Consider the following 57,671-nt stretch of genomic DNA (forward strand, 5'->3'; position numbering starts at 1 on the left):
TAATACCATCCCCATTTGGCGTGAAATACTTTGGATAATCGATGATGGTTACCACATCTGTCAGCACATCGCATGCCTGTGGATCCCTTACCGTGATGGTGTGTTCTCCCATGCTGATGTTGTCAAAAACGTTACTTTCCTGGAACGGACCATAATCCAACTGGTATTCATAGTCTCCCGCTGGCTGTGCCGTGATGACAACCGTAGGATTCTGAGAAAAATAGTCGTTTACCGTATAGTCAAAACTGATTGGCGGAGAGGACTGGTCTACGGTTGCAAAGGCGGTCTGCTCACAAAGTGTTACCACATCTGTAATCTTAACCGCATATTGTCCAACTGCCGATGCCTCATAGAAGCTGCTTGATGCTCCAACAATCACGCCATTGGCATCCGACCATTCGAAAATATATTGGGCATCGTTGAGTCCCGTATCAAAAGTATAGGTCCTTGTCACTGCTCCAGTAATCGGATCCACACAGATATAGCCATCCTCGATCGTTACCTCTGGCAATTCGTTAACTGTAACTGTTGCAGAACCTGTCAGGTCCTGTGAACAGGCATCAACTCCGGTGTAGGTAACACTAACCAATTCATAAGTTGTGGTTTCGGTCAAGGTTCCCGTAGCCACGATCGCCTCACCCGTTACAGCATTGAGCTGTACTGTCTCGTTATCCAAGACACCAACGATGTTATAGATCACTACCGCTCCAGGAGTTCCTGTGAAGACAATCTCGGAGCTCTCTCCCGAACAGATCGTATCCTCGGTTCCATTTGCAATGGTTGCAACCGGCAATGGTCGTACTGTCAGTGTTACTATGTCTGAAGTTATCGAAGCACATGAAGCGCTGCTTATCACGCAGTAATAATCCCCACTATCTGCAAGTGTTGCAGGATCCATTGTATAGACATTGGATGTCGCTGTAGGTATCGCGAAGGTATCCTTGTACCATTGGTAGGTCACATTCGTACCTGTTGCCTCAACCGTAAGACTATGGGTATCCCCAACACATATCTCCTCGCTATCTGGCTGGTCTGTGATTGCAGGTGCCTGGTTTACCGTTACGGCAAGCGGAGACGATGAGAATGACGGACATGAATCACTGCTGATCACGCAGGTATAGATTCCTGTATCGGAAACCTGGGTCGCATTGATCGTAAGGGTTTGTCCTGTTTCTCCCGGAATATTAACTCCACCAATCTGCCATTGGTAGGTAGGATTTGTTCCTCCAGTGGTTATAATACTCAAAATTATAGGATCTCCAGAACAGACCGTATCTGATGGCGATGCCTGTGTATCCTGCACGATCGTTGCCCCTTCGTTTACCACAACTGTTGCGATAGTCGACGTTACAGCTGGTGCACAGGTTCCGCTAACCACAACGGTATAGTCTCCCGCTTCTGCCAAGGTAACCGATGGATCATTATAGTTTGCCGATGTTGCTCCAGGAATAAGGGTTACACTGTTAAGGTACCATTGATAGGTAAGTCCCGTTCCGGTTGCCGATACAGACATGCTGATCGGTTCCCCAACACAGATGGCTGCCGGTGCTACTGGCTGAACCGTAATGGCTGGCAATTGGTTTACCGTTACAACTACAGTCTGTGACGATACCGTCTGGCAGTCATTGATTACCTCGCATCTGTAGGTTCCTGCATCCGCAAGTGTGGCAGAAGCAATGTTAAGTATTGAGCTTGTCTCTGTTGGAAGCAGGGTATTGGCACCCTTATACCACTGGTAGGTAAGATCTACTCCTGTGGCAACAACCTCAAGGTTTATCGCTTGTCCCTCACAAACCGTTTGGGCATCTGGCTCGTCTGTTATAACCGTAGGCTGATTCAATATCAATTCTACTATCGTAGAGGTAACAGGCGTTCCACAGCTTCCTGATATTACAACGAAATATTCCCCTGCATCGGTTGATGCGGCATTCGAAATAGTGAAGGTTGGCTGATCTGTCCCTACTGGTTGGGTAGTATCATTCTTGTACCACTGGTAGGAAAGGTTCGCCCCTGTAGCTACGACTTGAAGGGTTACATCGTCTCCAATACAAAGTACTGTTCCTGAATTTGGTGTAATACTTACAAATACCGGATCGTCATCAACCTCGATAGTCAATGATCCTGTCAGGTCTGCAGAACAGGTAACTCCTGACAAGGTTTGCTCTACCGATACTAACGTAAAAGTATAGGACAGGGTCGGATCTGGAAGGTTTGGCGTTGTCAATTCAAAGTTTCCTAATGCATCAAGTGTAACTGTATCATCAGCACCTCCAAAATTATAGGTAACTATAGCACCTGGTGTTCCAGTAAACTGGATTGTAGCTGGTGTATCCTGACAAACCGTTGGCGTTGTCGTTGCAAACGTAGCTGTCGGAAGGGCATTTACCGTAAGAGTAGCCGTCTCTCCCGTTAGCATGTTCGAACAGCCATCAGGACCAGGGGTTGTGATTTCTGTAAGCTCGTAGGTGAAAACTCCAGCTACATCTTGAATAGGTGTCTCAACTGACAATTCTCCCGTAGCCGGCAATACAACCGTTTCAGGATCATTTCCATCAACAGTATAGGTTACCGTGGCTCCTGGTGTTCCTTGGATTGTGAAGGTTCCTGTTGTTCCTAAACAGATTACTGGATCGGTGAAACCAACCATGGTGGCTGTTGGAAGGCCTACGGTAAACTCAATAAACGGACTTGGAGCAAATATAAACTCACAAGGCGGTGTAGTAGTGGAAACTACTTTTACTAAAGAATATGTTGTATCTACGAGTAGATTTACAAAAGTTACATTTCCAATTCCACTTACAGCATCTAAAGTTAAATCATACTCAATTGTCCCATTTGAAATGGTAACAATAGCACCAGGGGTTCCAGAAACTTGAATTTGTGCTTCACCTCCTGTACAAATAGGATTAGATGCAGGTGTATCAAACTGAGCCGTTGGCGTAGGATGAACTGTCAACGTTGTTGGAATTGGAGACGAAGATGAAGTTCCAATTGTTGCAACTACCGTATAAATATAATCCCCAGGTGTTGCCGGAACAATTACTCCCGTAGGATTCTGGTCTGTTGAAATTACGTTTCCATTATAATCCTTCCACTCATAGGTAGCTCCAGCCCCTGCATCTGTTGCTGTAAGATCAAATGTTGGTGTTCCTTCACATAAAGGACCTGAATTATCAGCAATTGTAGTAACACAAGGGCTAATAATAACTTCTGTCGTAGTTTCGAAAGGATCACATCCCATACCTGTAAATTCATATTTAACAGTATAAACTCCTTCCAAACTCGTATTTACATTTATTTCTCCTGTTGCAGGATCCACAATTGTTAAACCAGCAGGTGTAGCAGTATAGATTCCTCCAGCAGTTAATCCTGGTGCAACTGGCAACATTGAAGTGCTTGATCCGATACAGAAACCAGGTTCTCCACCATCATCAGTATATGCAAAAGTTCCTGATGGTGCTGTTGTCAGAAACAACTGGAATGGCTTGATAGGATCACAATATCCTCCAGAAAACATATTTACCACTTTGATATAAATTGTTTCACCATCTACTCCTGGGTAAGCTGTTAAGTCTGCAACTGGAATTGCATCTTGTCCTAATTCGGCATCTTCTGCTGTATGATAATAATAAGCATCAAAATCTTCTTCAACAAAATTCTGCAAAACGATTGCTTTATTTACTGTAAGGTCAAATTCTGGAGTTGCATCATTACATACATATAAATCTTCCGCCTCTTCGACGTCAAACGGTGGAGGTGTGAATTCTACAATAATAAAATCACTTTGAGAACAACTTAATTCGACAAATTCGAATACTACTCTATAAACACCCGGCTCACTTACTTCGATGAAATAAGTATTAGCTCCCGGAATCAATACATCATCCTTATACCATGTATATACGATATCGGGATTGGCTTCAAGTGCTGCTCTAATAGTTCTAGTAGTACCTTCACAGATTGCATTTGGACCCGAAAAATCTTCGTCATCTGCATACAATCCTGTTCCTGTTAATCTTGGACCACCGATGTTGAAACTTCCTGCTTCGATGAAAACTGCAGTATCTAAAATTTGATCCGAAGCATCAGCAGCAATAAGTTTGATACTATATTCTACACCTGGCTCTACTGTTGTAGCCGCCTTCATTTTTATAGTTTGCCCCCTTAGATTAATAGCTGATGCATCCACATTTGCCTGACTAGTTGGAGCTGTTCCCACATTAGTTGCCGAATTGTATACACCAAAGTATTCAGCATTCATATCACCACAAGTACCATAAATTCCTTTCTTAATTGTAACAACAGAAACCATGTCACCACTTTCTGGAACAACTGCTAAGTTTTCCCAAGTTCCATCTTCTTCATTGGTTAAAATAAAGGCAAAACTATCATAAAACCCAGAGCATTGGTAATTACTGTATTCTTGAGAAGCAAAAAGATAATTAAAACTAAATTCACTTCCCATCGGAATGAAATGAAACTTCACAAAAGAGGCATCCCTATTTTGATTTGTCAATCCATTGGCATTCATCACCATCTGTAAATCTGGATCAGGAGTTGCATTCCCCATAGCCGTACTTGAACTTCCATCATATTTAGCATCAAGTGTAGTAATATTACCTGAAGTCAAAATAATACCATCCTTGATTGGAAAACTAGAATTATTTTTATGGAAATATCCAAACTGAGCACTATTTGCAGAAGAGGTATAGTTAAAGATATCCACACAAGGTTCGTTAATTAGAATATCCCTTACTAATTGGGTAACATCATAAGTAGGAATAGCCGGATTATCTTTTCCTGGCTCAATTGTGATATGATCCTTGCTTGGGAAATTGATATCTGTGGCCGTATTGTTATTTACATTGTTATCGTTTGTAGAAGTTGATGCTGTAGCAGTATTAACTAAATTCCCTGAAAATGAATTAAAGGAAGTAGGCATTCTTATCGAAATATTATAAGTTACCATTTGACCAGCCGGCAAAGTTCCTATCACTTGGTTTAAACTTCCAGTTCCACTGGTTCCGTTACTTCCATTCCACACTACTGAGTTCACGTTATTAATTCCAACAGGAACAAGATCTTGCACAGTAACATTCATTGCGTCACTTGGACCATTGTTTTTTACTGTAATTAAGTAATTTACATATTCTGTTTGTGGTGGTGCAGTATCATTATCACTCAAAAGAAAAGTTGTTCTACCATCTGATTTGGTCACAACCAAATCAGCAAATGCAGTTGGTGTATCAACATCTACACACTGAGTACATCCTGGATTTGGATCTACGGTATCAGTTGTAACTGATACTTCTGAAACTAAATTGGCATTTTGAGGAAAATTAGTTGGTACCGGAACTATGAAAGTATAGCTAACAGTTTGTCCCACAGCTAATGTAGGAATAACATTTTGAAGATTACCCGTTCCTGAAGTAGCATTTCCTGACCAAGTTACCGTAGAAGGATCAATTCCTGCCGGAACTGGATTTAGCACTTCTACATTTTGAGCAGCTTGAGGGCCATAGTTTGTAACTTGAATCGTATAAGTTCTAATTTGACCAGCAACATAACTTGGAACTCCATCCGTATTTACTACTACCAAATCGGCTCCAGCCGAAGGTATATTTGTATCGGTACTTGTATTGTTCGTTAAATTAGTATCTGCATTTACTATTGAAACTTCCGTTACAACATCTGCGGTATAAGTACCTGGAATAAAGAAGGTGATGGTATATTCAACCATTTCACCACTTTCAAGGGAAGCAATAGTATTGTTGATAGCTCCAGTCCCATTGGCTCCATTACCTGACCAAGTGTAATTTGTCACACCTGCTGGAACCACACTGTTTACTACAACATTTGTCGCTGTTGTTGTACCTATGTTATTGACAACTACCGTATAAGTTGCTGAAGTTCCTGCAATATAAGTGGTTGCATTATCCGTTACCGAGATGGAAACATCGGCACCATTAAAAAACACATCCGTATCGGTTGCTGTATTATTTGATTCATCAAAATCTCCTGAAATAGTAGCCGTTGCCGTACTCACTACATTTCCTGTAAAATCATTTGGAACGGTTAGCTCAATAGTGTAAACAACTGAATCTCCAACTTCAAGCAAAGCGATTGTATCCACTAAATCAGTAACTGTTGGAGGGTTTCCGTTTCCGGTCCAAGAAAAATCAGTAATTCCAGCTGGAATTAGATTTTCAATCACAACATTTGTGGCGTCATTTGGACCATTGTTGGTTACCGTTACCGAATAATTAGAAGTTCCCCCTAAGGTATAAACTGCTTGACCGTTTGTATTGGTAATTTCAATATCATATTGTCCCCAAGGAGTTGTTACAGTCGCCTGATTGTTTGTCAAAATTGGGTCTGGAACATCACCTGTTGCAGAAGCTGTAGTTACCAAATCTCCTGTAAAAGTTAGCGGAACTCCAATCGTGATAGTATAAATTACACTAGCTCCACTCGCCAATGTCGGGATCGTATTGTTCAAAGGAACATCAGTTCCAAAAGAGCTATTATCTCCAGTCCATGAAAATGCTGTTATTCCCGCAGGAATTAGGTTTTCAACCACAACGTTAGTTGCTTCTCTTGGGCCATTATTGGTTACCGTAACAGTATAAATTATATCATCTCCTAAAATGTAAGCACTTTCGGTAGTGGTATTGGTAACTGAAATATCAGATTGTCCTAAAACATCTGTATCGGTACTTTGGTTAGGTTGATTTGGATCTGCAGGTGTTTGAGCCAATGCTGTTGCCACGTTCACAATATTTGCAGTTTGTCCTGCAGCAATCGTCATTGTTACTGTATAGACATAACTTTCACCCACATTCAATTGTGCAATGTTGTTATTAGCAGTTGTCATTGCCGTTAAACCGTTTTGTGTACCTCCATCAGTCCATGAGACCGCTGTTACACCTGTAGGAAGCGGATTGTTCACTTTTACGTTGTATGCCGTTTGAGGCCCTTCATTAGTAACGGTAATGGTGTAAACTGAGTCTGCTCCAGGTATAAAGAAATTAGTATTATTAGTATTGGTAATCTTGATATCAGCACCTGACGTAGCTGGCGTATCGGTGTCGATAGCTGTATTGTTTGTCAATACTGGATCATTTGTAGCACTTGTTGCCGAGATTTGATTGACCAAATTCCCCGTAAAACCAGCAGGTATTTGCAGTACAATTGTGTAAACAACAGATTGGCCGTTTGGCAAACTTACAATAGTATTGTTTAAACCTGTATTGGTTCCACTCGATCCGTTGTTTCCAGTCCATGAAAAGTTAGTGATTCCATTAGGAATAGGAACCACAACATGCACATTACTTGCTGCAGTTGGCCCATTGTTAGTAACTGTTGCTGTATAGGTTAATGTTTGATTGGCAACATACGAACTCTGACCATCTGTAATCGTTACCGCCACATTAGCATTTGCTGTAGCACCTGGAGTGTCAATATCAATACAGTTGCTGCATGTTGGATAAGGGTCGAATGTTGGGCCACTTATTACAGTTTCACTTTTTAAATTTCCTAAATAATTAGATGGAATTTCTACTTCAAAAGTATATACAACCGAAGCACCAACTGCTAATGTAGGAATAACATTTTGCAAATCACCAGTTCCTGTTGTACTATTTCCATCCCAAGTAGCGGTTACTACTCCATTTGGCATTGCATTAAAAACATTCACATCAGTAGCAACCTCAGGACCATTATTTGTAACCGTGATGGTATAAGTAGTGGTTGAACCTTGAGCATAAGTAGTTTGCAAATTGGTATTAGTTACGGTAATATTTGCCCCCGAAACTTGAACATCAGTATCAGTTGCGGTATTATTGGCCAAAACTGGATCTGGACTTGGCGGACTTGCTTCAGTCGCCGAAACTTGAGCAACTAAATTCCCAGTAAAAGTTGAAGGTATTTGAATATCAATTGTATAGGTAACTGACACACCAGAAGCTAAATTTGCAATAACATTATTCAAAGCACCTGTACCTGAAGTACTATTACCACTCCAGTTGATTGTTGCAATTCCTGCAGGGAAAGTGCTAACCACATTTACATTAGTAGCTGCCAAAGGCCCATCGTTTTTAACAACAACAGTATATGAAGCTGTACCTCCAGGAGTATAAATTGTTTGGTTATCTGTAATAGAAACCTTTACATCAGCATTAATTGCCTTTATATTATAATCCGTGATATTTGTATTGTTTTCAGGTATTGGGTCATTGACTGGCGACGACACGTTGGCAATATTCGCCATTGTTCCAGCATAAATATCCGGAATATTTACTGTAAAATAGTACGTAACTGTTGCACCAACAGCCAAGGTTTCCATTTCATTACTGATATTTCCGCTACCACTAGTTCCATTTGATGAGTACCAAGTTGAAACATCAATACCAGCTGGCTTAGCATTCAAAAAGTGAACATCAGTAGCTACTTGAGGGCCATTATTCTTTAGCGTAATAACATATAAACCATTGGTTCCCGGAATATAATAGGTTTCATAATCCGTATTAATAATGACAAGATCAGCACCAGTTGTCGCTCTAGCATCGGCGTCTGTAGCCTCATTGTTCGCTAAATTTGGATCAACAGATCCAGTTGTTGCACTAGCTGTAGTAGAAAGTGTTCCAGTATATCCTGCAGGAACATTCAAAGTTAAGGTATACGTAATTTCTTGATTGTAGGCCAATACAGGAATCGTATTGAGCAAAGCATTTGATCCATAAGAACCATTGCTTCCTGTCCAAGAGGCAGTAAAACCAGCAGGTATCGGAAAAGATACCTGAACATCAGTTGCTTGTGATGGTCCATTGTTATGTACTGTAACATAATAGACAATTGAAGCCCCAGAAACATAAAGATTTTGATTGTTAGTATTCGTCACAACTACATCTGCCTGAGCAAAACCAGTAAAAGTAGTTACTAAAAACACCAATAATAGTAAAAGTCTTTTCATATAAAATAGAATTAGTAGGATAATCAAAAATACATTAATAAATAATCAACGAAGTGTTAATTATTCTATTAAAAAACCAAATATACTTATTCGTAGAAAATTTGTTTGTTAAATTTGCAAAAAATACAAAATAAATGATAAATGTTATAATAAAGGAAACGCAAAATAATGCGATCCTAAAGTTCGAATTCCCTGATTTTATTGTCCAAAATGAAAGCTTCGAATTCAAAAATATAGATGAAGCTTCAAGCTCACCCATTGCCCAGCAATTGTTCTATCTTCCCTTTGTAAAATCGGTTTATATTGCGAGTAATTTTATTGCTATCGAAAGGTATAATATTGTAGAATGGGATGACGTTAAAGATGCTGTTGCTGAACAAATTAACAACTTTGTAAACAACGGCGGAACTATCATCAAAGTTAGTGAAACTTCAACAAAAAAACAACCGGCTACCGTTTATGGAGAAGCTACTCCAAATCCATCCGTTCTGAAATTTGTGGTGAGCCGAATGTTAACCAAAACCGCAATGGAATTCAAGAACATTGATGAAACTGCTGCTTCACCTCTTGCAAAGGAACTTTTCAAGTTCCCGTTTGTTAAGGAAGTTTTTATCGACGAAAACTATGTATCGGTTACCAAATATGGCGTAAACGAATGGTCGGAAATTACTCTTGAGTTGAGAACTTTTATCAAGGAATTTATCGAAAATGGCGGAACGGTAATCGACGAAAGTCAAATTGCCCATAACCCAAAAGTAGAGAAACAGAAAATCGAAAACTTCGACAACCTCGACACGACTTCCCAGCAAATCATCAATATCTTGGAAGAATATGTAAAACCTGCCGTAGCTGCCGATGGTGGAAATATTCTTTTTGACTCGTATGATCCAACCGAAAAACGTGTAAAAGTGGTGCTTCAAGGCGCTTGCAACGGTTGTCCATCTTCAACCTTCACCCTAAAAAGCGGTATCGAAAACATGCTGAAAGACATGCTTAATGATGAAAACATAAAAGTGGAAGCCATTAACGGATAATCCTAGAAAAAATAGTGCTTTCAGGCGTCTCAATTTTTGAGGCGCTTTTTTTATCTCTTTTCTTCAAAAACGGACGAACACTTTGAAGTAGGTAAATGGCTATTGAGAGAGGTGGTTGTTATCTCAAGATAAAGCTTGTAGTGACTTATGTACGGCTTTACCCTGACTCAACACCTACTTTGGTAAGGCTTTGGCTAGGCCTTGATACGGTATGGGTACGCTATGGCTATGCTTTAGAGGCTATTTGAAAGCCTTTTTGAAGTAGTCAAAGCTAGCGTGATGAAGTAAAAAAGAGGCTCCTCCTTTCTTTTGTAAAGATACTTTTTTTAGTGATTTGTTTTTATAATTGGAGAATATTTTTATAATATGGTATTTGAAAATTACATAGTTTCTTAAAAATGCATTTGGTAAAGGGAATTGGGGGTTTTTTATAGAAAACCCAAACTACAACTTTTTAGGGTTGTAGTTTTGAATGGGCTTCTTTTCTTTGTGGGCACGGAAAACATTTCCGCACTATCGTTGCGTTTACATATAAGGGCCTCGGGTTCTTCCCTACTAAACAACTATACATTTGCTTGGTATCTTAGCAAAAGGATGATCTATAAAACAAAAAAACTACAACTTTTTATCGTTGTAGTTTTTTTGTTTTTAGGCGTTGCGAAGTCGAGAGACATTCACACAGCACAGCCGACATTTAAGAAGGTGTGCCTTAAAGAACATTTTTTTAATAGTTGGTAAAGCCTACCATAATCATTTACCAATCAATATTCAAATATTTTTCAGAATACAATATTGGTTCCATATACTTCAATTCTAAAGATGCTAAAATCCTCTTTGCAAGTTCTCTAATTTTAATCCTATAATTACTATTTTCTTTTAATTTAACATGCCATCTCGGAGTAATCATAGCTTCAACTCCTATTCTCAGTGATTCAATATCAGCAACGACATTATCTTTGAATCCATAAGATACTTCAAATGAACTTAGAAATCCTCTATCAAATAATTCTACTACTCTGCCTTCTAAAGATTCTGTAAAATTTATGAGATGATCATCATCATATCTTGACAAATCAGTTGCCAAGATTAGCAACATATAAACAATCTCTTCAAAATGATATTTCTCTATTTTTGGATTTTTATTTGTCATAGAATGTGGTAGCGGGGAACTTATCATTACTTGATTAAACTTAATAACGACTCAAATCAATATAAGAACAACTCATTTAAAAGAGTTTTTCCAATCGTTCTTTAAATAATCTATGATCATAGAATTTCTCGTCAGGATTGGCATCAAAACCAATATTATCCGTTACTTCAGAAAATCCTATAAAATCTGCTTCAAATTGGACTACATAAAAGCTATCATTATACCAAACATCTAACATGATAGCTCCTGAAGAAAAATTGTGTGAAACATACTTGATTGATAACTTACTTAGAAATTCAATTGTTTCAATATATGTTTTCATTTTTTTATCCATTTGTGATTATTTTGAGAAAAATAATTTACCTGACTTTCTTTCAAAGATAGTAAATGAACCACTAGCCTCAATTTCAATTCGATGTCATTTCGTCAGAGCAGTTACATTACCATTAGGATGACGGGTAACATACTTATCATCGAGGATACCGAACATTCTATCGTCGGGACCTGCATGAAAATTCTCTATACCATCAAGACTATTATTAATTAAATTCAAAGCCTCTGAAGGATTATAGTGGGATGTGGAGCATTTTTTAAAGTATTTTTAAACATTGATAATTTTAAGCGTTTCCATTTTGAGACGCTTTTTTTTTGTTTCTTCCCTACTAAACAACTATACCTTTGCTTGACATACTAGTAAAAGGGCGGTCTATAAAATAAAAAACTACAACTTTTTATCGTTGTAGTTTTTTATTTTATAGGTGTTGCGAAGTCGAGAGATATTCGCACAACACAGCCGACGTTTAAGATTTTTTGTGTTTTTCAAGGAGTACTTTGCAGAGCTCAGAGCTTTAATCTAGCACCAGTTTACAATTTACTCCAATTTTTTCAGCTTGTTTCAAAAACTCTTGGGCCAAATCTAAACTTTCAATTTCAATGATAACTTTTTTATTATCCAAAAGAGAATCCACATTAGATTTTGATACCTTTAAAGATATTTGCAATATATCCATTTGCAATTTTGTAAGAGATACCTTTTCTAAACCTTCTCTCCAACCTGTCATTTCTAACTTTATCATATTTAATAATTTACTTTAATTATCCAAGGCGAAGGGAGTTTCCCTTTATATTTTCCTGTTGTCCTTACACCTCCTTGAACATGTACTTCCCTCACGTTAAACTGTCTTCCTAGATCTTCACCCATATCCCATAATGCTTTTCTTCCAACCTTTCCTGCCTCAGAACCTTGAATATGTGCTTTATCTAAATACAGTATTCCTTCATTAATAGAAAAATTTGCGATCCCTTCAACTGTTTCAGTTCCAATATTAGCTGAAAAAATCAATATATCATCCTCCATGGCGACAATACGAACCAAGTTATCGGTCATTGAAACACTCTGTATTCCTACATACCCCGAAACACTCTGTATTCCTACATATCCCGTTTCCCCAACTTCCTCAGCAATACCAAATCCTCTACCTAACTTGACAGACCTTAATGCTCCGTCGGTTATAAGAGTAATTCCTATATCAGTTGCTATTTCACCTTGCCAAGTGGCAAACTCCTTTTCGGGATCGGGGCTATGTTTTATTCTCTTTACCCAATTATCATAAGCATTTGAGACTGCTGCGGAAACATCATCAGCTACGGTCCTATTAAGGTGAGAATTCAAGACTGAAAAAACTCCAACTAGAACATTCTTTGCAGCTTTTTTAGGATTCTGTACTACAGATTTTGCCGCTGTATAATAACCCAGAATACAGTTTACAGCTCCATCAAGCCTAGCCTTATCTAATACAGATTGCCTACTCTTACCTCTATCAGGGTCAGCTGGATCAGCACCAAGACATCCTCCTCCCCCATTTGGCCCACCAGGCCATCTTCCATCTGGATCAATCAGACTTATAGGATTCTCCATACAATAAACATATGGATTAATGTTTGGTCCCTTCTCGGCCAAAGGATCCACACTCAACCAAATACTTATCCTAGAATCATAATACCTCGCCCCAAAATAGTGCAACCCTGTATGCTCATCCAGCTCCTTGCCGCTAAACTTGAACGGTGTCTTGTAGTAGCTGTCAGGATATTGCTCGGCCATGGTTTCCCCGAATGGTAAATTTAGGAAAAATTGGTAGGCACTGCCATTTGCATCTGTTAAAAATATGCTCGTTGCTAAATGATCTAGATGGCTTCTAAAAAGCTCAACGACGAAAATATAAAAGTGGAAGCTATTAATAGATAACCCCACAAAAAAATAGTAATTTTAAGCGTTTCAATTTTGAGACGATTTTTTTTATTTAGATTCAACCCCATGAACGAACTTTCCAAAGAAACCAGCCCTTACCTACTCCAACACGCCCAAAATCCAGTATATTGGAAATCGTGGAGCAGCGATACTTTGGCTACGGCCAAAAATCAAAATAAATTGATAATTGTTAGCATCGGATATTCCGCTTGCCATTGGTGTCATGTCATGGAACACGAAACCTTCGAAGATCAGGAAGCTGCACAAACGATGAACCAGCATTTTATCAACATCAAAATCGACCGTGAAGAACGTCCAGATATTGATGCCGTTTATATGAAAGCCGTTCAGATCATGACTGGAAGAGGCGGCTGGCCTTTGAACGTGGTGTGTCTTCCTGATGGACGACCAGTTTGGGGTGGCACTTATTTTCGCAAGGAAGAATGGGTTGAAACCTTGGAACAGCTTCAAAAACTTTTTGAAAGCAATCCCGAAAAGATGATCGAATATGCAGAAAAATTACATCTCGGAATTGAAAGTTTGAATTTAATCGAAAAAAAAACAAATACCGATTTAGGTCACGAAATACTCGAAACACTACTAGAAAAATGGACCAAAAGTTTCGACCATGATTTTGGGGGAATGGCTCGTGCTCCAAAATTCATGATGCCCAATAATTATAAGTTCCTATTGCGATATGGCTATCAAACCAACAATAAAGAACTACTCGATTTCGTAAACCTAACCTTAACTAAAATGGCTTTCGGCGGACTTTTCGATACCGTTGATGGTGGATTTTCACGATATTCGGTAGATATGAAATGGCATGTTCCGCATTTCGAAAAAATGTTGTATGACAACGGCCAACTCGTTTCTTTGTATTCCGATGCTTATAAATTGACCAAAAACCCACTTTATAAAGAAGTGATTGAAAAAACCCTGAACTTTGTTTCAACAGAACTTTCTAACAATCAAGGTGGTTTCTATTGTGCATTGGATGCTGATAGTTTGACCAAAAACCAGCATCTGGAAGAAGGTGCTTTCTATGTTTGGAAAAAAGAAGAATTGCAATTGATTTTGCAGGAAGACTTCGAACTTTTTAGTCAGGTTTTCAACATCAATGATTTTGGCTATTGGGAGGAAGGCAATTATGTTCTGATTCAGAAAGAAACGCTGGAAGAAATTGCATCAAAAAATCAAATTGAATCTCATTTGCTTCAAGCAAAAAAGAAATCCTGGGAACACCTTTTATATAAGGAAAGAGAAAAACGAAGCAAGCCGCGACTTGATGACAAATGTCTCACTTCTTGGAATGCCATTATGCTCAAGGGTTTTGTAGATGCCTACAAAGCTTTACAAGATGAAAACTACTTGGAAATCGCCTTGGAAAATGCCAAGTTCATCATCAAAAACCTGTGGACGGAAGATGGCAATTTATTTCGAAATTATAAGGACGGCAAAAGCACCATCAATGCCTATCTGGAAGATTATGCCCTTCTGATTAATAGCTTCATTGCCCTTTATGAAGTAACAATCGACGAAAAATGGCTGTTGAATGCAAAGCAACTAACCGATTATTGTTTTGAACATTTTTATGACAGCGAAAAATCTTTTTTTGCCTTTACGTCTGATTTGGATGAAGCCTTGATTTCCAAACATTATGAAACCGAAGACAACGTGATTCCAGCATCGAATTCGGTTATGGCAGAGAATCTATTCGTCCTTTCGATTTATTTTGAAAACAGCTACTATGAAAAAGTGGTTCAGGAGATGCTTCAAAACATCATTCCGAATATCGATTATCCATCGGCCTTTGCCAATTGGATGAACGTCTTTTTGCACTTTTCGGAACAAAATAAAGAATTGGCGATTACAGGAAAAGACACCAAACATTACATCAAGACTATCCATCAAGACTATCTTCCCAATATCATTTTGGCTGGAGCCGAAAAGCATTCGTTATTGCCGTTTTTAAACGACCGATTTGTGGAAAACGAAACGCTTTTTTATGTGTGCCAAAATCGCGTTTGTCAAATTCCATCTCGGGATTTTGAACTTACGTTATCAGAATTAAAATACTAATTATAAATTTGTTAGTCATTTTTTTGTACGTTTGATACAACTAAAAAAAAAACAAAAATTATGGGACTAGGAACTTTTTTTAAAAATCTATTTGGCTCCTCCAAAGAGAAAGCGGCCGAAGTAGCAGAAAACGTAGAAGATTTTGCGAGAGAAAACTACGAAAAAGCAAAAGTAAAGGCAGAACCAATTATCGAAAAAGCCGAAGAATATCTGGAAACTGCCAAAGAAAAAGCAGCACCTTATTTAGATAAAGCGGAAGAATTTGCTGAAGAAGCTAAGGGAAAAGCAATCGAAGCTTTTGAAACCGTAAAAGAAAAAGTGACCGATTTTGTTGATCAAGCCCATGAAAAGAAGGAACAAACCGTAGATTTTGTTGAGCTTAAAGCCGAGGAAACACAAGAAAAGGTAGAAGAAGCAGAGGAAGTTGTGACTGAAAAAGTGGAAGCTGCAGAAGTTAAAGCCGAGGAAGTTGCAGCAACCGTTTCGGAAGAAATAGAAGAAGCCGAAGAAACCTTGGAACAAAAAGCACAACGAGCTGAAATTCAAATACAAAAAGCTGCTGACGAAATTGGTGACTAGAAACCGTTTTTTAACGTAAGTTTTAGGCTAAACTTTTTCAGAACGAATGTTAAAGTATTAATTTTGCCCTTTCAAAGCCGAAAGGGCATTTTTTTTATAAACCAAAAATTCAATATGGAAGAATTAGAAACACAAGTGGTTACCGGAACAGACTACATCGGAAAATATACCTCACAATTCATCAGCATACTCGTAGATTATTCGCCAAGATTGATCTCGGCCTTTTTAATTCTTTTTATCGGACTGTATGCCATCAGGCTTATAAACAGAATGATCCGCAGGATTATGGTGGCCCGAGATTTTGATCCTACCCTATCTAAATTTTTAGCCGATATCCTACTTTGGGTATTGAGAGTACTACTTTTCGTTTCAGTTATCGATAAATTAGGCATCGGGACTTCGTCTTTTGTAGCTATTTTGGGAGCCGCTGGTTTGGCTGTTGGTTTGTCGCTTCAAGGTTCGCTATCGAATTTTGCTGGCGGAATGTTGATTATTTTATTCAAGCCTTTTCGGGTGGGCGATTTTATTGAAGCCCAAGGCGTTTCGGGAACGGTTGCCGAAATCCAAATCTTCGTGACCCGACTTTCAAGTTCAAACAATCAAACGATTTTTGTTCCGAATGGTGCTTTGTCCAACGGGAACATTATCAACTATTCTGTCGCGGGAACCAGAAGAGCCGACATCAACTTCACGGTTTCGTATGATTCTAACTTGCAGGAAGTGAAAAACATATTGAGCAGCATCGTAGAAAACGATCCAAGAGTCTTGAAAGAACCGGCTCCTGCTGTTGTGGTGACAGGCTTGGTAGACAATGGCGTGACGATTGCCGTTCGACCATGGGCCAATAATGCTGACTTTTGGAACATGCATTCTGACATTCTGGAACGTTCTAAATCGCAATTGTATGCAGCAGGAATTGAATTGCAGCCTTTTGTAAAGGAGTTTTCGGTTAAACCCAAAGAATAATATAAGTTTTAATCCCTTTTTCAGACAGACACTGCCTTAGCTTTAACAACATGGTAGTGCCTGTTTTTTTTTATTTTTTTTAGGGTTTTATGTAGCTTTTTAAAAGTTGTCGGAGCATTATCAGAAGTTATCGGAGTATTATTAGGAGTTGTCGGAGCGTATTCAGAAGTTGTCGGGACAATATCAGGAATTGTCGAAACGTTATCTGAAGTTATCGGGAGGATATCAGGAGTTGTCGGAGCGATATCAGACTTTTGAGACTGTAATAAAAGATGTGTAAAAGCCTTATTGATGATTTATAGTGATTTATAATTATATTTGAAGAAATAAAGTTGACGGAAATCACACCTATCTTTCTAAATTTGGGTGGATATGTATGATATGTCAGGCATATAAAGAAGTTAGGCGAAATGCTAAAAACAATTGTTATGGAGAATTTATCTATTATCGTAAAAAACCAACTGTCAGATATTGATTTTTCGAGAAACTATTTTAGAAATTATTTCATGACCATTGACGAAAAGCTTTTCATTCATTGTAATGATCTTTCTGAGAAATATCATGATCATATAAAATTACATCTGCAAATCGGCATGGACAAAGGTATAGAATTGGAAAAGATTAAAAGTTTGTATAAGCCATTTTCTGAATATTCCAATGATATTGAAAAGCAATTTGTTCAGAGATTTAGATATTCAGTTATAATTCAAATTTATTCTTTTCTAGAAGCTGAATTAAATAAGATTTGTCAAACAATTCACGAAAATTTTGACGTAAAGTTTCGATTGTCAGATTTAAAGGGTGCAAATGATATCGACAGAGTAAAACTATATTTATTAAAGACTTTAAATCACGATATTTCCAAAATAAAGTTATGGAAATTTGTAAACGACTTTAGAAAAATTAGAAATCTAATAGTTCATTCTGACGGAATATTTACTATCAATCATAATGATTATAGAAGTGTAGTAGAATTTTCAAAAGATAATTTTCAGATTAACGAAATTAATGAAACTATGGTTTTAATGATTGACAATCCAGAATTCATAGTAAATTCCATAAATTCAATTTCTAGATTTCTCAATCACGTGATCAACAACAAGCACATCGCCTAACAGCGGTTTTGCGCTATTGCTGTTTGGTTGTGAAAGTTCGTTTCTTTTTCCATAACTTCGTTTAGTCCAGCCGAGCGAACTCAGTTTCAATTTTCACAGACATTGTAAAGTCACATCCCATAAAGCTTACACCTATAAAAAAAAACAATGAAGAAATTTTTATATTTAATAATGATTTTAACCATTTCATTGAATGGCTGTTCGCAGAAATTCGAAAAGGTATGTCATGGAAATGATTGTAGCGTAAAATGCAATTGCCCAATTGGCTATGAGATAAATGAAGATTCGAAATTAAAGCATGTAAAAAATCAATTTTATAAAAATGAATATGGGCATTTATACATCAAAACAGGTTCAGTTCGTCCTGGAAAAAATGGAGAACCCATAGATAATGAATTTTTCAGTAGTTTAATTTCTCAAAGTATTGATGTAGATACTTATAAAAAATTTGATGACGGTGCGTGGTATGGAAAAGACAAAAATAATATTTACTTCACAAAGCCAAATAGCGATGGTGATCATATTTGGGAAATAGAAGGTGCTGATGTAAAAACCTTTACAACCTTAAATACAATCTATGACAATTATGCAATTGACGCAAACCATATTTATAAATACGATGAAATAGTCGTAGGTTTTAATCCAAATAAAACCAAATTTTTACGAAATAAAGAAGGTTTGATAATCGAATTAGTGCAAGGAACTTTAAGATATAAAATTGAATAATTATCTATGAAAACAAGAAAAATACTCTATACTTTACTCCTCATTGTAGTAAGCATAATTGTGAATGCTCAGGGGTATAAAAAAACAATACTTGCTGACTTTGACACTTATGTCGGTTTTGTTAAGGCCAAGAATTACAAGAAGGCATTCGATTATTTTGCCCCTGAATTTTTTGAAATCTATCCAAAATCAGAATTATTGAAGCTTGCGGAAATTTCTTCCAGCAATAATTCGACTCATCTGGAAAACACAAAAGTTTACGATATAGCAGATGCTCAGAAAATCGGGAACAAATATTATTCTATGCTTACCTATTCGATGCAATTGTATATAAAAATGGAGCATGAAAGAGATAAGACAGAAAGCGATAAGCAACAATTAGTGGGTTTTTCTAAGAGCGTTTATGATGATTTGTATGGTGCTAAAAATGTTTTGTATAACAAGGAATCGGACACTTTCGAAATTTTAATCGAGTTGCCGGCCTATGCAGTTTCTGATGATGGCCAAAAGAACTGGAAGTTTCTTTACGCAGAAAAACATACTATGGATATGCTAAAACAACTGTTGCCAAAGGAAGTTTTTGAAAAGCTTAAATTTAAATAGCGCTGTTCAAACAAAAATAAGATTCCTTAGTCTTATTTCTAATTGTTTCTCACCTCCAGCATATACCCAATTCCATGTACATTGGTTAATTTGATGGATTCATCCTCACTCAATTTCTTACGCAATTTAGAGATATAGGTATCCAAACTTCTTCCAACAAAAACACCATGATCCTCCCATACTTTTTTGGAAAGTTCTTCGCGTTTGATGACTTTATTTGGGTTTTCAACAAAAACCGTTAGCAATTCGACTTCCTTTTTTGAAAGACTTATTTCAGTCGCTTCCACCATTAATTTATTTTCGTCTGGATAGAATTGAAACTTGCCTAGCGGAATGCTATTACCATTTGTTGAATTAGTTTCTCTTACTTTCTTATGTCTAGGAAAGAAAACAAAAGCCAGAATACTACTTCCAATTAAAAGTACAATCCAAATGAATTTAGTACTCGAAGTGGTCGTTTTTTCTAAAAAGCGTACTTCGATTGTATAACATTTTTGAGGCAAGAATCGTCCGCTGCAAGGAATAATGCTTTTCTCCTTGTTTGCATATTTTAGAAAACTATAGGCTACTTCCAAATCTTCACATTGCTTCACTTCAATTTGGTACTCCAAAGGCAAGTTTGCTTTTTGAAAACTTCGACCTATAATCCTCACCAAACTGTCAGGATTCATGGCGAGTGCCTTTTCAAAAGAAAGTTGGTATTTAGAAGTTTCCACTTTCTGAACCGGCAATATCAGCGAAGTACTGTCTTGATTGGAAAGCAACAATTTATTTCCTGCATCCCGCAACGCAATTTTGACCAATTCAGAAAAAGTATCGTCTTTTTTATCAGGAACTACAAGCAGGATAGATGCAAAAACTGCCAAGCAAAGACTGCTGTAGAAATAAATTTTTTGTCGATTCATAAGTGGTGCAAAGAACATACAATTTTGTCATTTTTTAAAACCGTTGACACTTCTTTTGCATTTTTTTTACATTTCAACAAATTGATTAGGCTAGTTTTACATCAAATTATTTTAACAAGCATGTTTTCATTTCACAACAAAATTTGTAAATACCACCATTATACAATGATGAAAAATATAAAATTATATTTCCAAAATTTTAAAACCATTAGCTTATCCCTACTCTTATCTTTCCTTTCTTCTTCATGTGTCGGTCAAGCAGAAAAAAACACATCACTATTAAAATTTAAGACCGAAAAAGTAAAAATACACCAAGACAGTATCAGTATGAAAGCTGAAACTTTACCGGAATTTAGAGTGGACCCACACGATAAAGAATATCAAGGAAATCAAATAAGTGGTGTTGTTCGAACTGTTTTTCAAGACAAAAAAGGAAATTTTTGGTTTGGTTCTCAAAATGGCCTTTGCAGGAAGGATCGAAACGGCTTGGTGTATTTTGATCTTAAAGATTCGATTCATCAACAAGTAACAGTTCATGTCATTCTGGAAGATAAAACAGGAAACATCTGGATTGGTTTTGGAGGTGGAATTGCAAAATATGACGGACACTATTTTACCGTTTTTTACGAAAAAAATATCCTAACCAGCAGTAGCCTTTGGAGCATGATTATGGATAAAGAAGGAATTCTTTGGATAGGAACAACGGAGGGCGTTTTTACTTTTGATGGAGAAACCTTAACCCCATTTGAAATTCCAGAAGGCAAAATAGATCCTACAAAAGGCGTTAGCACAACCAAAATGGTTCGTTCGATCATAAAAGATAATAGAGGCAGAATATGGTTTGGAACCAATGGCGGAGCTTATGTTTATGATGGCAAGACTTTAAATTCTATTTCAGAAAAGGACGGACTTCTATCTAATTTTGTGCATCAAATCATGCAGGATTCAAAGGGAAATTATTGGATATCGACCTCGAAAGGACTTTTTGAATATGATGGAAACAAACTTATTAATAGGTCTGAAAATCTTTATGAAACCGATGAAGGTGTGGGTTGTGTTTTTGAAGATAAAAACGGCATCATTTGGTTTACCGCAAACAGGCGTGATATTTACAAGTATAAAGACAAAAAAATTACAAAATTTCATATTGGACAAGGAGAAACTGGTCCTTTACCTTTTCAAATCTACGAAGATCAGCAAGACCGCCTTTGGTTTGTAGGTTTTAAAGGTGCTTATCGCTTTGAAAACAATTCTTTTGTTAATGTAACTAGGGATGGACCTTGGTAGCGCTAAAAAACAACTGACGCTTCACTTTATATTTCAACTATTAACTTTAAAAATCATCAATCATGAACAACAGTTTATTTTATGGATTAGCACTCCTTTCAATCAATTACAATTGCACAAATGTAAAATCGGAGGATTTTGTCGCCAATGCAACAGTTCAAGACAGTGTTTATGTCGAACCTACACATTTTAGCGACGATCTGGTGCGAGATGACGCACTCTACTCTTCCCTTATTCGGGTAGATAAACAAAATAGCGACGAATATGTGCTATCGGTTCAAATGAACCTGAAGAAGAATGCTTATTTTGTTTCGCCAAATGCCAAACGGGATTTTTCGGGAAAATTTATGCTTGTGCTTGACGAACCTGGTAAGATCCAAACCAACGGAAACCTCATTGAAACACCCTTATCCAAAGAAGAATTAGACAAAGGCGAAGGTTTGGTGAATTGGGTTCGTAAAAACACCCATTACAAACAAAGATTAAAAGTCTTGTCCGACGAAAATTTTGAAGTAAGATGTTATATTCAATTTACGATTGAACCCCGTTGTACTTTGGAGAAAGTGCCTTTTATCCTTTTGCAAAAGGATGGGAAGTTGAGTTTGAATATGGAGGGGTGTTAGATTCCATTAGTGAAACAAAAAACGGACTCAAAAGTCCGTTTTTCAATTAATATACATTATCCTTTTAGCTTCTTCAAACTCGCAGGTTTCTTATCCAAACCACGTTTTCGCAATAGCGGTTCCACACTTGGTTCTGCTCCACGGAAACGTTTGTACAACACCATCGGATCTTCGGTTCCGCCTCTTTCCAGAACGTTTTCACGGAAGAGTTTTGCCTTTTCTGGATTGAATAAGTTAGTAGTTTTAAATGCTTCAAAAGCATCGGTATCCAAAACACCCGACCAGATGTAACTGTAATATCCAGAAGAATAGCCACCAGAGAAAATGTGCTGGAAATAAGTCGTTCTATATCGCGGAATGATTGCATCAATCAAACCAATCTTTTGCATCGAATTCTTTTCAAATGTATTTGCGTCAAGCGAAATTGCAGCAGTTTGCGAATGATAATCCATATCCAACAACGAAGCCGCCAAATATTCTACCGTGGCAAAACCTTGATCGAAAGTGCCTGATTTCTGTAACTTTTGGATTAATTCATCTGGAATGGCAGTACCTGTTTTATAATGTTTGGCATACATCTTTAACACTTCAGGTTCAGCAGCCCAATTTTCCATAATCTGCGAAGGCAGTTCTACAAAATCTCTTGGAACGCTTGTTCCTGCAAGAGATTTATAAGTCACATTCGACAACAATCCGTGTAAAGCATGACCAAATTCGTGGAAATACGTCGTCACTTCATCAAACGTAAACAAGGCTGGAGCATCAGCTGTTGGCTTTGTAAAGTTACACACAATCGAAATTACCGGAGCTTGACGAACGCCATTTTTAGTTTTTTGATTTCTATAGGAGGTCATCCAGGCACCTCCTCTTTTGGAAGCTCTCGGAAAAAAATCCATATATAAAATTCCAACATGGGTTCCGTTTGCCTCGGTCACTTCCCAAGCCGTCACATCTTCATGATAGACTGGAACATTATCAAGTTGCTTGAATTTTAATCCGTATAGCTTTTCTGTTACTTGAAAAACACCCTTCGTCACATTATCCAAACTGAAATAAGGTTTCAATTCCTGTTCGTCCAGATCAAAACGTTGCTTTCTGATTTTTTCGGTATAATACCTCCAGTCATAAGGTTGCACTTTATCTTTGATTCCGTCTTTTTCCATCATCTTTTGGATATCAGCCGCTTCGGTTTTCGCAATTTCCAAAGCCGGTTTCCACAAATCATTCAAAAGCTTGTTTACATTCTCTGCATTTTTAGCCATTGATTCTTCCAAAACATAATCGGAATGTGATTTGTAGCCCAACAATCTCGCCTTTTCACTACGAAGATTGGCAAGTTTAATAGCATTCGCCTTATTATCCAAATCATCATCATGGTTGGCTCTGGTTTGATAAGCATTCCAAATTTCCTGACGCAATTTTCGATTCGAACTGTATTGCAGGAACGGCATTACACTCGAATTGGCAAGTGTAAAAACCCATTTTCCTTCTTTCCCTTTCGCCTTTGCATCTGCAGCAGCGGCTTCAATTAGTTGATTTGGCAAACCTGCAAGATCTTTTTTATCCGTAATAACCAATTCATATTTATTGGTTTCAGCCAAGATATTCTGACCGTATTTTAAGGAAGTTAGCGAAAGTTCGGCATTAATTTTTCGCAATTTATCCTTATCGGTTTCGGATAAATTAGCACCACTTCTCACAAAAGATTTGTGTCGGTTTTCCAATAATTTAGCCTGCTCCAAATTCAAGTTCAAGCTTTCTCGCTTGTTCCAAAGCGTTTTTACACGTTCGAATAATTTTTCATTCAGGGAAATATTGTCACCGTGAGCCGATAAAGCAGGTGCGGTTTCTTTTGCAATCGCTTGAAGTTCATCGTTTGTATTTGCCGAATTATAATTCCCGAAAACACGGTTTACTTCAGAAAGCAATTCACCCGCATTTTCCATCGCCAGAATGGTGTTGTCAAAAGTAGGAGCTTCAGGATTATTGGCAATCAAATTGATTTCGGCTTCATGTTTTTTTATACCTTCTAAAATAGCGGGTTTAAAGTGTTCGTTCTTGATTTTATCAAAAGGTGGAACATTAAATGGCGTGTCATACGACTGAAAGAATGGATTCATAGTTTGCTTTTTTTCTTGTGCTTCAATGGTAAATAAATTTCCAATGGTGAGCAAAATTAGAAGAGATTTAGATTTCATCTGAATAAATTTAAGGAACGTAAATTTAGTGGAAATATCAAGAAGTCTGATACGGTTAACGGTATTTTATGAAGTGTTGGATAGATTTCAAATTAGTATTAAAAAACCCAACTCGATTTTTCCCTAATTCATTTTCGTTTTCCCTTGATTCATCCAAAAACGGTTTTCAGGTACCGACCTAAAGTATAATTTCGCTTCATAATCAATATATAAATCAAAAATAATTCATCATGAAAACAACAGCTTCTAAAGTAAAATTCTTAACGAACTATTCAACATTTCTGACCATTATTATGGTTTCGTTTTTTCTTTTTTCCTTTAACAAAATAAGACAAATCGAAAATTTCGAAGAAATTAATGTAAAGAGAATTAACATTATTGAGAACGATGGAACGATAAGAATGGTAATCAGTAACAAAGAATTACAGCATTCAGGACGACTAGACGGAAAAGATTGGGAAAAACGTGAACGACCATCTGGACTTATTTTCTTTAACGATGAAGGCGATGAATGTGGCGGATTGATCTATCAAACTAAAGAAACCAAAAACGGATTAATATCAGGAATGTCAATCACGATGGACCGTTATAAGGACGATCAGGTGTTGCAATTGTCTAATCAAGAAACGGTTATCAACGGAAAAATCATGTCACAACGCGGAATTCACATCAATGATTTTCCGATGGATAGCCATATCACAAAAAGGATGGAAATGCTGGAAGAAGCTCAAAAAATCACCAATCCCGACGAAAGAAAGAAAAAGATAAATGAAATCTATGACCAATATGGCGAGCGAAATCTTTTATTTCTGGGTAAAACAAAAGGAAACTCCCAAGGCTTATTTTTGAGTGATTCAAAAGGACAACCTAAAATGATGATCTATGTAGATGAACAAGGAAATCCTAAAATACAGACTTTCAACAGCAAAGGCGAAATAAAAGATTTTATTGTAGAATAATTATAAAAGGAAAAGTGTAGCAATGCTACACTTTTCTTCAATTAAAGCATTTTCCTATATTTGTAAAAATAGATTTGATGAAATCTGCATCTACCCTAAAAAACATACTTTCAATTATTATAGTCATTGTACTGATCAACACCATTCAGATCTATACACTCTATCAAACCCGAAAGTTTGGCGACATTGATTTCTTTGATTTTCAGGATCATTTGTTTGGAATGATAACGTGTTGCATTTCATTTATCAGCACCTACTACTCTTGGCAATTCATTTCAAAAAGATACAAGCTAAAAGCCGTAAAAATAGGACTCTCATTTTTGTTTGCTTTAGTAGTATTTTCGGCTTTGAGCAGTATTTTCTTTGTTGTCTATCGGTATGTTATCTATGGTTTCGGAACCAGCTTATGGATGATGGTGGGGAATATTGTTTTTGGAGTAACGATGTCGCATCTCTACATCAGCGGTTATACGATTGCATATTTGCATTTTAAAAATTCGAAAGAAATGGCACTCGACATTGAACGTTTGGAAAAAGAGAAGGAAATTTTTAAATCGAAAATGTTACAAAAGAACCTCGAACCTCATTTCTTGTTCAACAATTTAAGTGTGCTATCTAGTTTGAGTCGAAAAAACCAAGAAGAAATGGAAACCTTTATTGATGATTTTTCGGATGTGTATCGGTATTTTTTAAAACATTCCGAACAAGAAATTGTTCCGCTAACCGAGGAACTTCATTTTATTAAAGGCTACACCAATCTTATCGAAAAACGATTCAATAAAGCCTATAAAATTATAAATACAATCGAAGACAAAACTGGCTTTATAGTACCGTGCACTTTGCAATTAGGAATTGAAAACGCATTAAAACACAATAGGGGAAGTGAAAATAATCCACTGATTATCGAATTGTACCGAATTGAAAATACGATATTTATAAAAAACAAATTACAACCAATAGCTAATGTTTCGAGTTCGAACATCGGCAATCAATACCTTAAGAAACAGTATAAATTATTGTTTAATCTAGACATCATTTTTACTAAAACTGAAACTGAATATTGTGTTGAAATTCCACTAATTCCTTAAAAACAATGAAAGCCTTAATTATTGAAGACGAAAATCATAATGCCGAAATCATTCGGAATCATATACAGAAATTTGACAGCAAGATTACGATTATTGCCCATTTAAAAAGCAATCAGGAAATCATGGAATGGTTTAAAACAAATAATCAGGTGGATGTGGTTTTTTCAGATATTGAACTGCTTGATGGTACTGTTTTTTCTTCATTAAAAGAAAACATAATTAGTTGCCCAATTATTTTTACAACAGCCTACAATACGTTCTATCAGGAAGCTTTTGACACAAATGGCATCGGATATTTGTTGAAACCTATAAGCTACAATCGTTTTGCCGAAGCGATGCAAAAATTTCTTAACCTGAAAAAACAAGAAGAAAACCACGTCAATTGGAATGCATTGGCGGTTTCATTGCTACAAAATCAAGCAAAGAACTACAAGGAAAGAATTGTCATTAAAAATAATGATGGAATTTTAATCTTAAACACAATAGAAATCGCTGCAATTCTAGCCGAATCTGGAAAATGTTTTGCCATTGATGCAAACGGAAGGGAACATGCTTTCAAAGCTACCATCAGCGAATTGGTACAAGAACTAAATCCAGCTGCTTTTTTTCAGATCAATCGAGGCGAAATCATCAACATCAATTTTATTTCAAAAATCGAAAACTATTTCAACGACCGATTAGCCATTCAAATAAAAAACCATAAAACACGACTGATAACCAGCACTTCAGCAACAGCTGAATTCAAACGATGGATCAATCAATAAAATTGAAATAAAAAAAGCTTCTCGTTTGAGAAGCTTTTGGTGCGGATAATAGGACTCGAACCTACACGCCTTGCGGCACCAGATCCTAAGTCTGGCATGTCTACCAATTTCACCATATCCGCTAAAATTGTGAGTGCAAATATAAATATAATTATGAATTCTGAAGTATAAATTATGAATTTTTTTAAAATATTTTTTTAGTATTTTTGAAGATATTAAAATACACAAACAACAAATGGATACTATAAAAGACTACGTTCAAAAAAACAAGGAGCGTTTCCTGAACGAACTTATTGATTTACTGAAGATTCCGTCCGTAAGTGCAGATTCTGCCTATTCTCAAGATGTTATCGACACTGCAAATGCTGTTAAGGTTAGCCTTGAAAAAGCAGGCTGTGATTTTGTAGAAATCTGTGATACTCCAGGTTACCCAATCGTTTATGGCGAAAAAATAATCGACCCAAACCTTCCAACGGTGCTGGTTTATGGACATTATGATGTGCAACCACCAGATCCATTAGAACTTTGGACTTCTCCTCCATTTGAACCTGTAATCAAAAAAACAGAGTTACATCCCGAAGGTGCAATTTTCGCCCGTGGCGCTTGTGACGACAAGGGTCAGATGTATATGCACGTGAAAGCATTGGAATATATGGTGCAAACCAACAATCTTCCTTGCAACGTGAAATTCATGATTGAAGGCGAAGAAGAAGTAGGTTCAGCAAGCTTGAGCTGGTTCGTAGAAAGAAACCAAGAGAAATTGAAGAATGATGTAATTTTGATTTCAGACACCGGAATGATTTCCAACACACAGCCTTCCATTACGACAGGTTTGCGTGGTTTGAGCTATGTAGAAGTAGAAGTTACCGGTCCAAATCGTGACTTGCATTCGGGTTTATACGGAGGAGCCGTTGCCAATCCAATCAACGTTTTGGCTAAGATGATTGCTTCCCTACACGACGAAAACAATCATATTACCATTCCTGGATTTTACGATAAAGTTGAAGAACTTTCGGATGCTGAAAGAGCCGAAATGGCAAAAGCACCTTTCTCTTTGGATGCCTATAAAAAAGCTTTAGACCTAAATGACATCTACGGAGAAAAAGGTTATACAACTAACGAAAGAAACTCTATCCGACCTACTTTAGACGTAAACGGAATCTGGGGTGGTTATACTGGAGAAGGTGCCAAAACGGTTATCGCAAGCAAGGCTTTCGCTAAAATTTCGATGCGTTTGGTTCCGAATCAGGATTGGAATGAGATTACTGAATTGTTTAAAAAACACTTCGAAAGCATTGCTCCAAGTGGTGTAACCGTAAAAGTAAAACCGCATCACGGAGGTCAGGGTTATGTGACGCCAATTGATAGCATCGGTTATCAAGCCGCAGCAAAAGCCTATAACGAAAGTTTTGGAGTACAACCCATCCCGGTTCGCTCAGGAGGGAGTATTCCAATCGTGGCTTTGTTCGAAAAAGAATTGAAATCAAAAACAATTTTGATGGGATTCGGTTTGGACAGCGATGCGATTCACTCGCCAAACGAACATTTCGGAGTATTCAATTATTTGAAAGGAATTGAAACCATTCCGTTGTTTTACAAATACTTTGTGGAATTGAGTAAATAATTTCAACCTAAAATACCCAAATCCGTTTATTCTTAATTGAGTAAACGGATTTTTTTATTTGGGCGTTCCCCGATTTAGAACGATACAGCAAAAACAGAACCTTATAGGAAAATCGGGTCGGGCTTTTCGTTCCCAATCTTTTTCTTTTTAAAGAAAAAAGAAAAAGGATTTCCACTTCAATCCCTAACGCAATCAATATACCGAGACAAAACTGTTAAATTTTACCTCTACATTTGTAGAATTAAAATATTATTCTACATTTGTAGAAGCAACTCTGTTTTTGTAGAATATGAAAAATATAATTTATTTACTTCTCCTTTTTTTAATGCTTTCAAGCTGCAAAATCAACCGCTATAAGAATGGTGAAAAAACAGGTCGTTGGGTCTATAGAGATACTTTCATGACGATAATATCCGAATCAAAAGGAAGATATAAAAAAGGAATGCAAGTAGGAATTTGGAAAGATTATATTGGTAAAGAATTAACAACCAAACGAAAATACAAAGACAGCATTTGCTACACAACAGAATATCATAAAAATGGAAAAGTTAGAGCCATTGGGATTTCCAAAATGATAATCGACAGCACGACAATCCATTGGTTCTTATCAGATGAATGGAAATTTTATGACAGCGATGGCGTACTTCTTGGAACAAAAATCTACAAAAAAGGCGAACCAATTCTTGAAACTTACACCGAATAAAAAAATATAAAAATGCAATTATCAAATTCAGAAGAACAATTGATGCAACACCTTTGGAAACTCGAAAAAGCCTTTATGAAAGACTTGCTCGAAGCATTTCCAGAGCCAAAACCTGCCACGACAACGGTTGCAACACTTTTAAAAAGAATGATCGACAAGAAATTTGTGGCCTACAACGAATTTGGAAACTCTAGGGAATATTATCCGTTGGTCAAAAAAACGGATTATTTCTCGAAACACGTCAACGGATTGATCAAGAATTTCTTCAACAATTCGGCTTCCCAATTTGCTTCTTTCTTTACGACCGAAACCGATTTATCGGCTTCGGAACTGGAAGAACTCCAAAAAATTATCAACAAGGAACTTCAAAAAAAGAAAAAATGACCGACTTCCTTTTAAAATCGACACTTTGCTTGGGATTGCTTTTTGCAGTTTATTTCTTCTTGTTGGAGAAGGAAAAGATGCACCATTTCAATCGGTTTTACCTGTTGTTTAGCTTGGTGTTTTCAATGGTAATACCGTTTATTTCTTTTGAAATTTATGTAGAAACGATTGAAGTTATCCAACAAAACACCATTCAGGCATTTCCTGTTTCATCTGTAATAATTGAAGAGGAAACAAATTATTTACCTTTAATTCTGTGGAGTATTTACGTTTTGATTACAACAATTTTAGTGCTCCGTTTTAGTATCAATCTGATAAAAATCCAGCGAAAAATAAATTCAAATATTAAAGAAGTTTATCAAAATTCAACCTTGGTTTTATTGGACGAAAAAGTATTGCCACATACTTTTCTAAACTACATTCTTATCAACAAGGACGATTATGAAAACAGGAAAATAGAAGATGAACTATTCACACATGAATTAACCCACGTTCGGCAAAAACATACATTGGATATCTTGTTTATCGAAATACTGAAAACCATCTTTTGGTTCAATCCGATATTGATGTTTTACAAAAAAGCAATCCAACTCAACCACGAATTTCTAGCCGATGAAAAAGTGGTGAAATCCTATAACAATGTTCCGTTTTACCAAAATCTATTATTGGAAAAAGCATCTTGGAACAACACCTTTTACTTGGCCAGTAACTTGAATTTTTTAGTAACCAAAAAAAGATTAATTATGATGACAAAAAGCACGTCAGCAAAAATAATGCTCTTAAAAAAAGTAGCATTGTTGCCTTTATTTACAGGACTTATGTATTTTATTTGTGTAGAAACTGTAGCCCAACAAAAGATTGAGACTATAAACCAGGAATCAAAGATTTCTGACAAGACAAAAGACGCTTATTTTGCCGGAGTTCGAATCAAAGTCTACAAAAATGCTAGTAAAACCAAAACAGGAACTATTCGCGACGAAATCATATTGGACAAACTTTATGAAGAATTGACTCCAGAAGAAAAAGAAAAATATAAAATGTGGTTGCATATTCCGAAACCCTTTCAAAAGAAATCTCCCACCAAGAAAGAACTTGATGATTATAAAAACAGTGTGAAATTTGCAATCTGGATAGATGGGAAAAATGTTCCTAATTCGGATTTAAACAAATATAAGCATGAAGATATTGCTTATTTCTCAGGAAGTAGTGTGCTAAAAAATGCACGAACAAAGAAACATCCACAACCTTTTCAGTTTTGGTTTTACACCCATTCCTATTTCGATAAAAATGAAATGGGCAAACAGCAAGAAAAATATGAAAGTGATTTGATTGAGATTTTTGAAAATTATAACGACAGAAAAGGCAATAAGCAAACCGTTGTTAATCTTAAAAAATCTGACGTTTACAGCAATGTGGAAAAAAAGCCAACCTTTCAAGGCGGACTTGAAAAATTCTATGAATTTATTGGACAAAATTTTAAAGTTCCAGATGTCAAAAATCTTGAAGGCAAATTAATCACTGAGTTTATTGTAGAGACTGACGGAAGCCTTTCTGAAATTAAAGTTCTCAAAGACATAGGTCATGGAACAGCAGAAGAAGCCATCCGTGTACTCAAAAGCAGTCCTAAATGGAATCCGGGAGAACAAGACGGAAAACCAGTTCGAGTTATGTATTCGCTTCCAATTTCAATAACAACAGGCAAATAAATGATTTCGAGTCCACTCCTAACCGAGTGGATTTTTTATTTAAAGCAAAACAAACCAGCCGATTATACCATAATTAAAAAATTGGCGTTACTTTTGTATATCATCAATCATCATCGCTGGAACACGTTTTCAGTTTAAATCAATCATCATGTTAAAACAATTCTTTATCCTATGTTCGGGAGCCGATAAAAAGCTTCTCGAAAATTGCTCAGAAGGCGAACAAACCAAATTCGCCGGTATTGGAGCAACGGTTTTCTTCACTGCCGTTATGGCTTTTATCGCCAGTGCTTATGCCCTATTTACGGTTTTCGACAGCGTTTATCCCGCTATTGGTTTTGGACTAGTTTGGGGTTTACTGATTTTTAATCTCGACCGTTTTATCGTATCAACTATTCGAAAAAGGGATTCTTTTTGGCGCGAATTGCTTCAGGCAACACCTAGGATTGCTTTGGCAGTTATTATTGCGATTGTAATTTCAAAGCCATTGGAAATTAAGATTTTCGAAAAGGAGATCAACACCGTTTTATTGAAAGAAAAAAATGCAATGGCCTTGAATAATAAAAAGGAAGTGGCTAATTACTTCAAATCGGATTTGGATAAAAACAAAGCCCAGGTTGATAGCTTAAAATCGGAAATTGCAAAGAAAGAAAAGGAAGTCAACACTTTATATGAAACCTATATTACCGAAGCCGAAGGAACTGCTGGAACTAAAAAACTAGGAAAAGGTCCTGTCTTTAAAGAGAAAATCGCAAAACATGATTTGGCAAAAGCCGAACTCGACACGTTACGCAAAAACAATCTGGCCAAAATTGCCGAAGCCGAAAAATCCTCCAAGACACTTCAAACTGATTTGGACAAAAAAGTATCCGAAACTCAACCTATAATCGATGGTTTCGATGGATTAATGGCAAGAATCAATGCTTTGAATAAGTTGCCATGGTTGCCTTCTTTCTTTATCATGCTTTTATTCTTGGCTATTGAAACTTCTCCAATTATTGCCAAATTATTATCTCCAAAAGGAGAATATGATTTCAAGTTAGAGGATTTAGAAACCGCCTTGAAAGCAACCCTCAATCAAGACAAATACCAACGTGAATTATTGGTAAAAACGAGTGCTTCAATGCATGATAAGGTGTATGAAGATATTGCTTCGGATAAAGAATTATTTAACTTGCAAAGAAGTAAAGCAAAGGAATTATTGGAATTACAGGCTAATAATTTTGTAGAAAAACAGAAGAAGACTTTTTAGATAAGGCAAAAGTAATTAGCCAAAAGGCAAAAGCTAATTACGATATAGATAAAAAAGCGGAAGACATTTATTATCTTCCGCTTTTTGCTTTTGCCTTTTGGCTATTTTCTATTCACTAATTTACATATAACTCAAAATCTCCTTTTTCAAGCTATCATATTCACCTTGCATGATCAATCCGTTGTCGAGTAATTTTTTATAATTCTGGAGCTTTTCAAACAATTCGTCTTGTGAAAGGTCTTTCATCGCTCGTTCTTTTGAAGCAGGTGTGTCATCTGGAAATTGCTTCTCATCTCGATAACCTGATTGCGAAACTGGAATAATTTCGGCAAAATCCGTCACTTCTTCCGTTTCGATTTCTTCGACAACTTCTGGCTCTTCGGCTAAAGCAACAACTTCTTCAGCAATTTCTTCTTGCTCTACAACCTCCGCTTTTGGTTCTTCATAAACAGTTTCCGCAGTTACAGGAGCTACTCCATTCTTCAAAATATCCAACTGCTCTTTGGCAAAAGTATAAATCTTTCTTGCCTGAATTTTCGGGATATAATCAATAGAAATAGTCAAATCGGTTTTAGTAGAAAATGAAAATTCTGACCCAAGAATATTTTCTTTTACGAAAGTTCCTGAAATATCATCCCAAGTATAATCTGTAAAATCCATCGACAAACCTAAGTTTTTAGGCTTGCAGATAATGATTCTTTTATTGGTTAAAACGATGCTATCTGGAAAAACCGTTACTGGCTTTTTTTGAACGCCAATGTATCCGACTTCCTCATTTTTCATCAATAAATCCGTCAATTTAGAAGTGATTTTCTCAATCGCTTTGGGATCTTGTTCCTCGTTTAAAAACTTTTTTATATGTTCGTTCATGTAATTAAGGTGCTAAGTCACTGAGTGGCTAAGTTACTAAGTTTATGGTACAAAAATAACATCTAATTTTCTAATTCAGATAGTTCCTTTTGCAGTTTTTTCGTTAAACTTTTGAAAACCAAATCATAGGAATGATCAATTAATTCCCTCACCATTTTATCCGAAACATCGCCGTTTAAAGCAATAGTATTCCAATGAATTTTGCTCATGTGATAGCCCGGCTTGATGTCATTATAGTCTGCCCGAAGTTCTTCCGCACGTTCAGGATCGCATTTTAAATTGATGGAAGGCGTTCCTTTTTCCCATTGAGACAAGGATGAAAGTGCAAACATTTTTCCGCCAACCTTAAAGACCAAAGTATCTTCATCAAACGGAAAATGTTCGGTAACGGCTTTTTTAGAAAGGCAAAATTCGAAATATTGTTGAATGTTCATTTTTTTTGATTGAAAGATTAAAAATTGAAGGATTGAAAGATTTCTTGTTTGAGCTTAAAGAATTTGATACAAAATAGGTTTCGACGGCGAAGCATCGTTTTCAAACGAAGCAATTTGCAGGTTCAATAAATAGCTTCCGTCTTGAATTTCATCTTTCACAAAAATCATTTCGCTAATGGTGCAATCTAATCTTGCATCTTCATTCAAACTATTGACATCCTTCACGTTCCAAAAGGCTTTGTGGGCCAATAATTTCCCTTCATCGTGTTCCTTGTCCACACTTGGCAAATCAATCAAAAGGTGTTTTATCCCGCTTTCGCGTATGAATTCCGAAGCTTTTTCATCCAAATAAGGCGGATTGGTGTTGGAATATTTTCTTGAAAGTTTCTCCTTTTCATTGGGCAAAGTCCTGATGACGATTGCTTCTGGCGTTTTTCCGTTCAAAGCTTTCTCAATTTGCTTTTTTGTGATGATAAAATCTTCTTCTTGTAGTTCTGGCTCTACCGAAACCAATTCTGCCAAGAAAAAAAACGTTTTCAAGCTTTGATTGATGCTGTAAAATTCCTTGGTAATATGTCCCAAACATTCCGTATGGGTTCCATGACCGTGCGGATTGAAAAATATATTATTGAAATTGGTTGATGATTTTCTCTCCGAAACCTTCCCTACCCAATCCCCAAAAACTACGGGTTCGATTACCGGTTTATCAATATACCAAGCAATTGGGTTTTTATCTGTGTTGGACAAAGTGATGGAAATATCGAGGGGCTTTGAAAAATCTACTTTGAAAGTATTGAAATTTGCTATCATTTTTTTTGCTCTTTTTACCACAAAGCTCACGAAGGTTTCACTATTCCGAAACTTCGGGACAAAAAGTTTTGTGAACCTTGTGCCTTCTTTGTGTCTTTGTGTTTAAACTACTCCAAATTTATCAAAAATAAATCGGAAGCAATTCCATCAGCCAAAAACTTTCCTTTCTTAGTCGTTTTCAACACATTATTTTCAATCGAAAGTAAATCGTCCGAAATAAATTTTTGAGATTGTTTCAACAGATAATCCAAGTATTTTTCTCCAAATTCTTTTTCTATTCTTTCCAGCGAAATTCCCCAAATCGTTCGCAAACCAGTCATAACATATTCGTTGTATCGGTCGGTTTGGGTAAGAATCTCTTTTTCAGATAGCAATTTATTTTCTTTCAAAGATTTTAAATAGATGATGTTATTAGCAATATTCCAACTTCTGGAAATCCCGTCATAACTATGAGCCGAAGGTCCGATTCCCAAATACTTTTTACCCAACCAATAAGCCGAATTGTTTTTTGAAAAATAATTTTCCTTCCCGAAATTCGAAAGTTCATAATGAATAAAGCCATTTTCCTGCAAAGTATCAACCAAAATCTGAAAATGCTCTTGAGCCACATCGTCTTTCGGTTCGGCTATTTTTCCAGTTTGAATTAGTTTTTTCAAGGCTGTTTTCGGTTCAACTGTCAAAGCATAACTTGAAATATGTGGGATATCAAAACTCAAGGCAATTTCGATGTTTTTTTTCCATTTTTCATTACTCATGCCCGGCATTCCATAAATCAAATCAATAGAAATATTGTCGAAATATCGGGTTGCGATTTCCAATGATTTTTTGGCTTCCGCCGAATTATGAGCCCTGTTCATCAGCTGCAAATCATCTTCAAAAAACGATTGGACTCCGATGCTTAATCGATTTATTGGAGAGTTTGCCAACTCGATGATTTTCTCTTCTGATAAATCATCTGGATTCGCTTCAAGCGTTATTTCTGGATGTTCTGCAACTTTGAAATTTTGACAAACCGAATCAATCAAGAATTGAATTTCTTTAATGGCCAATACTGAAGGCGTTCCGCCTCCAAAATAAATGGTTTCAACTATATGATTGTCATTTTGAGCGGAGTCGAGAAGCTCATTTTTTCGCATCTGGATTTCTTTGGCCAAAGCCAAAACTATCTCCTCTTTCCGCTTCATTGAAGTCGAAAAATGGAAATCGCAATAGTGGCAAGCCTGTTTGCAAAAAGGGATATGGATGTAGATTCCTGACATTTCTTTAGTGGCCAGTATTCAGTGGTCAGTGGTCAGAACTGCATACTGAACACCGAAAACTGAAGACTATTTTTTTACGCGTTCTTCATTTTGTTTCACAAAAGCATCCCAACCCGAATAACTTTTAGTTCCAACGACTTTTCCTGAATTGAAAAAATGACAAACCGCAGCCGCCAAACCATCAGTACTATCTAGGTTTTTAGGTAATTCCTTTAAACCTAAAAGCTGCTGAAGCATTTTGGCGACCTGCTCTTTTGAAGCATTTCCGTTTCCGGTAATCGCCATTTTTATTTTTTTGGGTTCATATTCAGTAATCGGAATCTGGCGTGAAAGGCCGGCTGCCATTGCAATACCTTGGGCTCTTCCCAATTTTAGCATCGACTGCACGTTTTTACCAAAAAAGGGGGCTTCAATTGCAATTTCATCTGGATGATGGGTGTCGATCAATTCGATTGTCCGTTCAAAAATGACTTTCAATTTCATATAATGATCGTCATATTTGTTCAAAATCAATTCATTCAATTGAATAAATTCCATCTTTTTGTTGATGACTTTTATCAATCCAAAACCCATTATTGCCGTTCCAGGATCAATTCCTAATATGATACGTTCGTTTGCCAATTTTTTAGTTTAAAGTTTGAAGTTTAAAAGTTTAAATGTTCCTTTGCCAAATGTTTTCAATTCCTCACAAAGCTAAGCAATTCCTCACGTTTCTGATCAAACTTTTGATTGTTGGCGGTGCTTTTTATTTTATTTATGACCAACTGGCAAACAACGAACAATTGGATTGGAATAAATTCTTGGAATTGCTCGAACGTAAAAAATCTTTTTGGGGTATTTTATTTATACTTTCCTTCAGCTTTTTTAATCGTTTTTTTGAGATTTTGAAATGGCAGAATTTAGCTCAAGTGATTGAAAAAATCTCGCTTGGAAAAGCAACCGAACAGGTTTTAGCAGCTTTAACTGCAGGACTTTTTACTCCAAACGGAATTGGCGAATATGCTGGAAAAGCACTTTATTTTCCCAAAAAAAATACGGGCGAAATAGTTTTCTTGAACTTAATTTGCAACGGCATTCAAATGATTTTGAGTGTGCTTTTTGGAACAATTGGGTTATGGATTTTAGGTTTTGGAAAATGGGTTTTGGTGATTCTTGGAATTTTTTGCTTCTTGTTTCTTGCTTCTTTTCTCTTTAAAAAAATAAAGATTAAAGGCTATTCTTTAGATAAATTATTTAAGAAGATTAATGAAATTCCGAAAACCATTCATCAAAAAAATATCTTTCTAGCGATTTGCAGATACTTGATTTTTTCGCATCAGTATTATTTTTTATTTCTGGCTTTTGATGTCGATTTGCCTTATTGGACTTTAATGGCAACCATTACTGCTGTTTATTTCTTGGCTTCGTCATTGCCTACTTTTCAGTTTTTAGACTTTGCCGTAAAAGGAAGTGTTGCGGTTTATTTCTTCGGGAATTTAGGCGTTAACGAATGGATTGTAGTTTTTATCAGTACCTTGATGTGGTTTCTGAATGTGGTACTTCCGGTTTTTATTGGCAGTTTTTATGTGTTTAAATTCAAGTCGAAATGGAAATCTTAAGTGTTTTATTTTTTGCTATTCTACTCATTTATTCGATTTTCATCGTATGGATTTCCTATGGATTCAATAAAATCAACCTTTTTGAAAAACTCGATGTAAAGCCCATTACAAAATTTTCAGTTATTGTTCCCTTCAGAAATGAAGCCGAGAATCTTCCGGGATTATTATATTCTTTTTCGCAATTGAATTATCCGAGAGAACACTTTGAAATAGTTTTTATAAATGACAATTCAGATGATGATTCGGTTGCTGTTCTTGAAAATTTCACCGCCTTGAGTTTTTCTTATCAGATTATAAACAACGAAAGAAAATCGAATTCTCCGAAGAAAGATGCTATTTCAACGGCAATACGTTTTGCCGAAAACGATTGGATTATCACAACAGATGCGGATTGTTTTATTCATCCTGATTGGCTTTCAACGTTCGATAATTTTATTCAAAAAACCAATTGCGAGATGATTGCTGGAGCTGTTTCTTATGATGCTGAAGGTTCGTTTTTGCATCAATTTCAGCAGATGGATTTGATGAGTCTTCAAGGTGCTACGATTGGAACTTTTGGAATTGGAAAACCTTTTATGTGCAATGGTGCAAATTTCGGATATACCAAAAAAATGTTTGCAGATTTAGATGGTTTTGAAGGAAATAATGGTATTGCAAGTGGCGATGATGTTTTTTTACTGCAAAAAGCAATTCGGCAGTTTCCTGAAAAAGTGCAGTATTTGAAAGCCTTTTCTGCGATTGTTTTTACAAAACCCTTGAACGATTGGAAATCTTTATTTTACCAAAGGGTTCGCTGGGCTTCAAAATCTTCTTCGTATGAAAATGGCTTTGGAAAAATGCTGGCATTGATTGTTTTTGCAGGAAACCTAGCAATTGTGGTGTCTTTTTTCTTGACTCTTTTTTCTTTTTTCTCGTTTTGGAATTGGTATCTTTTGTTTGCCCTGAAAATATTTGTTGACTTTTTATTGTTGTACCAGACGGGAAAATTCATTCAGCCGAGAATAGTTAGGCATTTTGTTTTTAGCAATTTGTTGTATCCTTTTTTTAGTAGTGCTGTCGCTTTTTATTCTTTGTTTGGAAAATATGAATGGAAAGGGAGGAGATTTTAGATTGCAGATTTTAGATTTTAGATTTGAATCTGTTTGAGGAGTTTCTTTGAAGCACTACTACCCTAGCCCTGATTGCAATGGAAAGCCCGGAATTTGAAAAGTTTATTTTTCCTGACAGAAAAGAGCGACTAGCGGTCCCGAAGCTTCGGGACCTTTTATGGCTTTGGAAAAATTACTTTTTCAAATGAGGACTTGAAATGGAAAGCAGGATTAGCTCCTCAAAAAACTACTCGACTTCGAGAATAACTGGCAAGATAAATTGCGTTTTTACTGGAATTCCTCTTTTTAGAGCTGGATTTATTTTGGGGAAATCGACCAATCTCGCATGAAGGATACTATCAATTTTTACCTTGTCGTAGGTTAAGGAATCGGTTGGAAATTGTGGCTCGAATTTGAGCGTGGCATCTGGAAAAACGGTTACTTTTACTTCTATCGTATCCAATTCCGGGTATAAAATCGAGAGTGTATCGATACTCAATTTCTCTTGAATTTTAGCCGTCAAAAAATCGAAAAAACATTGTTGACGTTGGGTTTTATCCTGAATTTGTTCGCATTCATTGATGGATGGCAATTCATCGACTTCATTCCAATTGATGGCCTTCAATTCCTTTTGCAACAGCTCTTCTTTTGACGGCACTTGCTTGTCGAAATATTGGCAGGAATTGATGAAAATCAAGATTGGAAGTAAAAAAAATGTTTTTCTCATCGCTACTTTACGTGAACAAATAGTTTATTTTAGTGGTTTAAAGATACTATTATAATTTTTCAAATGTACTAAAATTTAAATTATGGACACTTTACTGTTGGTTTTAGGCTTTGTTTGTATGATTATTGGCATTTTAGGAAGCTTTCTGCCCGTTTTGCCTGGGCCACCAATAAGTTGGGTTGGTTTACTGCTTTTGTATTTTACTGAAGCCGTAGAAATGAATTATTGGGTTTTGGGTATCACGCTTTTTGTTGCTGTTTTCGTGGCGATTTTGGATTATGTGATTCCGGCAAAGGGCACGAAACGTTTTGGCGGAAGCAGTTATGGTGTTTGGGGAACGAATATTGGCTTGATTGTGGGGATTTTGGCACCAATTCCGTTTGGGTTTATTATTGGTCCGTTTGTTGGAGCTTTTGTAGGCGAACTGATTTATAATTCTAAAGATCATAAACGTGCTTTGAAAGCGGCAACTGGTTCTTTTATTGGCTTTTTGGCTTCTACTTTTATGAAGTTTGTGGTGTGTATGATTTACTTTGGATTGTTTGTTTCGATTGTTTGGAACCACAAATCAGTGCTGTTTTAGAACTGTTTTATAAATTAATCAGAAATGCAATAAGGTTTTCTTCTGTTTCAATGTCCAGTTTTTTTCTCAATCTGAATCGTGCCATATTGATACTTTTTATGGATTGATGTGTGATGGCTGAGATTTCTTTTGTGGACATATTCAATCGTAGAAATGCACATATTTTTATTTCATTTGGGGTAAGATCCGGGTACATCTTATTGAGATTTTCGTAGAAAGCAGAGTGTACTTCCTTGAATCGGATTTCGAATTCGTCCCAAATCTTATTGGAGGAATTTTGTTTCAACTCATTGATAATTTGCTGAACGACACTTTGATTTTCTTTGTTTAACTCCGGCTTCAAATCCATTAATTTTTTTCCGATGGAAATGATAAACTCATTCTTTTCGAGCACATAAATCATTTTTGAAGCGAGTTCCTTCTTTTTATATTCGATATCTTGATCAAGGGTTGCTTTTTCTAATTCGAGTTTTTCCTTCGTTAGCATGACCTTTGCTGTTTTTACTTTTTGATTTCGATACATCAAAATCATAATTATAATTCCTAAAACAGTAAAGATTGAAATCCCTAAATAAATCAGCTTTGTTCTTTTATTTTCGGCTTGTTCTTTAACTTCCTCAATTGCTTTTGCTCTTAAAATATCATCAAATTGATATTGCATTTTGAGCTGTATGATTTTCTTCAAATCATATTCCTCATTATATTCTTCACTGTATTTTATGTATATTTTATTATAATGAAGAGCCGAATCTATTCGGTTTTTTTTGTCAAAAATCTTGCTTAAAATTTTTGCATTTTCGTAGATGTTTTTCTTATAAGAATTTGAATAAGAAAACTTTAATGATTTATGAGCGAAATCAATAGCCTTGTCCATTTCATTTTTATTGTAGGCTAATTCTGCTGCTGTATAATAGACTTTTGCCTTGTAGAATGAAATTGGCCCACGATATTTACTGTTCTTATTTTCATTTTCATTGATCACTTTTATCGCAGCGTTTATATATTCCTGAACTTTGTCATATTTTTTTTCTGCCAGATAAATTTCAGCAAGAGAATGATAGGTAGAAACAATATCCTCCCAATTTCCGTTAGACGAAAAGCTTTCAATCACCTGAAGATACCCCTTGATAGCCTGATCGTTTTCTCCAAGTTTACTATAAATATTCGAAATATTTGATAAGGCCAGAGCCGCATTATACTCATCATCTTGCTCTGAAAATTTCTTGTATGCGGTATTAAAATATTCTTTTGCATCTTTATAATCTTCGATGTCAAAATAGAGGTTTCCGAGATTATTGTACAAATGTGGGATAACCTCAACAAGGTCGTTACTTTTTGCAATATCCAGACATTCATAATAAAGTGTGAGTGCCTTGGTATAATTATTTTGCACCAACTCGATATTTGCAATAATCATTTTTGTCTTGCAGAAATCGAGAATATTTTCTTCCTTTTTTAAATATTTGGTATAAATGAGGTAATATTGCTTGGCCTCATTAAATTGATTCTTTTCGATATAATAATCGCCTAAAATTGCTGCATTTTCAGCTGCTATTTCTTGATTATTGCTTTCTACTGAAGTTTCATATCCTTTTTTCGCATAATAAATCGCCGAATCAATTTGAGTGGATTTGTATGCTTTTGCCAGATTCAAAAATAAAATTTCTTTTGCAGTAGCTGATTTTGGAACCTGATTTACAATTTTCAAAATACTATCCTTCTTACTCTCTTGAGAGAAAGCAAAAGTTTGCAAAAAAAACAATACAATTATTAATCGCATAGAATAGTGTTTTCAGATATTGTAGGGTTAAATCGTATCAAAAGTAAAATATAATCGAAAACAAATCATTTTTTTAGGATTAAAATTAAATAATTGTAGTTTTTGTTTTGCAAATATATTTTTTCAAAACCATTTTTCTTACTGATTTATACTTATAAAATGCATCAGAAAAAACAACTCAAACTATTGAAAAACAATTAATTAAACTATTTTGTAGTAGTAATGTTTCCGTTTCTTTTCTTGATGTAGATTTATTGTGACTTCTAAATAAAGTAAACAAGCAACACGACTTCCTATTTTTGGCTGCGGAAATTCTATTTGTTTCCAAAATTTAAAAAAACAAACCTAAATTAAACCGGAATTATGAAATCAAAAAACTACTTTTTCATTTTTATGATTTACCTCACGATTGTTTGCAGCAGTTCAAATCTGTATGCTGTAACTTTTGGTAAAACCTTCAATGAAAACAACTTTACTTGTGATGATGTTTCACAAATTATTGTCCCTATAGTATCGGTTAATAGCGCTACCGTGACTTGGACTTCTGGCACTACTGGAAATACTTGGGATATTGCTGTTGGACTTTCTGTAACAACTGATCCTTCAACACTTGAATATATCAATTCAAGCACTACAACAAAGGAAATAATCGACTTGCTACCTGGAACACAATACAAAGTTTGGGTTCGGTCGGTTTGTGAAGTTGGCGGAAATGGAGAATGGATTGGGCCAATTCTTTTCACTACAGATTGCTTGCCGATAGCTAATTTCAATGAGAATTTCGATACTACGGTTATACCTAATTTACCTGTCTGTTGGAATAAAATACTTAGAGGAGAAAATCTTTCTATTGGTGCGAAAATCCAAACCGTTTCGTATAATTCGTTTTCTGCTCCAAATGTCATAGAAATTACCAATTGGGGCTCTACTGGTGAATATGATATCATTTTGGTTAGTCCAAATTTATCCAATCTGACTGCAGGAACACATCGTTTGCGTTTCACATCCAAAGGAATCGCAACATTGCAAGTTGGAACTCTTTCTACCAATACAGCACAGGGTGTTTTTAGTGTGTTTCAAGATGTAACCTCAACTTTGGGTGTAACAGAGTTTGTTATAGATTTTGATACGTATGCAGGCTCTGATACACATATCGCTATTCGCTTGAACGAAACTGTTGCAGATAATTTTATTTTTTTGGATAATTTTATTTGGGAACCAATTCCTCCATGTACAGATGTTGCTAACATTAGCGTTACTTCAACCACACCAAATACTGCCAATATTGAGTGGATTCCAGGTACAGGTGAAAGCTCTTGGGATATTGCAATTGGTGCATCGACCGATACAGATCCTTCCTTACTACCTTATGAAAACACATCCGAAACGAGCAACTTTACCGCCACTGATTTAGAAATTTCGACATCCTACAAAGTTTGGGTACGTTCGGTTTGCGAAGGAGGGATTAATGGATTATGGATTGGACCTGTAAACTTCACAACCGACTGTAATGCTGTAGCTACTTTTAATCAAAATTTTGATAATGTAACCGTGCCAAATTTACCTTCTTGCTGGACCAAAATAGTGAGAGGCGATGGTATAACTGCTGGTGCAAAAGTAGAAACTTCTTCTTCCATCATCATTTCAGGAGAAAATTCGGTAAACCTCTTTAGAAGTGCTTCGACGGGAGACTTTGACATTATTTTAGTTTCATCAAACTTATCTTCTTTGGGAACAGGAAATTATAGACTAAGATTCTTTGCTAAATTTGCCAGCAATGTAGAAGTGGGTACATTAAATAGCAATACAAATGTTGCCACTTTTAATCTCATTGAAACCGTAACTACTATAAATGGTTTAGCAGAATACATAGTTGATTTTTCTGATTATGAAGGTACGGATCACTATATCGGTTTCAGAATTCCTACTATTTCTCCTTTGTATGAAACAATTAGTCTTGATAATATTATTTGGGAACCAATACCTGAATGCTCTGAAGTTACAGCAGTAAATGTTCCTCTAGTAACTCATGACACTGCAATTATAGATTGGACTTCTTCGGAATCTTCTTGGGAGATTGCTTATGGTGCAACTACAGTAAATGATCCTTCAACCTTAACTCCAATAGAAGCTTCAGAGTCGCCATTTGAATTGACAGAATTGTATGCGGCAACAACCTATAAAGTTTGGGTTCGATCTGTTTGCGACAACAGTAATGGAGCTTGGGTAGGCCCTGTGCTATTCACAACAGAATGTATGCCTGTTGGAACATTTATTCAAAATTTTGATACAACAACCACTCCAATATTACCTATTTGCTGGTCTAAAATACTAAGAGGCAATGGTTTGTCTCAATTTGCTTATATTGAAACCAGTTCCAGCAACAACTCGCTCTTTCCAAATTTCACAGCACCAAATCACATTCAAATGAATGCCCAAGGATCGGAACCATCGGCAGACATTATACTTGTTTCCTCGAAAGTTAGCACACTTTCATTAGGAAATCATCGATTAAAATTTGACAGTTTCTATCCTGGTTCACTTCAAATTGGCACACTAGATGGAAATACCAATGCTGCTACATTTACACCTTTGCAAACAGTGGAGTCAGGTGGTTTCACAGGATCATCACTTGTAATTAATTTCTCTTCCTACACAGGATCTGACACCTATATCGGAATCCGTCTTGTCCCTGACCAGAACATTCTCCCTTCTGTAAATTTAGACAATATCGTATGGGAACCAATTCCAAGCTGTCCAGATGTTACCGCGATAACGGTTCCAAATGTTAGCCAAAATGGAGCAACTATTTCATGGATAGCTGGAGGTGATGAAGATGCGTGGCAAGTTGCTGTTGGCGAAGATGATGTCACCGATCCAAATACACTTACTGCCGAAACATCTTTAGAGACGACTTTAATTGTTGATGAATTAACGGCTTCAACTAGCTATAAAGTTTGGGTGCGTTCGGTTTGTACAGACGAAAACGGAGGCTGGATCGGACCAATTCTGTTCGTAACTCCATGTATCGCTTCTGATGTACCTTATTCAGAAGATTTTCAATCGGTATCCGTTCCAGAGTTGCCACTTTGCACTTCGTCACAAGTAACCTATGTGGGAAGTAATAGCTGGGTGACACATAATGGAGCTTCAAGTTGGGGATTCCCAACAAAAGCTTTACGCTATTATGATTCGATGGATACTGCAAATGCTTGGTTTTTCACGAGGGCCATTAATTTAGTAGAAGGACAAAACTATACGATAACCTACAAAAAAGGAACCAATTCTAATTTTTCATGGACAGGTGGAAATTTAAAGGTATTGTATGGCACTTCTCCTTCAGCATCAGCGATGACTACAACTTTGGCTGACCATGTGGGCTTTTATGGGACTGGAGTAACCGAAAACATCTCGTTTACCGTACCTACTTCAGGAATCTATTATTTCTGCTTTAATGTATATTCGAATGCTTATTCAAGTTCTGTCTTTCTTGATGACATTGTTATTGACACCGACCTTAGCATTAATGAGAATATTTGGGAAGAATTAAGTTTATACCCAAACCCTGTGGATGATGTTTTGAATATTTCTCATACTGAAAACATGAGTACTGTTATGCTGTACAATGTTTTAGGTCAACAAGTAGTAGCCAAAGAAATCAATGCCGAGAAAGCAAAAATTGACCTCTCTGGATTGGCAAAAGGAACTTATTTAGCAAGAATAACATCAAACAACACAACGAAAACAATAAAAATACTTAAAAACTAATAACTCGGTTACTTATTAGGTTTGTTTCTTAAAAACAGTTGCAGGATTCCTTCCTGTAGCTGTTTTTTCATTTTTGAGTAAACGAAGTTTGACAAAATCTCTTTTAAGATAAATTTAAAGACTTTAATTAGCCTTTTTTAAGAAATCCCAGACTTTATAGTATTTGCGAGGAAAATATCTTTAAATGAAGAATTTTGATCTAAAAGCAATAAGAAAATGTGATTGTGTCTAAATCAAAAAAGCCATCCACAAAAGTGGAAAGCTTTTCATTGGTCTAACTACTAAACCTGCCCATTTCTGAGCAAAACAACACAACTAGCTTTAGATACCTTTATTGGGCAAAAAAGGTTTTCATTTCTGAAAACCTTCTTACTCAATTTAGCGGTCTGGACGGGACTCGAACCCGCGACCCCATGCGTGACAGGCATGTATTCTAACCAACTGAACTACCAAACCTCTGCTTTATTGCGGTTGCAAAGATACTACAGAATTTGACTTCTGCAAGTGTTTCTGCAAAAAAAATTAAACTTTTTTTCACGTTTTTATCCAAACGATTGTTTTTCAACTAAATATGTGGTTAAAATTTTTTCGAAATTTTCTCCAACATTTACCGGGACATACCTGATTTTGTTTTGTGCACAAGTCAAGGCCAATTTTTTGAAATAGCTTTCTACTTGTTTTTCATATTCTACTTTTACGTTGTCGGCAAAAATATTGACCTCATCACCTGTTTCGATGTCGATAAATTTTCGTGGAGCATTATCAAAATCGAAATTAAGCTCCGTTTTGCTGTCAATCACATGAAAGAGCACAACTTTATGCTTATTATGTTTTAAGTGCTGTAATGCATTAAAAAGTGCTTCCTCATTGCCTGATTGAAACATGTCTGTAAAAAGAATTATCATCGAACGGCGGTGCATCTTCTCAGCAATTTGATGCAGAAACGTGATCGTGTCCGTGTTTTTTGTTTCTATTTTATTGTCTATCAGGTTTTCTAGCTTGTTGAGCAACATTCTATGATGACGGTCGCTTCCTTTTTCGGGAGCATAATATTCGTATTTATCCGAATAAACACTTAGTCCTACCGCATCTCTTTGTTTTTTGAGCAGATTCATCAATACGGCAGAAGCCAAAACTGAGAAACCAATTTTATTTTGATAGAAAGGTTCGTCGCTCTTTAGTTTTGGATAATGCATCGAAGATGAATTATCGATAATCAGATGACAGCGGAGGTTGGTTTCTTCTTCGTAGCGTTTTGTGTATAAACGGTCGGTTTTGGCGAAGAGTTTCCAATCGATGTGTTTGGTACTTTCGCCAGAATTATAAACTTTATGTTCGGCAAATTCTGCTGAGAATCCATGGAATGGCGATTTGTGCATTCCGGAGATGAAGCCTTCTACGACTTGATTGGCTAACAGCTCGAGGTGCTGAAAGCTGGATATCTTTTGTATTTGTGATTCGATGTTCATACTTCAAAGATAAGAATTTAAAGATTGAAGGATTTAAAGATTTAGAAATTTGAGGTTGGAATTTGGGTTTTAGGTTTGGTTTTGGAATTTATAATTGGCCATTTAGCCCTGACAGGGGGGAAAATCCTTTTATTTTTTTTCTTTAAAAAAATAAAAGATTTGGAAGGATGGCAGGAACATGGATTCCTTTATAGCCCGAGTGTTTTGCTCCAAATAAAAAAGGCTTGACTCTCGCCAAACCTTCTTTATATTGAGTGCTTTGTGATTATGACAACAAAGCGTCGATAGCATCTGTATAAGCTTTTTTAGGAGCTACACCAACTTGACGTCCTACTACTTCTCCGTTTTGGAAAACCAATACTGTTGGAATGTTTCTAACGCCATATTTTGCTGCAAATTCTTGGTTTGCATCAACGTCAACTTTACCAACTGTTGCTTTTCCTTCATATTCAGTTGCGATTTCGTCGATAACTGGTCCAACCATTCTACATGGTCCACACCAAGCTGCCCAAAAATCTACTACTACTGGTTTTTCTGATTTCAATACTACTTCGTCAAAAGTAGCATCTGTTATTGCTAATGCCATATTTTTATTTATTAGTTTAATTTATTGTACAAAATTACTGTTTTTATCTTTAATGTTTTGTTAAATGCAAATCAGTTTTGATTATCAAGTGATTGACATAATTGATACTAATTTAGTTTGAAATCTACTTGAAGTTTTTCGAGTTCTTGCAACAATTCGTTAGAAATTTTAATTTTCAATTTTCGGCTTGGCATTGTCAATCGGGTTAAGATCCGCTCCTCTTCGATTACTGTTGGAACTGATTCTTGCACTGGTTCCAGATTTTCTTCGTCTCCCGAAACTTCTTCACTATCAACCACAACTGGTTCTGACTGAATGATTCGCTGTACCTTATCTTTTTCTACAACTTCAAAAGTTACCTGATGATCGCCTTTGTGTTGATTGAAAATCGCATTTAGATTCGAAATTAAATCGGTTTCGAGTTTCTTAATATCGATGTCGATTATTATTTTTTTGGCAAATGAAGTAAGAATATCCTGAAGTTGTTTAGCTTCGAGAAACTGCATTCTAGGCTCACTTTTTTTGCCAGTTTCATTATTTGTCCAACCTTCTTTGACATTGATTTTGAAGTAGACAAAATTATTGGCGATCAAGAAATAATGGAATTTCAAGTATTCTTCGCCAAAAATTTTGAATTCGTAACTTTCGTCATAGCCTTCTAAAGTGAAAATTGCCCAATCTTTTCCGTTTTTGGCAGTTCGCCTTTGTACATTGGTTACAATTCCTGCAACAGTTAGATTTCGCCCCACAAATCGTTCGAGACTTTTGAGGTACTCCAATTTTGCATTGCAGAAATATTTCATTTCGAATTTAAAATCGTCAAGCGGATGCCCCGAAATATAAATCCCGACCACTTCTTTTTCCTTGGCCAATTTTTCCATCGTACTCCAATCTTCACAAGGCGGAATTTGCGGTTCGGCAATTTGTACTTCCGAAGCATCACCAAATAAACTTACTTGAGATGAATTTTCATTCTCTTGAAATTTTGCTCCATAGCGGATGGCTTTTTCTAAAAATGTAATATTGTCGCCATCATGATGGAAATATTGTGCCCGGTGTGTGTCTGTAAAACAATCAAAACCACCTGCTAATGCAAGATTTTCAAATGCTTTTTTATTAGCGGCTCTCAAATCGATTCTCTTTGCCAAATCGAAAATTGATTTATATTTTCCGTCTTTTCTGTTCTCTACAATCGTTTGAACGGCTCCCATTCCGACACCTTTTACAGCACCAATTCCAAAACGGACAGCATAATTTTCGTTTACCGTAAATTTATAGTAGGACTCGTTGACATCTGGACCTAAAACCTGCAAGCCCATACGTTTGCATTCTTCCATAAAAAACGAAACCTGCTTGATATCGTTCATGTTATTCGAAAGAACAGCTGCCATATATTCTGCAGGATAATGGGCTTTTAGATAAGCCGTTTGGTAAGCAATCCATGCATAGCAAGTAGAATGCGACTTGTTAAACGCATAACTCGCAAATGCTTCCCAGTCTTTCCATATCTTTTCTAAAATAACTGGATCATGTCCTTTTTCAGCGGCTTGATTAACGAATTGAGGCTTCATTTTATTGAGGACTTCAATCTGTTTTTTACCCATTGCCTTACGCAAAACGTCGGCATCACCTTTTGAGAATCCCGCCAATTTTTGCGACAAAAGCATTACCTGCTCTTGATAAACCGTAATTCCGTAGGTTTCAGCCAGATATTCTTCACAGGCTTCTAAATCGTATTTTATTTCTTCTTCTCCATTCTTTCTTCGAACGAAGGAAGGGATATACTCCAAAGGTCCTGGACGATATAAGGCATTCATGGCAATTAGATCGGCAAAAACCGTAGGCTTCAAATCCTTCATGTATTTTTGCATTCCGGGCGACTCATACTGGAAAACTCCAACCGTTTCACCCCTTTGGAATAGCTCATAAGTTTCCTTGTCGTCAATTGGAAAATTGTCTGGGTCTAAGTCTATTCCGAGACGGTATTTTACCAATTTAACCGTATCTTTTATCAAGGTTAGGGTCTTCAAACCCAAGAAATCCATCTTTAGTAATCCGGCACTTTCGGCAACCGAGTTATCAAATTGGGTTACATATAATTCTGAATCTTTAGCTGTAGTAACGGGAACGAAATTCGTAATATCGCTTGGAGTAATGATAACCCCACAAGCGTGAATTCCAGTATTTCGCATCGAACCCTCCAATATTTTCGCCTGCTGAATGGTTTCTCCTGCTAAATCATCTACTCCAGCAATTGCAATCAATTCCTTGACACGATCAAATTCTTCCGAACGTAATGCTTTTTTAACTTCGCTTTCATCTTCAGATAAAAAACGGGCCAAATTCCACTTGGAAGGCATCATCCCTGGAATTAGTTTTGCAATTCTATCGGCTTCAAAAAGTGGCAAATCCAATACACGAGCGGTATCACGAATAGCCGATTTTGTTGCCATTTTACCATAAGTGATAATTTGAGCAACCTGATTGGAACCATATTTATTGATCACATAATCCATAACTCGACCTCGACCTTCATCATCAAAATCAATATCAATATCGGGCATCGACACACGATCGGGATTTAGGAAACGCTCAAAAAGCAGATCATATTTAATCGGATCGATATTGGTAATTCCTAAACAATAAGCAACCGCCGAACCCGCTGCAGAACCACGACCTGGCCCAACCGAAACATCCATTTCTCTTGCTTTAGCAATGAAATCCTGCACAATCAAGAAATAACCTGGATATCCGGAGTTTGAAATTGTTAACAATTCAAAATCAAGACGCTCTTGAATATCGGGTGTGATTTCACCGTATCTTTTTTTAGCACCCACCATTGTAAGGTGTCGCAAATAGTTGTTTTCTCCACGAACTCCACCATCAGCCTCATCCTCAGCAACGAAAAATTCCTCTGGAATATCAAATTTTGGAAGTAAAACATCGCGATATAAGGAATAAGCTTCAACCTTGTCAATCACTTCTTGAATATTAATGATAGCTTCGGGCAAATCAGCAAAAATTTGCTTCATTTCCTCGCCCGACTTGAAATAATATTCCTGATTTGGCATTCCATAACGATAGCCTCGACCTCGGCCAATTGGCGTGGTTTGCTTTTCACCATCTTTAACACACAACAAAATATCATGTGCATTGGCATCTTCTTTATTGACGTAATAGGTATTGTTTGTTGCAATGAGCTTGACATGATGCTTTTTTGCGAAAGCGATCAAAGTTTGATTTACACGATTTTCGTCTTCCTGTTTATGACGCATCAATTCGAGATAAAAATCATTCCCGAATTGTTCTTTCCACCAAATCAAAGCTTCTTCAGCCTGATGTTCCCCAACATTTAAAATCTTGCTTGGAATTTCTCCATATAAATTTCCCGACAGGACAATTAAGTCTTCTTTATATTGCTCGATGACAGTCTTGTCAATTCGTGGTACATAATAAAATCCGTCTGTAAAAGCGATAGACGACATTTTGGCCAAATTGTGGTAGCCTTTTTTATTTTTTGCCAATAAAACAACCTGGTATCCGTTATCTTTTTTGGTTTTGTCTTTATGGTTGTCACAGATATTGAATTCGCAACCTACAATCGGGATGATTTCAGTTTCCGTTACTTCTTCTCCGCTTTCAACTAAAGCTTTATTTTTTGCCGAAATGGCTTTGTTGTGATTCATGACAGCACTCACAAAATGGAAAGCTCCCATCATGTTTCCCGTATCGGTCATGGCAACGGCTGGCATTTTGAATTTGGCTGTAGCCTTAACCAAATCATTGATGGCGATGGTGGATTGCAAAACCGAAAACTGGGTATGATTATGCAAATGTGCAAAAGTGGCACTTTTTAAATCGCCTTTTACTTCATCAGAAATGATTGTCTGCTGATCTTCCTTTTGGATTTTTTGAAGACGAGCTCTGATTTCATCCGAGGCTTTTTTGAGATTAATATGTTTTAATCCTATAAGCTGGACTTCTCCAGTATTGTAGTTTTTGAAATCTTGAAAATAACCTGCAGGAACATCAAGTTCTTCTTTTGTAAAAACTTCTCGACGAATTAATTCTAGGAAACATCTGGTTGTTGCCTCAACATCGGCAGTAGCATTATGAGCTTCTGCAAAGGGTTGATTGAATAGATATTCGTGTAATTCCGTCAAAGTTGGAAGTTTAAATTTTCCACCTCTACCTCCTGGAAGTTTTAAAAGTGAAGCTGTAACTTCGGTACAGGTATCGAGAACTGGCATAGAACTCATAGGGGAATTTACACCCATTCGGTGGAATTCACATCCCATAATATTGACATCAAAGCCTAAATTTTGACCTACTATAAATTTTGCTTTTGATAAGGCTATGTTGAATTTTTCTAATACCTCGTCAAGCGAAATTCCCTCGGCTTGAGCCAATTCGGTCGAAATACCGTGTATTCTTTCGGCATCATACGGAATATTAAAACCTTCAGGCTTTACCAAATAATCCTGATGCTCGATGAGTTTTCCCATTTCGTCGTGCAACTGCCAAGCAATCTGGATGCATCGAGGCCAGTTGTTGACATCAGTAATGGGTGCATCCCAACGTTTTGGTAATCCGGTGGTTTCGGTATCGAATATTAAATACATAGGCTGAAAAATTCCAGAAAAAATTAAAATCCCAAATTCCAGAATAGGGATTACACAAAATTACGTTTAAATATTTTTTGTATCAATTATACTTATCAACAAAACAAAAAACCATTCGCCAAGTTGACGAATGGTTTTGTATAGGTAAAAAAATAAAGTTAATCGCTAACAGTACATCATCCCATTATTGGATAGAATCCGAAAAAGAAGTTATTAGTAACCTCCTCTGTTTCCACCTCCACGGTTGTCTCCACCACGGCTGTTTCCTCCGTATCCACCACCGCTATTACGGTCGTTTCCACCTCTGAAACCTCCACGAGAATCACCACCACGGTTTCCACCGAAGCTTCTTCTTTCTCCTTCTGGTTTTGGCTCTGATTTATTTACTACAATTGCACGTCCTTGAACAGTAGCTCCGTTCAATTCGTCAATCGCTTTTTGTGCTTCATCATCGTTTGGCATCTCAACAAAACCAAATCCTTTACTTCTTCCAGTAAATTTGTCTGTAATAATTTTTACAGAATCTACTGCACCATAAGCCTCGAAAGACTCTCTTAAATCTGCTTCCTCAATACTAAATGGAAGGCTTCCAACAAAAATATTCATATGTACTATTTATTATAATTCCAACAAATGTAGTTTATTTAATTTGTAAAACACTATATATTAGATTATTTCTAAAGCCGTTTTAGAAAATTAACTTTAAATTTAGATAAAATCAAACTTGCTGATGGTAAAATCAAATTTTGTCCCACGTCCCACTTCAGACGTAACTCTTATTTTTCCTCCAAGCCCATCCACTATTTTTTTCACAGTAGAAAGTCCGATTCCGTTCCCTTTGTTTCCAAATCGGTCCTCGGAAGTCAGAACTTCAAAAATAATAAAAATCTTTTCCAGATTTTCCTGCTTGATTCCTGATCCATTATCGATTACAGAAAATTCATAAAAATTCTCGGTCTCACTAAATACAATCTCAATTGAAATTTTAGGCTTATCATTATATTTTATACTATTGGCAATCAAGTTAATCAAAACCTGCTGAAGTGCCACGCGATTGGTAAAAACGGTTTGACTTTCAAAAACAAGAACAAATTCATACTCATTTTTGTTGTCCAACATTTGAATAGTTTCCTGTACCAATTTTTTGACATCAAAAACACTTCTGGCCTCTACCAAAACAGCATCACTCTTACTATGCTCTAAAATTCCGTCAACCAAATTACGAAGTGATTTCGAGGAAGTGTCGAGCATTTCCATCAACATTTTTGCCTCGTCATCTAAATTATCGGCATATTGGGAAATTAAAATCTCTGTCAAGCTCGAAATATTATTCAGTGGCGATTTGATATCATGTGCTGCTACGTGTGCAAATTTCTCTAACTCTACGTTTCTAGTTTCGAGATCTTTTGAGAATTTCTCGAGCAGCATCTTACTCTTTCTTAATTCAAATAAACTTACAACTTGGTTAGAAAGTGCTTTTAAAGCGATCAACTGTTCGTCGTTGAGTTCCTTTGGCTTATCGTCGATGACACACAATGTTCCAAGCGGTAATCCCTCAGGACTCACCAGCGGAACTCCTGTGTAAAAAATAACATGTGGTTCTCCAACAACTAATGGATTGTCCGAAAACCTGGAATCGAGTCGTGAATCTTTTACCGTGAAAATCTCATTAGGTTCAATAATTGCATGAGCACAAAACGAATCATTCCTGCTCGTTTGCCCTACATTCAAACCTACTTTTGACTTAAACCATTGTCTCTTTTCGTCTATTAAACTGATGGTTGAAATCGACGTTTCACAAATCTTTGAAGCAAGCTTGGTAATGTCGTCATACTCTTCTTCAGGAAGCGTGTCTAATATGGAATATTCTTTTAAAGCCTTTAATCTTCTAGACTCATTTTCGGGTATGGGTGGAAATTGCATATTCTTTTTTTCAACTAATTTGTAAAAAAAAAGCCATTCTGTTGAGAATGGCCCGTTGTTATCTATTGATTCACTCCGAAAGTAATTGGTATTTCATAGAACACACCATTTTGAAAATTAATCCTTTCTGGTGCACCAGGAATTTCCCCTACATATGGAGCATCGAACCTGAACGATCCTGAAATGGTTCCTGGCTTTTGAACTGGATCATTATTTTGAAGCACCAACTCACCATTTGGATCGTCAGCAATTCCTGTTTCAAATTCATAGGTAGCTCCATTGTCTATAAAAGAATGGTAAGCTCCGCTGTTTTCATCATTTCCTAATTCGAAAGTTGCATTCTGGAAAAAAGATGATGTTCCTGTTCCTGTAATTATCACTGGATAAGCATGAAATCTAACTTCTTCCAAGCCTTGATAACCAGTTAAAACCAATGTACTGTCTAACGGATTATATACTGCAGAATAGTCCTGAGCTCTCCACATAAAGTTATCTTTTCTAGCCTGAAAAGCCGGAGTATTGAAACTAACATCTTCTTCACACGAAGCAAATACGGCTAAAATTATTAAAAGCGATACAAATTTTTTCATTTAAAATATAAATTTTAGATATTGGGTATTCTAATTAATTGATTACAAAAATAGTTTTTAAAACGAAATATGCTAAACAAATTTGGACAAATTCGCATTATGAATTAATAATTAACAAATTTCTGCCTCAAGGTGATATTAAAAATCAATAAAGCATTAAAAATCAAGCGTAAAATAGCACGAATCAAAAAAAGATGTATATTTGCACCCTTAATTAATCGGGGTCGTGTACCTCAAAATTTAATCTTAGATTATGTCTGTAAAAATTAGATTACAAAGACACGGTAAAAAAGGAAAACCTTTTTACTGGGTTGTAGCGGCAGATGCTCGCTCAAAAAGAGATGGTAAATACCTAGAAAAAATTGGTACTTACAACCCAAACACTAACCCTGCAACTATCGACTTGAACCTTGATAGCGCTGTAAAATGGTTACACAATGGTGCTCAGCCAACTGACACTGCAAGAGCTATCCTTTCTTACAAAGGTGCTTTATTGAAACACCACCTTGATGGCGGAGTTCGCAAAGGTGCTTTGACACAAGAACAAGCTGATGCTAAATTAACTTCTTGGTTAGACGAGAAAGCTGGAAAAGTAGATGCTAAAAAAGATGGTTTATCAAAAGCTCAGGCTGATGCTAAAGCAAAAGCTTTCAAAGCAGAACAAGAAGTAAATGCAAAACGTTTAGCTGCTGCTGCAAAAGCTGAAGCTGATGCTATCGCTGCAAATGCTCCAGTTGAAGAAGAAGCTGCTGACGAGGCTGTTGCCGAAGTTGAAGCTACTGAAGAAGCTCCAGCTACTGAAGAAAACAACGAAGAAACTCAAGCTTAATTTTGATGCGATAATGCGTAAAGAAGATTGTTTCTATTTAGGTAAAATCGCAAAAAAATTTAGTTTCAAGGGTGAAGTCCTTATCTATCTAGATACTGATGAACCCGAGTTATACGAAAACTTGGAATCAGTGTTTGTCGAATGCGGCAAACACTTGGTTCCTTTTTTTATTGAAAACAGTTCGCTTCACAAGAATGACTTTCTAAGAGTTCGTTTTGAAGATGTGAACAATGAGGAAGAAGCCGATGCCATACTTGGTAATCATATTTACCTTCCTTTAAAAATGTTGCCAAAACTTTCCGGCAACAAATTTTATTTCCACGAGGTAATCGGTTTTGAAATCGAAGACAAACGTTTGGGCGTTTTCGGAAAAATTCAATCGGTTAATGACACTACAGCTCAACCTCTTTTTGAAGTTTTGAATGGCGAAGTGGAAATACTAGTTCCAATGATTGACCATTTTCTTGTAAAGATTGATCGCGAGAATAAAAAAGTGGTGATGGATTTACCTGAGGGATTAATTGAGATGTACTTGTAAAAAGTATTCAGTATTCAGTCGGAATGTTCAGTTCCTAATACTCGGAAATCAGCATTCAAAAAATTAAATCATTTCTATGTCTTTTCAATTCAAACAATTTTCTATAGAACAAGACCGTTGCGCAATGAAAGTTGGAACCGATGGTGTTTTGCTTGGAGCTTGGTCGCCAATTCCTGAAAATGCTTTTAGCGTTTTGGATATTGGAGCTGGAACTGGAATCATTGCCTTGATGATTGCCCAAAGAAGTTTTGCCGAACAAATCGATGCTTTGGAAATTGATGAAGAAGCTTATGAACAAGCGGTAGAAAATTTTGAAAACTCACCTTGGAGCGACCGATTATTTTGTTTTCACGCAGGTTTGGATGAATTTGTAGAAGAACCAGAAGATGAATATGATTTAATTATTTCGAATCCTCCTTTCTATACTGAAGATTTTAAATCTGATAACGAACAAAGAGATTTGGCTCGTTTTGCTGATGCAATGCCTTTTGAAGAATTGATTGAAGCCGCAGGCTTATTACTTTCAGAAAACGGAATCTTCTCCGTTATTATTCCTTTTAAAGAAGAAGAAAAATTTATTGCCTTGGCAAAAGAGGTTGATTTATTTCCAATAAAAATCACTCGCGTGAAAGGAACTCCAACTACCGAAATCAAACGCAGTCTTTTGGCTTTTAGCCGAAATGAAACGGCCAATTTTCCTATTGACGAATTGGTTATTGAAACTTCCCGACATATTTATACAGAAGAATATATCGCTTTGACTAGGGATTTTTATTTGAAAATGTAGGTTATGGTATAGCCGTTTTCGCAATAGGGATAGTAGTGGAAATCCTTTTTTGTTTTTTGCTGCCAAAAACAAAAAATATTGTAACGGATAGCCTGGCCGTTTACGGATTGCCCAAAATAGAAAATAACCGAATATTACCTATAAAATATCACTTTGAATTATTGATTTGTTAGAAATGATTCGTTATTTTTGCGAAGATTTAAAAAACATAACATGAGACCAGACCTTTTTCAAGCTCCAGATTATTATCTTTTAGACGAATTATTATCAGACGAACATAAAATGGTACGTGACGCAGCCCGCGAATGGGTAAAGCGTGAAGTATCGCCAATTATTGAAGAATATGCTCAAAAAGCAGAATTTCCTAAGCAAATCATTAATGGTTTGGCAGAAATTGGTGCTTTTGGACCTTATATTCCTGAGGAATATGGTGGTGCAGGATTGGA

47 protein-coding genes and 2 tRNA genes (1 of these 49 running past the window's edge) are annotated in these 57,671 nt (G+C 36.4%); 27 read left to right on the plus strand and 22 right to left on the minus strand.

Going from position 1 to position 57,671, the window contains the following annotated elements:
- Positions 1-8,971: choice-of-anchor L domain-containing protein (locus G508_RS18335; protein ID WP_035693776.1), on the minus strand; the 8,971-nt coding region annotated here is incomplete at its 3' end.
- A gap of 134 nt (positions 8,972-9,105) precedes the next feature.
- Here G508_RS18335 and G508_RS0100010 point away from each other — a divergent pair.
- Positions 9,106-10,005 (plus strand): NifU family protein, encoded by a 900-nt coding sequence (locus G508_RS0100010; RefSeq protein ID WP_026703399.1) that lies wholly within the window; start codon positions 9,106-9,108, stop codon positions 10,003-10,005.
- 754 nt (positions 10,006-10,759) lie between these two features.
- On the opposite strand, the gene G508_RS0100025 is transcribed toward G508_RS0100010, so the two are convergent.
- Together G508_RS0100025 and G508_RS0100030 are read right to left on the minus strand one after the other, a co-directional pair.
- Positions 10,760-11,155, minus strand: coding sequence for a hypothetical protein (locus tag G508_RS0100025; protein ID WP_157485838.1), 396 nt, complete (start codon positions 11,153-11,155; stop codon positions 10,760-10,762).
- A gap of 76 nt (positions 11,156-11,231) precedes the next feature.
- Positions 11,232-11,477: a hypothetical protein gene (locus G508_RS0100030; RefSeq protein ID WP_157485839.1), complete on the minus strand. Its 246-nt coding sequence runs from the start codon at positions 11,475-11,477 to the stop codon at positions 11,232-11,234.
- 93 nt (positions 11,478-11,570) lie between these two features.
- On the opposite strand from G508_RS0100030, the gene G508_RS20460 reads away from it, so the two are divergent.
- Positions 11,571-11,702: a hypothetical protein gene (locus G508_RS20460; protein WP_281170197.1), complete on the plus strand. Its 132-nt coding sequence runs from the start codon at positions 11,571-11,573 to the stop codon at positions 11,700-11,702.
- Positions 11,703-12,003: 301 nt separating this feature from the next.
- Here the strand turns inward: G508_RS20460 and G508_RS0100035 are convergent, their stop codons facing one another.
- A complete protein-coding gene (locus G508_RS0100035; RefSeq protein ID WP_026703402.1) occupies positions 12,004-12,231 on the minus strand; it encodes a hypothetical protein in 228 nt (75 codons plus the stop codon).
- Positions 12,232-12,233: 2 nt separating this feature from the next.
- Positions 12,234-13,406, minus strand: coding sequence for an RHS repeat domain-containing protein (locus tag G508_RS0100040; RefSeq protein WP_245569826.1), 1,173 nt, complete (start codon positions 13,404-13,406; stop codon positions 12,234-12,236).
- Positions 13,407-13,469: 63 nt separating this feature from the next.
- Here G508_RS0100040 and G508_RS0100050 point away from each other — a divergent pair, with 63 nt between their 5' ends.
- The 6 genes from G508_RS0100050 (at position 13,470) to G508_RS0100075 (ending at position 19,474) form a co-directional block, all read left to right on the plus strand.
- Complete coding sequence (locus G508_RS0100050; RefSeq protein ID WP_026703404.1) at positions 13,470-15,485, plus strand: thioredoxin domain-containing protein; 2,016 nt, start codon at positions 13,470-13,472, stop codon at positions 15,483-15,485.
- A gap of 60 nt (positions 15,486-15,545) precedes the next feature.
- On the plus strand, positions 15,546-16,064 hold the full coding sequence (locus G508_RS18340; protein WP_051197366.1) for a hypothetical protein: 519 nt from the start codon (positions 15,546-15,548) through the stop codon (positions 16,062-16,064).
- A 114-nt stretch (positions 16,065-16,178) separates the two neighbouring features.
- On the plus strand, positions 16,179-17,030 hold the full coding sequence (locus G508_RS0100060) for a mechanosensitive ion channel family protein (RefSeq protein WP_051197411.1): 852 nt from the start codon (positions 16,179-16,181) through the stop codon (positions 17,028-17,030).
- 428 nt (positions 17,031-17,458) lie between these two features.
- The gene (locus G508_RS0100065) at positions 17,459-18,145 is read left to right on the plus strand and encodes a hypothetical protein (RefSeq protein WP_157485840.1); all 687 of its coding nucleotides are present in this window, start codon (positions 17,459-17,461) and stop codon (positions 18,143-18,145) included.
- A 147-nt stretch (positions 18,146-18,292) separates the two neighbouring features.
- On the plus strand, positions 18,293-18,871 hold the full coding sequence (locus tag G508_RS0100070; protein WP_084625887.1) for a DKNYY domain-containing protein: 579 nt from the start codon (positions 18,293-18,295) through the stop codon (positions 18,869-18,871).
- 6 nt (positions 18,872-18,877) lie between these two features.
- Positions 18,878-19,474 carry a hypothetical protein gene (locus tag G508_RS0100075; RefSeq protein WP_026703408.1) on the plus strand — a complete coding sequence of 199 codons (597 nt, stop codon included), beginning with the start codon at positions 18,878-18,880 and terminating at the stop codon, positions 19,472-19,474.
- Positions 19,475-19,512: 38 nt separating this feature from the next.
- Here the strand turns inward: G508_RS0100075 and G508_RS0100080 are convergent, their stop codons facing one another.
- Positions 19,513-20,379, minus strand: coding sequence for a winged helix-turn-helix domain-containing protein (locus tag G508_RS0100080; RefSeq protein ID WP_245569827.1), 867 nt, complete (start codon positions 20,377-20,379; stop codon positions 19,513-19,515).
- A 165-nt stretch (positions 20,380-20,544) separates the two neighbouring features.
- Here G508_RS0100080 and G508_RS0100085 point away from each other — a divergent pair, with 165 nt between their 5' ends.
- Positions 20,545-21,666, plus strand: a complete 1,122-nt coding sequence (locus G508_RS0100085; protein ID WP_026703410.1) for a ligand-binding sensor domain-containing protein — start codon at positions 20,545-20,547, stop codon at positions 21,664-21,666.
- Between the two features lie 62 nt (positions 21,667-21,728).
- Positions 21,729-22,289: a hypothetical protein gene (locus G508_RS0100090; protein WP_026703411.1), complete on the plus strand. Its 561-nt coding sequence runs from the start codon at positions 21,729-21,731 to the stop codon at positions 22,287-22,289.
- Between the two features lie 56 nt (positions 22,290-22,345).
- On the opposite strand, the gene G508_RS0100095 is transcribed toward G508_RS0100090, so the two are convergent.
- Positions 22,346-24,487 carry a M3 family metallopeptidase gene (locus G508_RS0100095; protein WP_035693780.1) on the minus strand — a complete coding sequence of 714 codons (2,142 nt, stop codon included), beginning with the start codon at positions 24,485-24,487 and terminating at the stop codon, positions 22,346-22,348.
- Between the two features lie 230 nt (positions 24,488-24,717).
- Here G508_RS0100095 and G508_RS0100100 point away from each other — a divergent pair, with 230 nt between their 5' ends.
- From G508_RS0100100 to G508_RS0100110, 3 genes are all read left to right on the plus strand, one after another.
- Positions 24,718-25,446 carry a hypothetical protein gene (locus tag G508_RS0100100; RefSeq protein WP_026703413.1) on the plus strand — a complete coding sequence of 243 codons (729 nt, stop codon included), beginning with the start codon at positions 24,718-24,720 and terminating at the stop codon, positions 25,444-25,446.
- A 77-nt stretch (positions 25,447-25,523) separates the two neighbouring features.
- Positions 25,524-26,534, plus strand: coding sequence for a sensor histidine kinase (locus G508_RS0100105; protein ID WP_026703414.1), 1,011 nt, complete (start codon positions 25,524-25,526; stop codon positions 26,532-26,534).
- A gap of 5 nt (positions 26,535-26,539) precedes the next feature.
- The gene (locus G508_RS0100110) at positions 26,540-27,298 is read left to right on the plus strand and encodes a LytR/AlgR family response regulator transcription factor (protein WP_026703415.1); all 759 of its coding nucleotides are present in this window, start codon (positions 26,540-26,542) and stop codon (positions 27,296-27,298) included.
- Between the two features lie 37 nt (positions 27,299-27,335).
- Here G508_RS0100110 and G508_RS0100115 read toward each other — a convergent pair.
- Positions 27,336-27,420 (minus strand) — tRNA-Leu (locus tag G508_RS0100115).
- Positions 27,421-27,533: 113 nt separating this feature from the next.
- Here G508_RS0100115 and G508_RS0100120 point away from each other — a divergent pair.
- From G508_RS0100120 to G508_RS0100140, 6 genes are all read left to right on the plus strand, one after another.
- Positions 27,534-28,922, plus strand: coding sequence for a dipeptidase (locus G508_RS0100120; protein WP_026703416.1), 1,389 nt, complete (start codon positions 27,534-27,536; stop codon positions 28,920-28,922).
- Between the two features lie 289 nt (positions 28,923-29,211).
- The gene (locus G508_RS0100125; RefSeq protein WP_026703417.1) at positions 29,212-29,625 is read left to right on the plus strand and encodes a hypothetical protein; all 414 of its coding nucleotides are present in this window, start codon (positions 29,212-29,214) and stop codon (positions 29,623-29,625) included.
- A gap of 12 nt (positions 29,626-29,637) precedes the next feature.
- Entirely contained in the window at positions 29,638-30,009 is a 372-nt protein-coding gene (locus tag G508_RS0100130) for a BlaI/MecI/CopY family transcriptional regulator (RefSeq protein ID WP_026703418.1), read from the plus strand.
- Complete coding sequence (locus G508_RS19355; RefSeq protein ID WP_051197367.1) at positions 30,006-31,715, plus strand: M56 family metallopeptidase; 1,710 nt, start codon at positions 30,006-30,008, stop codon at positions 31,713-31,715. Before G508_RS0100130 ends, G508_RS19355 begins: the two co-directional genes overlap by 4 nt.
- Positions 31,716-31,853, plus strand: coding sequence for a hypothetical protein (locus G508_RS19920; protein WP_157485842.1), 138 nt, complete (start codon positions 31,716-31,718; stop codon positions 31,851-31,853).
- A gap of 10 nt (positions 31,854-31,863) precedes the next feature.
- The gene (locus G508_RS0100140) at positions 31,864-32,964 is read left to right on the plus strand and encodes a DUF4407 domain-containing protein (RefSeq protein WP_026703419.1); all 1,101 of its coding nucleotides are present in this window, start codon (positions 31,864-31,866) and stop codon (positions 32,962-32,964) included.
- 120 nt (positions 32,965-33,084) lie between these two features.
- On the opposite strand, the gene G508_RS0100145 is transcribed toward G508_RS0100140, so the two are convergent.
- The 5 genes from G508_RS0100145 to ruvC form a co-directional block, all read right to left on the minus strand.
- On the minus strand, positions 33,085-33,834 hold the full coding sequence (locus G508_RS0100145; protein ID WP_026703420.1) for a PH domain-containing protein: 750 nt from the start codon (positions 33,832-33,834) through the stop codon (positions 33,085-33,087).
- A gap of 62 nt (positions 33,835-33,896) precedes the next feature.
- On the minus strand, positions 33,897-34,268 hold the full coding sequence (locus tag G508_RS0100150) for an MmcQ/YjbR family DNA-binding protein (RefSeq protein WP_026703421.1): 372 nt from the start codon (positions 34,266-34,268) through the stop codon (positions 33,897-33,899).
- Between the two features lie 54 nt (positions 34,269-34,322).
- Complete coding sequence (locus G508_RS0100155; RefSeq protein WP_026703422.1) at positions 34,323-35,078, minus strand: cyclase family protein; 756 nt, start codon at positions 35,076-35,078, stop codon at positions 34,323-34,325.
- Between the two features lie 107 nt (positions 35,079-35,185).
- Complete coding sequence (gene hemW, locus G508_RS0100160; protein ID WP_026703423.1) at positions 35,186-36,337, minus strand: radical SAM family heme chaperone HemW; 1,152 nt, start codon at positions 36,335-36,337, stop codon at positions 35,186-35,188.
- A gap of 66 nt (positions 36,338-36,403) precedes the next feature.
- Entirely contained in the window at positions 36,404-36,958 is a 555-nt protein-coding gene (gene ruvC, locus G508_RS0100165; protein ID WP_026703424.1) for a crossover junction endodeoxyribonuclease RuvC, read from the minus strand.
- A gap of 50 nt (positions 36,959-37,008) precedes the next feature.
- On the opposite strand from ruvC, the gene G508_RS0100170 reads away from it, so the two are divergent.
- Positions 37,009-37,935, plus strand: a complete 927-nt coding sequence (locus G508_RS0100170; protein WP_026703425.1) for a lysylphosphatidylglycerol synthase transmembrane domain-containing protein — start codon at positions 37,009-37,011, stop codon at positions 37,933-37,935.
- A complete protein-coding gene (locus tag G508_RS0100175) occupies positions 37,923-39,044 on the plus strand; it encodes a glycosyltransferase family 2 protein (RefSeq protein WP_026703426.1) in 1,122 nt (373 codons plus the stop codon). Before G508_RS0100170 ends, G508_RS0100175 begins: the two co-directional genes overlap by 13 nt.
- 226 nt (positions 39,045-39,270) lie before the next feature.
- Here G508_RS0100175 and G508_RS0100185 read toward each other — a convergent pair whose 3' ends face one another.
- A complete protein-coding gene (locus tag G508_RS0100185) occupies positions 39,271-39,750 on the minus strand; it encodes a hypothetical protein (protein WP_026703427.1) in 480 nt (159 codons plus the stop codon).
- Positions 39,751-39,832: 82 nt separating this feature from the next.
- On the opposite strand from G508_RS0100185, the gene G508_RS0100190 reads away from it, so the two are divergent.
- Positions 39,833-40,333: a DUF456 domain-containing protein gene (locus G508_RS0100190; protein WP_026703428.1), complete on the plus strand. Its 501-nt coding sequence runs from the start codon at positions 39,833-39,835 to the stop codon at positions 40,331-40,333.
- 7 nt (positions 40,334-40,340) lie between these two features.
- Here G508_RS0100190 and G508_RS0100195 read toward each other — a convergent pair whose 3' ends face one another.
- Positions 40,341-42,113, minus strand: a complete 1,773-nt coding sequence (locus G508_RS0100195; protein ID WP_026703429.1) for a tetratricopeptide repeat protein — start codon at positions 42,111-42,113, stop codon at positions 40,341-40,343.
- Between the two features lie 363 nt (positions 42,114-42,476).
- Here G508_RS0100195 and G508_RS0100200 point away from each other — a divergent pair, with 363 nt between their 5' ends.
- On the plus strand, positions 42,477-45,881 hold the full coding sequence (locus G508_RS0100200; protein WP_026703430.1) for a T9SS-dependent choice-of-anchor J family protein: 3,405 nt from the start codon (positions 42,477-42,479) through the stop codon (positions 45,879-45,881).
- A gap of 382 nt (positions 45,882-46,263) precedes the next feature.
- Here the strand turns inward: G508_RS0100200 and G508_RS0100205 are convergent.
- The 7 genes from G508_RS0100205 to G508_RS0100245 all read right to left on the minus strand — a co-directional run bounded on the left by G508_RS0100205 (position 46,264) and on the right by G508_RS0100245 (position 55,071).
- Positions 46,264-46,337, minus strand: a tRNA-Asp gene (locus G508_RS0100205).
- 86 nt (positions 46,338-46,423) lie between these two features.
- On the minus strand, positions 46,424-47,350 hold the full coding sequence (locus G508_RS0100215; protein WP_026703431.1) for a DUF58 domain-containing protein: 927 nt from the start codon (positions 47,348-47,350) through the stop codon (positions 46,424-46,426).
- 265 nt (positions 47,351-47,615) lie between these two features.
- Entirely contained in the window at positions 47,616-47,936 is a 321-nt protein-coding gene (gene trxA / locus G508_RS0100225) for a thioredoxin (RefSeq protein WP_026703432.1), read from the minus strand.
- Positions 47,937-48,043: 107 nt separating this feature from the next.
- On the minus strand, positions 48,044-52,558 hold the full coding sequence (gene dnaE / locus G508_RS0100230) for a DNA polymerase III subunit alpha (RefSeq protein ID WP_026703433.1): 4,515 nt from the start codon (positions 52,556-52,558) through the stop codon (positions 48,044-48,046).
- Between the two features lie 213 nt (positions 52,559-52,771).
- Positions 52,772-53,164, minus strand: coding sequence for an RNA recognition motif domain-containing protein (locus G508_RS0100235; RefSeq protein ID WP_026703434.1), 393 nt, complete (start codon positions 53,162-53,164; stop codon positions 52,772-52,774).
- A gap of 102 nt (positions 53,165-53,266) precedes the next feature.
- Positions 53,267-54,481 carry a sensor histidine kinase gene (locus G508_RS0100240; RefSeq protein ID WP_026703435.1) on the minus strand — a complete coding sequence of 405 codons (1,215 nt, stop codon included), beginning with the start codon at positions 54,479-54,481 and terminating at the stop codon, positions 53,267-53,269.
- Positions 54,482-54,543: 62 nt separating this feature from the next.
- Positions 54,544-55,071: a DUF6252 family protein gene (locus G508_RS0100245; RefSeq protein ID WP_026703436.1), complete on the minus strand. Its 528-nt coding sequence runs from the start codon at positions 55,069-55,071 to the stop codon at positions 54,544-54,546.
- Between the two features lie 253 nt (positions 55,072-55,324).
- Here G508_RS0100245 and G508_RS0100250 point away from each other — a divergent pair, with 253 nt between their 5' ends.
- From G508_RS0100250 to G508_RS0100265, 4 genes are all read left to right on the plus strand, one after another.
- A complete protein-coding gene (locus G508_RS0100250; RefSeq protein ID WP_026703437.1) occupies positions 55,325-55,900 on the plus strand; it encodes a 30S ribosomal protein S16 in 576 nt (191 codons plus the stop codon).
- Positions 55,901-55,913: 13 nt separating this feature from the next.
- A complete protein-coding gene (rimM, locus tag G508_RS0100255; RefSeq protein WP_026703438.1) occupies positions 55,914-56,438 on the plus strand; it encodes a ribosome maturation factor RimM in 525 nt (174 codons plus the stop codon).
- A gap of 76 nt (positions 56,439-56,514) precedes the next feature.
- Positions 56,515-57,225: a tRNA1(Val) (adenine(37)-N6)-methyltransferase gene (locus G508_RS0100260; protein WP_035693783.1), complete on the plus strand. Its 711-nt coding sequence runs from the start codon at positions 56,515-56,517 to the stop codon at positions 57,223-57,225.
- A gap of 213 nt (positions 57,226-57,438) precedes the next feature.
- Positions 57,439-57,671, plus strand: the 5' end (the start) of a protein-coding gene (locus G508_RS0100265) for an acyl-CoA dehydrogenase family protein (protein WP_026703440.1). 946 nt of this gene lie beyond the right edge of the window; only the first 233 of its 1,179 coding nucleotides appear in the window; it begins with the start codon at positions 57,439-57,441; the stop codon falls past the right edge of the window.

The organism is Flavobacterium soli DSM 19725, assembly GCF_000422705.1.
GTDB classification, from domain to species: Bacteria; Bacteroidota; Bacteroidia; order Flavobacteriales; family Flavobacteriaceae; genus Flavobacterium; species Flavobacterium soli.

Excerpts from the sequence above, each read along its gene's own strand:
- G508_RS0100065 (WP_157485840.1), top strand. The coding sequence starts at position 17,459 with ATGGAGAATTTATCTATTATCGTAAAAAACCAACTGTCAGATATTGAT.
- G508_RS0100110 (WP_026703415.1), top strand. The coding sequence starts at position 26,540 with ATGAAAGCCTTAATTATTGAAGACGAAAATCATAATGCCGAAATCATT.
- trxA (WP_026703432.1), bottom strand. The coding sequence starts at position 47,936 with ATGGCATTAGCAATAACAGATGCTACTTTTGACGAAGTAGTATTGAAA.
- G508_RS0100150 (WP_026703421.1), bottom strand. The coding sequence starts at position 34,268 with ATGAACATTCAACAATATTTCGAATTTTGCCTTTCTAAAAAAGCCGTT.
- rimM (WP_026703438.1), top strand. The coding sequence starts at position 55,914 with ATGCGTAAAGAAGATTGTTTCTATTTAGGTAAAATCGCAAAAAAATTT.
- G508_RS0100050 (WP_026703404.1), top strand. The coding sequence starts at position 13,470 with ATGAACGAACTTTCCAAAGAAACCAGCCCTTACCTACTCCAACACGCC.
- G508_RS0100250 (WP_026703437.1), top strand. The coding sequence starts at position 55,325 with ATGTCTGTAAAAATTAGATTACAAAGACACGGTAAAAAAGGAAAACCT.
- G508_RS0100235 (WP_026703434.1), bottom strand. The coding sequence starts at position 53,164 with ATGAATATTTTTGTTGGAAGCCTTCCATTTAGTATTGAGGAAGCAGAT.
- G508_RS0100035 (WP_026703402.1), bottom strand. The coding sequence starts at position 12,231 with ATGATAAAGTTAGAAATGACAGGTTGGAGAGAAGGTTTAGAAAAGGTA.
- G508_RS0100100 (WP_026703413.1), top strand. The coding sequence starts at position 24,718 with ATGAAAACAACAGCTTCTAAAGTAAAATTCTTAACGAACTATTCAACA.
- G508_RS0100140 (WP_026703419.1), top strand. The coding sequence starts at position 31,864 with ATGTTAAAACAATTCTTTATCCTATGTTCGGGAGCCGATAAAAAGCTT.
- G508_RS0100070 (WP_084625887.1), top strand. The coding sequence starts at position 18,293 with ATGAAGAAATTTTTATATTTAATAATGATTTTAACCATTTCATTGAAT.
- G508_RS0100260 (WP_035693783.1), top strand. The coding sequence starts at position 56,515 with ATGTCTTTTCAATTCAAACAATTTTCTATAGAACAAGACCGTTGCGCA.
- G508_RS0100080 (WP_245569827.1), bottom strand. The coding sequence starts at position 20,379 with ATGAATCGACAAAAAATTTATTTCTACAGCAGTCTTTGCTTGGCAGTT.
- hemW (WP_026703423.1), bottom strand. The coding sequence starts at position 36,337 with ATGTCAGGAATCTACATCCATATCCCTTTTTGCAAACAGGCTTGCCAC.
- G508_RS0100010 (WP_026703399.1), top strand. The coding sequence starts at position 9,106 with ATGATAAATGTTATAATAAAGGAAACGCAAAATAATGCGATCCTAAAG.
- G508_RS0100170 (WP_026703425.1), top strand. The coding sequence starts at position 37,009 with ATGTTTTCAATTCCTCACAAAGCTAAGCAATTCCTCACGTTTCTGATC.
- G508_RS0100130 (WP_026703418.1), top strand. The coding sequence starts at position 29,638 with ATGCAATTATCAAATTCAGAAGAACAATTGATGCAACACCTTTGGAAA.
- G508_RS0100240 (WP_026703435.1), bottom strand. The coding sequence starts at position 54,481 with ATGCAATTTCCACCCATACCCGAAAATGAGTCTAGAAGATTAAAGGCT.
- G508_RS0100095 (WP_035693780.1), bottom strand. The coding sequence starts at position 24,487 with ATGAAATCTAAATCTCTTCTAATTTTGCTCACCATTGGAAATTTATTT.
- G508_RS0100190 (WP_026703428.1), top strand. The coding sequence starts at position 39,833 with ATGGACACTTTACTGTTGGTTTTAGGCTTTGTTTGTATGATTATTGGC.
- G508_RS0100200 (WP_026703430.1), top strand. The coding sequence starts at position 42,477 with ATGAAATCAAAAAACTACTTTTTCATTTTTATGATTTACCTCACGATT.
- G508_RS0100145 (WP_026703420.1), bottom strand. The coding sequence starts at position 33,834 with ATGAACGAACATATAAAAAAGTTTTTAAACGAGGAACAAGATCCCAAA.
- G508_RS0100185 (WP_026703427.1), bottom strand. The coding sequence starts at position 39,750 with ATGAGAAAAACATTTTTTTTACTTCCAATCTTGATTTTCATCAATTCC.
- G508_RS0100105 (WP_026703414.1), top strand. The coding sequence starts at position 25,524 with ATGAAATCTGCATCTACCCTAAAAAACATACTTTCAATTATTATAGTC.
- G508_RS0100155 (WP_026703422.1), bottom strand. The coding sequence starts at position 35,078 with ATGATAGCAAATTTCAATACTTTCAAAGTAGATTTTTCAAAGCCCCTC.
- G508_RS19355 (WP_051197367.1), top strand. The coding sequence starts at position 30,006 with ATGACCGACTTCCTTTTAAAATCGACACTTTGCTTGGGATTGCTTTTT.
- G508_RS18340 (WP_051197366.1), top strand. The coding sequence starts at position 15,546 with ATGGGACTAGGAACTTTTTTTAAAAATCTATTTGGCTCCTCCAAAGAG.
- G508_RS0100085 (WP_026703410.1), top strand. The coding sequence starts at position 20,545 with ATGATGAAAAATATAAAATTATATTTCCAAAATTTTAAAACCATTAGC.
- G508_RS0100175 (WP_026703426.1), top strand. The coding sequence starts at position 37,923 with ATGGAAATCTTAAGTGTTTTATTTTTTGCTATTCTACTCATTTATTCG.
- G508_RS19920 (WP_157485842.1), top strand. The coding sequence starts at position 31,716 with ATGATTTCGAGTCCACTCCTAACCGAGTGGATTTTTTATTTAAAGCAA.
- G508_RS0100090 (WP_026703411.1), top strand. The coding sequence starts at position 21,729 with ATGAACAACAGTTTATTTTATGGATTAGCACTCCTTTCAATCAATTAC.
- G508_RS0100060 (WP_051197411.1), top strand. The coding sequence starts at position 16,179 with ATGGAAGAATTAGAAACACAAGTGGTTACCGGAACAGACTACATCGGA.
- G508_RS20460 (WP_281170197.1), top strand. The coding sequence starts at position 11,571 with ATGTCATTTCGTCAGAGCAGTTACATTACCATTAGGATGACGGGTAAC.
- G508_RS0100120 (WP_026703416.1), top strand. The coding sequence starts at position 27,534 with ATGGATACTATAAAAGACTACGTTCAAAAAAACAAGGAGCGTTTCCTG.
- G508_RS0100075 (WP_026703408.1), top strand. The coding sequence starts at position 18,878 with ATGAAAACAAGAAAAATACTCTATACTTTACTCCTCATTGTAGTAAGC.
- G508_RS0100245 (WP_026703436.1), bottom strand. The coding sequence starts at position 55,071 with ATGAAAAAATTTGTATCGCTTTTAATAATTTTAGCCGTATTTGCTTCG.
- G508_RS0100215 (WP_026703431.1), bottom strand. The coding sequence starts at position 47,350 with ATGAACATCGAATCACAAATACAAAAGATATCCAGCTTTCAGCACCTC.
- G508_RS0100030 (WP_157485839.1), bottom strand. The coding sequence starts at position 11,477 with ATGAAAACATATATTGAAACAATTGAATTTCTAAGTAAGTTATCAATC.
- G508_RS0100125 (WP_026703417.1), top strand. The coding sequence starts at position 29,212 with ATGAAAAATATAATTTATTTACTTCTCCTTTTTTTAATGCTTTCAAGC.
- G508_RS0100025 (WP_157485838.1), bottom strand. The coding sequence starts at position 11,155 with ATGACAAATAAAAATCCAAAAATAGAGAAATATCATTTTGAAGAGATT.
- G508_RS0100195 (WP_026703429.1), bottom strand. The coding sequence starts at position 42,113 with ATGCGATTAATAATTGTATTGTTTTTTTTGCAAACTTTTGCTTTCTCT.
- dnaE (WP_026703433.1), bottom strand. The coding sequence starts at position 52,558 with ATGTATTTAATATTCGATACCGAAACCACCGGATTACCAAAACGTTGG.